Here is a 56,644-nt window from a genome sequence, read left to right as displayed (position 1 = left end):
CACGCCACCCACGTCAGTATCGACCGGCGCCGTGGCCGCGACCGCGGCCCGCGCGCGCGCAAGCCGCTTCGCGTCGCTGTCGCGCTTCCTGCCATCCGGCCGCAGCGTCGCGATCGGCGTGCCGTTCATGTGGCTGACGGTCTTCTTCGCGCTGCCGTTCGTGCTGGTGCTGAAGATCAGCTTCGCCGACCAGATGCTTGGCATTCCTCCGTATACGCCGCTGGCGAGGGTGGAGGCCGGCATGGTGCAGGTCGTGCTGTCGCTGAAGCACTACGCGCTGCTGCTGAGCGACGACCTCTACCTGAACACCTATGTCAGCTCGCTGAAGATGGCGTCGCGCTCGACGCTGCTGTGCCTGCTGTTCGGCTATCCGATCGCGTACTTCATCGCGCGCTCGGCGCCGGCGCGCCGCAACCTGCTGATGATGGGCGTGATGCTGCCGTTCTGGACGTCGTTCCTGATCCGCGTGTACGCGTGGGTCGGCATCATGAAGGACGACGGCCTGCTGAACCACGCGTTGTCGGCGCTCGGCCTGATCGCGGCGCCGCTGCGGCTCTACCACACCGACACGGGCGTCTACATCGGGATGGTCTATTCGTACCTGCCGTTCATGGTGATGCCGCTCTACGCGCATCTCGTGAAGATGGACCTGACGCTGCTCGAAGCCGCGTACGACCTCGGCGCGACGCCGTGGTCCGCGTTCTGGCGCATCACGCTGCCGCTGTCGAAGAACGGGATCATCGCGGGCAGCCTGCTGGTGTTCATCCCGGCGGTTGGCGAATACGTGATCCCTGAGCTGCTAGGCGGCGCGAACACACTGATGCTCGGCCGCGTGATGTGGGACGAGTTCTTCAACAACATGGACTGGCCGATGGCGTCCGCGGTGACGGTGACGATGGTGTTGCTGCTGCTTGTGCCGATGGCGGCGCTCCATCACTACCAGACCGACGCGGAGGGCCGCAAATGACCCGGGCGAATCGCATCCTGTCCGCATCCGTGCTGACCGCGGGTTTCCTGTTCCTGTACATCCCGATCATCAGCCTCGTCGTGTACTCGTTCAACGCATCGAAACTCGTGACGGTGTGGTCGGGCTTCTCGCTGCGCTGGTACGGCGCGCTGCTGCACGACGACGAGCTGCTGACGGCCGCATGGCTGTCGCTGAAGATCGCGCTGCTGACCGCGACCGCGTCGGTCGCGATCGGCACCTGGGCCGGCTTCGTGCTCGCCCGCATGGGGCGCTTTCGCGGCCTCACGTTCTATGCGGCGATGATCAACGCGCCGCTCGTGATTCCCGAAGTGATCCAGGGGATCTCGCTGCTGCTCCTGTTCGTCGCGATGCAGCAGCTGTTCGGCTGGCCCGCGGGGCGTGGCTTGCCGACGATCTGGATCGGCCACGTGATGCTGTGCCTGTCGTTCGTCGCGGTGATCGTGCAGTCGCGCGTGAAGGAGCTCGACCGCTCGATCGAGGAAGCGGCGCTCGATCTCGGCGCAAAGCCGTGGAAGGTGTTCTTCGTGATCACGCTGCCGCTGATCGCGCAGGCACTCGTATCGGGCTGGCTGCTCGCGTTCACAGTGTCGATCGACGACGTGATCCTGTCCGCGTTTCTGTCCGGCCCCGGCTCGACCACGCTGCCGCTCGTCGTGTTCTCGCGCGTGCGTCTCGGCCTCAATCCTGAAATGAATGCACTCGCAACGATGTTCATCACCGTCGTGACGATCGGCGTCGTCGTGGTGAACCGCGTGATGCTGGCCCGCGAGCGCCGGCAGGCGCGCGACGTGCGCGCGTGGCTCGCATCGTCCGATTCGGTCGATGAATTGGCCGCTGAATCGGCCGCCGCCACCACCGTGCCTGCGCATGCGCACCGTGCGAACCCGGCCGTTCGGCCCGACCCCGCACCGCAACCCTCGAAGTGACAAAACGACAAGACGTGACGAACGACCAGGAGACTTTCCATGAAGAAGAGGTTCCTCTGCGCGCTGGTGGCCGGAACGCTGCCCGCTTTGGCCGCGGCGAGCCCGACCGGCGAGCAGATCAACGCGCTGCAGGCGCAGGTCGCCGCGCTGCAGAAGCAGATGAAGGCGCTGCAGGCGCAGCTGGCCGCGAAGCCGGGCGCGACCGTCACCGCGCAGGCGAGCGTGGTCACGGGCGGCGTGCCGGCCGCCGCCGCTGCCGATCCGTCTGCGCCGGGCTACGGCCAGGCGCAGGCGGTGCTGACCAACGACGATCTCACCGAGATGAAGCAGCAGGTCGCGAACCAGCAGCTGAAGGTCGATGCGCTGACCGACGCGGCCCGCACGGGCCCGATCGCAGGGCTGTCGATTACGGGCTATCTCGATCCGACCTACCTGTATAACCGCGGCGCCGGCACGTCGTCGTTCCAGTTCGTGAACCACGAGAACGCATACACGTACTACAACAGCACGTTCGGCGACGTGTTCCTCGACATCAGGAAGACCTTCGGCGTCGGCCCGACCGCGCCGTCCGCGGAAATCACGCTGATGCCGAATCGCGGCGCGGGCCTGTCGATGATGACGGGGAGCGGCGCGAGTGGCCTCGACATCGTGAACACGGCGGTCGTCACGGTGCCGCTGTCGGGCACGACCTCGTTCGTCGGCGGGCTCGTGACGGGCTTCGGCGGCTTCGAGTACCAGCAGTCGAGCCAGATGCTCACGCTGACGCACAACCTGCTGTACGACTTCTCCGATCCGGGCTCGTCGATCGGCGCGGGCATCAACTACCAGAGCGCGGACGGCCACTGGGCGTGGAAGTTCTTCGTCGGCAACGAGCAGTTCCGCTCCGCGGGCGCGGTCACGCAGACCGGCGTGAATGCGTTCGGCGATCCGATCTCGACGAGCAACAAGGTGCCGACCTTCACCGCGCGCGTCGACTATCTGCACGGCAGCGCGCTCGATATCGGCGGATCGGTGAGCATCGGCCGCCAGACGCTGCCGAGCGCGATCGATCCGGCGACCGGCAGCGTCCGGTACGGCGTCGGCGGCAATGCGCCGAGCGCGTACGGCGCATTCTTCTTCGGCGAAGCGGACGCGACCTATACGCTCGCCGACACGCAGTACAACGCGGAATTCGACTACGGCCAGCAGCAGCATGGCGCGTTCAACGGCGGGCTCGCGCAGTGGTTCGGGCTGTCGCTGCTCGCACATCGCAAGTTCAACCTGCCGGTGGTCGGGCGCATGGGCGCGACGCTGCGCTACGACCTGCTCGTCAACCGCAAGAACGGCGGCGGCGGTTCGTCGATCGGCCTGAACGGCAACGGGATGGATCCGTTCAACGGCTTCGGCATCGACGCCGACTGCCTCGCGATGTCGAAAGCGAATGGCGGCGTCGGCTTCGAATGCAAGGGGGCGACCCGGCAGGCCGCTGCGTTCGATCTGCTGTTCTATCCGACGCAGCAAGTCACGGTGAAGGTCGAGTATCGCCACGACTGGGCGAACAACAAGGTCTTCCTGCGTCACGACGGGTCGTATGCGAAGTCGAACGACCTGCTTGCGACACAACTCATCTACTCGTTCTGATGCGATGTGGGTGTCAGGCCGTGAAAACCGGACCGGCGCCGCTCGCGAGTCCTAACCATGCTCAAGTTCGAAAACCAGCCACATGTTCCGTCGTACTACGCGTCGACCGCGAACGACCACACGTATCACCCGCCGCTCGACGCGGCGGTTTCCGCCGACGTCTGCGTGATCGGCGGCGGGCTCACGGGCCTGTCCGCCGCGCTCGAGCTCGCGCAACGCGGCCAGTCGGTCGTGCTCGTCGAGGCATCGAAGATCGGCTGGGGCGCGAGCGGCCGCAACGGCGGCCAGCTGATCGCCGGCTATGCATGCGACATCGATACGTTCTCGGCGTACATGCCCGAGGAGGACGTGCGGCGCGTGTGGGCGATGGGGCTCGAGTCGGTCGACATCGTCCGGGAGCGGGTGGCCACGCACGGGATCGACTGCGACCTGACGTTCGGCTACCTGACCGCCGCGAACAAGCCGCGCCACGTCGACGCGCTGCGCGCGTGGCGCGATACGGCCGCGTCGCGCTTCGGCTATCGCGGGTACGAGTACGTCGAGCATCAGGACATGCACCGCTTCGTCGCGTCGGACCGCTACCTTGGCGGTCTCTACCACGCGGGCAGCGGCCATCTGCATCCGCTCAACTACACGCTCGGCGTCGCGCGCGCGGCGCGCGAAGCGGGCGTGAAGATCCACGAGGACACGCGTGCGCACGCGATCCGCAAGACCGCACTCGGTCATCAGGTGGCGTGTGCGCGCGGGCATGTCGATGCGCGCTATGTCGTGCTCGCCGGCAACGCGTATCTCGGCCGGCTCGCGCCATCGCTCGCACGCAAGATCATGCCGGTGACGACGTTCCTGATCGCGACCGAGCCGCTCGGCGACGCGCGCGCGGCCGGCACGATGCCGGCCGGCGCGGCGATCTGCGACAGCAACGCGGCGCTCGACTACTTCCGGCTGTCGAAGGACGGCCGGATGCTGTGGGGCGGCAAGGCGGGCAGCTCGACGCGCACGCCGCGCGATCTCGCCGCCGCGATGCGGCGCGACATGCTGAAGACGTTTCCGCAACTCGCGGACGCGCGGATCGACCATGCATGGGGCGGCGTCATCGATTCGACGATGAACCGCGCGCCGCATTTCGGCCGGCTCGAGCCGACCGTGTACTTCGCGCAAGGGTTCTCCGGCCACGGCGTGAACGTGACCGGGCTCGCGGGCCGGCTGATCGCGGAAGCGATCGATGCGCAGGCCGGCCGCTTCGACCTGTTCGGCAGGATCCGCCATCGCGATTTCCCGGGCGGGCCGCTGCTGCGCACGCCGATGCTGACGCTCGCGATGGCGTGGTACCGGCTGATGGATGCGCGTTGAACCCGTGCGGGCCGGGTGCCCGGGCCGCGCGATACCCGAATCACATTGAACCTTGCATACGCTGGAGGCGTACATGACGGACATCACGAATCTCGTCGACCTGATGGAGGACCCGGCGGAGCTGACCCAGAGCCGCGTGCCGCGCGGGCTGCTGCTGGCCGGCAATCCGCTGCAGACGCTCACGCGTCACTACATCAGCCCGTGCGGACAGTTCAACTGCGGCATCTGGGAATGCACGCCCGGCCGCTGGACCATCGAATACGACGAATCGGAATACTGCGAAATGCTGAGCGGCGTCGCGATCGTGCGCGACAGCGACGGCAACGAGCGCGTGCTGCGCGCCGGCGATCGCTTCGTGATTCCGCCGGGCTTTCGCGGCACGTGGGAAGTCGTCGAAGCGTGCCGCAAGATCTACGCGTCGCATGCGCCGCAGGCCGCGCCATCGCACGCGTAGCACGTCGGTTCGGCCCGGCAAGTCAATCATCGAGATCAATGAGAAGCAACCCATGAGGAACAACCCATGACCCAGGAATTGTGGCGGCTGAGCGCGGTAGAAATGGTCGAGCGCGTCGTGCGGCGCGACGTGTCGTCGACGGAACTCACACGGAGCTGCCTGCAGCGGCTCGAGCAGGTGAACCCTGCGATCAACGCGATCGTCGACGTGCTCGCCGACAGCGCATTGCGGGAAGCCGAAGAAGCCGACGCGGCGCTCGCGCGTGGCGAGCCGGCCGGCCCGCTGCACGGCGTGCCGGTGACGGTGAAGATCAACGTCGACACGGCTGGGTGCGCGACGACGAACGGCGTGACCGCGTTCAGAGGTCTGCTCGCGCACGACGACAGCCCCGTCGTCGCGAACCTGCGCAAGGCCGGCGCGGTCGTGATCGGGCGCAGCAATGCGCCGGCGTTTTCGTATCGCTGGTTCACCGACAACGACCTGCATGGCCGCACCGCGAATCCGTGGAATCCGCTGCTGACGCCGGGCGGTTCGAGCGGCGGCGCGGCGGCGGCGGTCGCCGCCGGGATCGGCGCGATCGCGCACGGCAACGATCTCGGCGGCTCGATCCGCTATCCGGCCTATGCGTGCGGCGTCGCGGGGCTGCGGCCGAGCAGCGGGCGCGTGCCCGCGTACAACCCGACGCAGGCGAAGGACCGGACGCTCGCGGTACAGCTCGCGTCGGTGCAGGGGCCGCTCGCGCGTACGGTCGGCGACCTGCGGATCGCGCTGGGCGCGATGGCGGGCGGCGACGCGCGCGACGCATGGTGGATGCCGGTCGCGCCGGTAGGCCATGCCGCGCCGTTCCCCACGCGCGTCGCGGTGTGCACGGAACTGCCGGGCGTCCGTGCCAACGCGGTCGTCGTCGACGCGATCCGGCAGGCCGCGCGCTGGCTCGAAGACGCGGGCTGCATCGTCGAGGAAGCGGTGCCGCCGCGGTTCGACGAGGCTTGCGCGCTGTGGCTGGACCTCGTGACCAATGAAGCGTGCAGCGGGCTCGGCGACGTGATCATGCAGCACGGCGACGCCACGATCCAGACTGCGTTCGCGAGCCAGCGCCGCCTGGCCGCGCCGCTCGACATGGCCGGCTACATTGACGGTCTCGCGCGGCGGACCGGATTGCTGCGGGACTGGCAGCAGTTCTTCGAGCGCTATCCGCTGCTGCTGATGCCCGTGTCGGGCGCGCAGCCGTTCGCGATCGACGCGGACCAGCACGGCGACGCTGCGGTGCGTCACATCCTCGACATGCAGGGGCCGCTGCTCGCGACCGCGCTGCTCGGGTTGCCGGGGCTGTCGGTGCCGACCGGCGTGTGCGACGGCGTGCCGACGGGCGTGCAGCTCGTTGCCGGACGCTTCCAGGAGGCGCTGTGCCTCGCCGCGGGCGAGGCGATCGAGGCGCGCGCAGGCACGCTGACGCCGATGGATCCGGTCACCGCAGCGTCGTGATACGACACGTCTTGAAGGAATCCTGATGAACGACAGAACGTTTGCAGATTGGCAGGCCGGCGCCGCGTCGCTCGAAATCGACGGGCGCGCCTTTATCGACGGTGCGCCGTGCGGCGCGCGAAACGAGCGGACCTTCGCGTGCGTGAGCCCGATCGACGGCCGCGTGCTCGCACCGGTCGCCGATTGCGACGAGGCCGATGTGGACGCGGCGGTGGCAGCCGCCCGTCGCGCGTTCGATGCCGGCGTGTGGGCCGGCATGAACCCGCGCGCTCGCAAGGCCGTGCTGCAGCGCTGGGCCGCGCTGATGCGCGAGCACCGCGACGAGCTGGCGCTGCTCGAGACGCTCGATGCGGGCAAGCCGATCGCTGACACGACGGCGATCGACATTCCGGCCGCCGCGCACTGCGTCGAATGGTATGCGGAGGCGATCGACAAGACCGGCGGCGAAGTCGCGCCGGCCGATCGGCATCTGGTCGGGCTCGTGACGCGCGAGCCGGTCGGCGTCGTCGTCGCGGTGGTGCCGTGGAATTTCCCGCTGCTGATGGCCGCGTGGAAATTCGCGCCGGCGCTTGCCGCCGGCAACAGCGTGATCCTCAAGCCGTCGGAAAAATCGCCGCTGACCGCGCTGCGGGTCGCGCGGCTCGCGCACGACGCGGGCGTGCCGCCCGGCGTGTTCAACGTCGTGCCGGGCGGTGCCGAGCCGGGCAGGCTGCTCGCGCTGCATCGCGATGTCGACTGCATCGCGTTCACGGGCTCGACGCGCACCGGGCAGCAGATCATGGCGTGCGCCGCGCAATCGAACCTGAAGCGCGTATGGCTCGAGCTGGGCGGCAAGTCGCCGAACATCGTGCTGCCCGATTGCGCCGATCTCGATCGCGCGGCGAAGGCGGCCGCCGACGCGATTTTCTTCAACATGGGCGAGGTGTGTACGGCGGGCTCGCGGCTGCTCGTGCATCGCGGCATCAAGGACGCGTTCATCGAGAAGCTGGTTGCGGCCGCGCGTACGTATGCGCCCGGGCATCCGCTCGATCCGTCGGTGACGATGGGGGCGATCGTCGATCGCATCCAGCTCGACCGCGTGATGGGGTATATCGAAGCGGGACGTGAGGAGGGCAGGCTCGTGACGGGCGGCGCGCGGGTCCGGGAGGAAACCGGTGGCTTCTACGTCGAGCCGACTGTGTTCGAGGTCGCGCCGGACGCGAAGGTGGCCCGCGAGGAAATCTTCGGGCCCGTGCTGTCGGTGATCGCGTTCGACGACATCGACGAAGCGGTGCGGATCGCGAACGACACCGAATACGGGCTTGCGGCGGCGGTGTGGTCAGGCGATCTGACGACGGCGCACGAGGTCGCGCGGCGGCTGCGGGCCGGGACCGTGTGGGTGAATTGCTATGGCGACGGCGGCGACGACATGAGCTTCCCGTTCGGCGGCTACAAGCAGTCGGGCAACGGCCGTGACAAGTCGCTGCACGCGCTGGAGAAATATACGGAGCTGAAGTCGACGGTCATCCGGTTGCGCTAGGGGTGTGGGGCGGCCGGCCTCGTTGGAGGCCGGCCGCTCGGTCAGCACCGCGCGAGCGTCGCGCCGAGACGATGGATGGAGTCCTTGAGCTCGGGTAGATTGTCGCGGATTGTCAAAATCACGACATCGTAATCCGTGTCCCAAAAGCGGTGGATCATCATGTCGCGCATCCTCGCCGCCTGTGTCAGGTTGGCAAGCAGATCGTATTCTCCGGTCGACGACTGTTCGATGCCCTCGCGGTGACGCGCGATCAGGCTCTTGGCGGCTTCGCCGATGATCAAGATCCGGTAGCACGCAGCGTCCCGCTCTTTCTGCCTGAAGCAGGCAAACCCGCATATCACCAGCGTTCCAAGGTGCAGCGCGATGCATTCGATCGAGAACCGGATGTCATGGCAAAGGTCGACGCCAGCCCTCATTCGCTTTCCGGCAACGGACTTGTCGGCGGGCGGTAGTTGCGGCGCTTCACCGTGGCATCGAAGCAGGCGTCCGTCACGACGAACGCCTTCAGCGCGAGCTTCTCTTCGATGTCGGCCATCACGCCGCCCATGTCGAAGAGCGTCACGTCGCCGACCGGCTCGAGCAGGAGCGTCAGATCATAGTCGGGGTCGTCGTAGTCCACGACACGCGGATTCGTAAAGTGATGCGCCGACACGATCTCGCGAATCGCGGATGCGTGCTGGCGCAAAGATGCGGCTGGATCGGGCATCACGCCTCCCATCAGGGTTTTTCCGTCGAACATTTCAGGTGCCGTCAGGTTTGTTCGGATGATTCGATTCTGCCCGTCTGCGATGGCCGCGACCAGTCCGCCGAATGGCCAGAACCGGTCGCGAGCCGTCCCGTGCGTCACGGGTGCATCGGGGTTGCGTCGCGCTGCAGCATGCGTCGGATTTCGCTACGGATTGCTAATCTTACTGTGTCAATAAATCAGCATTGGATGCTGAACAAAACGGACATCGCTCGAGCCGGCGCGCGATGTATGCAGCGATACGCCAGCGCAGCGTGGTGATGGAATCAGCCACGTGGCGCTGTGCGCGCTGGGGACCCGCGTGGCACGTAATCCGAGGGTAAGGCAAATGGGTCGCGGATCGCGGAGTTTTTTTTACTGTCGCCTTGAATGAGGCGTTGAGCAACAAGAAATCCATAGGCAGCAATACACAACGATGCATGGTGATGGAATCCACGCCAGCCACGTCCTTCGAAGTGTCCCAGGCCGAACTCCTGCTTGAGATCCTGATAGTCCCGCTCGATACGCCAGCGCATCTTGGCGACATGAACCAGTCGTTCGAGCGTCGTGTCTGGGGGTAAAGTCGAAAGCCAGTATTTGAGGGGCTCCGCATCACCTTCGGGCCATTCGATCAGCAGCCATTCCTCATCTCGCAGGGTGGAGCGCCAGTAATCTCGGTGTGAAGCACGCACGCGCACGGCAGCAAAGCGCGAACTGAGCGCGGCGCACGTACCTTCGCGCCATATCACGTTGCGATAGCGCGAGGCATCGAGCGTCGAGGCCAGATCCTTGACTCCGATCGGCTCATGTCCCGGTGCGCGCCGTAACAAGCTGCGTGGCCGGCCCGATTTCCCCGCGGCGGGCTCGGGCGGTAGAGGAGCCGTGCCCGGCGCCCATACGCGCGTGTTCGAGCGAATGCCCACCGCATACTGCAGCCCGAGCTCGCTGACGGTCTCCCGAAACGAGGTGTCGTCTCCATAGCCCGCATCGGCCAACACGATACCGTCGGGCGCGCCGCTTTGCCGTGCTTCGCGCAACTGCCCGGTCGCAATCTCTGGTTTGGTTGCAAACTCGATTTCCTCGGGCACGCCGGCTTTCTGTCGTCGCACGGGATCGTCGCTCCATTCACGCGGCAGATACAGTCGATACGACACCGGTAGGCTCGCGTCTTCCGTCGCCACCGACAGGCTCACCGCAACCTGGCAGTTGTCCTGCTTGCCCAGTTGACCGCAGTATTGCCGTGCCACGCCAACCGAATGCTTACCCTTCTTGGGAAATCCCGTGTCGTCAATGATCCAGTACAACCCGCCAGCCGGGTCCATGTGCGGCAGCACCCAGCGCCGCACCTGCTCGAGCAGCGCCGTATCGGACCATTCCGACTTCGCCACGAAATGATGCAGTGACTGGTGCCGCGCGCTCACGTGCTCCGGTTCCAGATGTGCCGCCAGCGGCTCGACGCTCTTGCGCCGAATTGGCAGCATCAGCCCTTGGCAATAGCCTCTCAATCCTGACTCGCGGTCGCTATGCCCAAGCGCTTCACACAAATGTTCCAGATACGCCTCGAATGACGTCTCCCAGTCCATCATTCCTCACGTCATGGATGAAGAAGTTCCTATAATGGCATGAATTTATTGACACAGTAAGACTAAGCCCCGACGCATCTCCGCAGTGTTCGGGGAACACATTTTTCGCCGCGGCAAGCTGTTCTGTCCCCCAACTTCCGCACCGGTCGGCCGCCACAGGGCAAAATACGGGTTTTGCGCTCCCGCGAGGGGGCCGGAATGGCAGGCGAGGCCGGCGCTGCGCGTGGTCCGCGCGCCCGGAGCCTGCCGCCCAAACAAGCTTGCTCGCCGCGTTGCGAGCCCACAGGAGTCCAAGCCACATGCCCGAATCCAACCTGTCCTTCTTCGGCCGGCTGTCGCTTGCCGTCGGCACGTTCTTCTCCGTGCTCGGCAATCGCGAGTTCGCCGCCGGCGTGCTGCGCGTACGCGATGGCGCGCCCGTTCCCGTGCAGCCGGCGCCTGCCGCCGCGCCCGCACCGGCGCCTGCCCCGGCCCCGGCCGCAGCGCCCGTGAAGGCCGCCGCGCCCGAGCTGCGCGAAGCGAGCCCGCAGGCCGCGCTGCAGCTGCTCGGCCTGCTGCAGCGCGATGCGCGCTTCATCGACTTCGTCGAGGAAGACATCGCCGGCTACGGTGACGCCGACATCGGCGCGGCCGCGCGCCTCGTGCACGACGGCTGCCGCGCGGCGCTGCGCGAGCACTTCACGATCGTCCCGGTGCGCGACGAGGCCGAAGGCAGCCGCGTGACGCTGCCGGCCGGCTTCGACGCGACGGCCGTGCGCGTGACCGGCAACGTGGTCGGCGCGGCGCCGTTCACCGGCACCGTCAGCCATCGCGGCTGGCGGGTCGCCGACGTACGCCTGCCGAAGCTGACCGGCAGCCACGATGCATCCGTAGTCGCGCCGGCGGAGGTGGAACTGTGAGCGATTCCCGTTATTCGATCGGTATCGACCTTGGCACGACCCACTGCGCGCTGTCGTATGTCGACACGGCAGCCAGCGACGGCGAGACGATCGCGCAGCAGGTGCTGCCGATCGCGCAGCTGACCGCGCCCGGCGCGCTCGAGTCGCGCGACCTGCTGCCGTCGTTTCTTTACCTGCCGCATGAAAGCGAGCTGACGCAGGGCGACCTGACGCTGCCGTGGACCGCGTCGCGCAATTTCGCGGTCGGCGAGATGGCGCGCAGCCGCGGCGCCGGCACGCCGATCCGCCTCGTGTCGAGCGCGAAGAGCTGGCTGTGCCATCCGGGCGTCGACCGCCGCGCGGCGATCCTGCCGGGCGACGCTCCGCCCGAGGTGTCGCGCGTGTCGCCGCTCGAAAGCTCGATCCGCTACCTGACGCACCTGCGCGAAGCGTGGGATCACGCGCACCCGGACGCGCCGTTCGCCGACCAGGACGTGACGGTCACGATCCCCGCGTCGTTCGACCCGGCCGCGCGCGAGCTGACGGCCGAGGCCGCACGCGCCGCCGGCTATTCGCGGATGACGCTGCTCGAAGAGCCGCAGGCCGCGCTCTACAGCTGGATCCAGAAGAGCGAGGGCGGCTGGCGCAAGCAGGTGCAGGTTGGCGATCTGATCCTGTGCGTCGACGTCGGCGGCGGCACGACCGACCTGTCGCTGATCGCGGTGGTCGAGCGCGACGGCAATCTCGAACTGCATCGCGTCGCGGTCGGCGAGCACATCCTGCTCGGCGGCGACAACATGGACCTCGCGCTCGCGCACGTCGTCGCGCGCAAGCTCGCGCAGCAGGGCACGCAGGCCGATCCGTGGCAGCTGCGCGCGCTGACTTACGCATGCCGCGCAGCGAAGGAAACGCTGCTGTCCGACCCGTCCGTCGACGCGGTGCCGCTCGTCGTGCCGAGCCGCGGCTCGAAGCTGATCGGCGGTTCGATCCGCACCGAGCTGACCCGTGCGGAACTCACGCAGACGATCCTCGAAGGCTTCTTCCCGCAGACCGACGCGGCTGCGCGCCCGATCAGCCGCGCGCGCGTCGGCCTCACGCAGCTCGGCCTGCCGTATGCGCAGGATGCGGGCATCACGCGCCACCTCGCGGCGTTCCTCGGCCGCCAGGTCGCGGCGCTCGACTCGCTGGAAGGCGTGCAGCGCACGCTGCCGGCAGGCGCGACGTTCCTGCACCCGACCGCGGTGCTGTTCAATGGCGGCGTGTTCAAGTCGTCGCTGCTGACGCAGCGCATGCTCGACACGCTGAATGGCTGGCTCGCGGCCGAGGGCGCGGCGCCGGCGCGCCTGCTCGACGGCGCGGATCTCGACCTCGCGGTCGCGCGCGGCGCCGCGTACTACGGCTACGTAAAGCGCGGTCGTGGCGTGCGGATCCGCGGCGGCACGGCGCGCGCGTACTACGTCGCGGTCGAATCGGCGATGCCCGCGGTGCCGGGGCTCGAACCGCCGGTGCAGGCGCTGTGCGTCGCGCCGTTCGGGATGGAGGAAGGCACGAGCGCGGCGCTGCCGCCGCAGGAGTTCGGCCTCGTCGTCGGCGAGCCCGTGCACTTCCGGTTCTTCGGTTCGTCGGTGCGCCGCCAGGACCAGGTCGGCACGCTGCTCGACTACTGGTCGCCGGAGGAGCTTCAGGAACTCGAGGAGATCCAGGCGACGTTGCCGGCAGACGGCCGCACGGTCGGCGAGATCGTGCCCGTGAAGCTGCATGCGCGCGTGACCGAGGCCGGCACGCTCGAACTCGAGGCGATCCCGAGCGGCACCGACGAGCGCTGGAAGGTCGAGTTCGACGTGCGCGGCGCCGCCTGAGCGCGATGAAGCGCTATACGGTCGGCATCGACCTCGGCACGAGCAACACGGTCGTCGCGTACGTCGAAGCGGGCTCCGACGCGATTCGCGTGTTCGATGTCGAGCAGCTCGTCGGGCCCGGCGCGATCGGCGCGCAGCCGCTGCTGCCGTCGGTGCGCTATCACCCGGCGGCGGGCGAGCTGCCGCCGGACGCGCTGCGGCTGCCGTGGCAACCGGCTGCCGCAGCCAGCGCGGCTGGCGTGGCCGCCGCGGCCAATGCGGCCAACTCGGCCAACGCGCCGCCAGCCGTGATCGGCCGGTTCGCGCGCACGCTCGGCGCGCAGGTGCCGGGCCGGCTCGTCACGAGCGCGAAAAGCTGGCTGTCGCACGCGTCGGTCGACCGGCTCGCGCCGATCCTGCCATGGGGCGCGGCCGACGGCGTCGCGAAGGTGTCGCCGGTCGACGCGAGCGCGAGCTATCTCGCGCACGTGCGCGATGCATGGGACGCGCATTTCCCGGATGCGCCGCTTGCCGAGCAGGACGTGATCCTCACCGTGCCCGCATCGTTCGACGACGGTGCGCGCGCGTTGACCGTCGAGGCCGCGCGTCTCGCGCGCCTGCCCGCGCTGCGCCTGCTCGAAGAGCCGCAGGCCGCGTTCTACGACTGGCTGTACCGCCACCGCGCGTCGCTGCGCGACACGCTCGCCGGCGCGCGGCGCGTGCTGATCTGCGACGTCGGCGGCGGCACGACCGACCTCACGCTCGTCGACGTCGCGCTCGGCGACGGCGGCGAGCCCGCGCTGACGCGGATCGGCGTTGGCAATCACCTGATGCTCGGCGGCGACAACATGGACCTCGCGCTCGCGCGGCTCGTCGAGCCGCGCCTGACCGAGCTCGGCGCGCGGCTGTCGGCCGCGAGCCTGTCGCAGCTCGTCGAGCGTTGCCGCGCGGCGAAGGAGCGCCTGCTCGGCGACGACGCACCCGACGCGGTCACGGTCACGCTGCTCGGCGCGGGCAGCCGGCTCGTCGGCGGCGCGCGCTCGGCGGAGCTGACGCGGCAGGAAGTCGAGCAGATCGTCGTCGACGGTTTCTTCCCGCAGGTCGCGGCCGACGACCTGCCGCGCCGCGCGCGCAGCGCGATCGTCGAATTCGGGCTGCCGTACGCGAGCGACGCGGCCGTGACGCGGCACGTCGCGGCGTTTCTCGCGCGGCACGCGGAAGGCCCGCTGCCCGACACGCTGCTGCTCAACGGCGGCGTGTTCCGTGCGGGCGTGCTCGCCGGCCGTCTCGCGCAGACGCTCGGCGCGTGGCGCGGCCAGCCGCTCAACGTGCTGCACAACGACCAGCCAGACATCGCAGTTGCGCGCGGCGCGGTCGCGTACGGTCTCGCGCGCGCGGGCCATGCGCCGCGCATCGGCGGCGGCTCGGCGCGCAGCTATTTCCTCGTGCTCGACGACGGCGGTTCCGAGGAGCGTGGCGTATGCCTGCTGCCGCGCGGCACCGAAGAGGGGCACGAGATCCGGCTCGACGAGCGCACGTTCGCGCTGCAGCTTGGGTCACCGGTGCGCTTCCACCTCGTATCGACAGTGGCCGACACCGCCTACCGGCCCGGCGACCTCGTCACGCTCGGCGACGGCGATTTCGTCCGCCTGCCGCCGATCGCGACGGTCGTCGAACGCCAGGATGCGCGCGGCGCGCGCGAGACGCCCGTGAAGCTGACGGCGTCGCTGACCGAAGTCGGCACGCTCGAGATGCACTGCATCGCGACCGGCGATGCGGCGCAGCGCTGGCGGCTCGAATTCCAGCTGCGCGGCGACGCGGCCACCGAGGGTGACTCTGACGCGCCGGTGCGCCATCCGCGGCTCGATCAGGCGATCGAGCTGATCGACCGCTCGTTCGGCAGCCGCGCATCGGACGTCACGCCGAAGGACACGCGCCGGCTGCGCGCGCAGCTCGAGCAGTTGCTCGGCCCGCGTGACGAGTGGGATGTCGCGCTCGCGCGCGAGCTGTTCGACGCGCTGCTCGCGCGCGCACGGCGGCGCCGGCGCTCGGCCGATCACGAACGCGCGTGGCTGAATCTCGCCGGCTATTGCGTGCGGCCGGGGTTCGGGCATCCGCTCGACGGGTGGCGCATCGAGCAGCTGTGGCCGCTGTTCGACGACGGGATCCAGTACGTGAACGACGCGCAGGTGTGGTCCGAGTGGTGGACGCTGTGGCGGCGCGCGGCGGGCGGGCTCGACGACGATGCGCAAGGGCAGGTGCGCGACGCGATCGCATTTCTCGAACCCGCCGACGGCAAGCGGCGCAAGCTGCCGTTCGATCCCGACAAGGTCGGCCCGGCGGACATGACGCGGCTGTCCGCATCGCTCGAGCGGCTGCCGGTCGAGCGCAAGATCGAACTCGCCGGGCGGCTGATTGCGCTGCTGCAGAAGCCGGCGGAACGCGCGCTCGGCGCATGGGCGCTCGGGCGCATCGGCGCGCGCCGGCCGTTCTACGGCAGCGCGCACGGCGTCGTGCCGGCTGAGGTTGCCGGCGGCTGGCTCGATGCGCTGTTTGCGCTCGACTGGAAGCAGGTTGAGCCGGCTGCGTTCGCGGTCGCGCAGATCGCGCGAATGACGGGCGACCGCTCGCGCGACCTGCCGCCCGACACGCGCGACGCGGTAATCCGGCGGCTCGTGGCGGCCAATGCGCCGGCGACGTGGATCGGCATGGTGCGCGAGGTCATCGAGCTCGATGCGGCCGATACGGTGCGCGTGTTCGGTGAGTCGCTGCCGGCGGGGTTGAAGCTGCTGGCGGAGTGAGCGGGCGGGGATTCGTCGGGCGGGGATCCGTCAATCGGCGGCTGCCATCGCGCGACGCGATGCCCGCTTTCGGCGGAACACCCCGGCCGCGTTGTGAAGCGGACGCGCGCCGGCCACGACAGGCACCGGCGCAACCAGGGGGAAAGTGTCAGCCGTGCCGGCGCGCGAGATGGATGCCGGCCAGCATGCAGCGCATCGAGCCGCCGGCCAGTTCGATCGTCGGCACGTCGAGCGGCAGCAGTTGCGCCGAACGCTCGATCAGGTTGCGCTGGCGCGGCGTCAGGCAGTCGAATGCGCGCCGCGACAGCGCGAGCACGCGCGAGTCGCGCCCCGACAGTTCGAGCGCATTGCCCGCGAAGTTCGCGATCTGAGACGGCTCGAGCGCGACCACCGTGCGGCCCGTTTCGGTCAGGCGACGCTCGACCTCGCCACGGCGGCCCTGATCGCGGATCAGGTCGAGGCCGATCAGCGCGAACTCGGTCGCGACGCTCATCATCACGTTCGTGTGATAGATCGGCTGGCCGTCGCCGTCGGCCGTGTCGAAGCACATCGGCTCGAAATTGAAGTGCGTGCAGAAGCGTTCGAGCGCGACCGGGTCGGCACGGCGCGAGCGCGCGGTGTACGCGATGCGCGCGACATGGTCGAGCACCATCGCGCCGGTTCCTTCGAGGAACACGTCGTCGTATTCGAGACCCGAATAGTCGATCACGTCCTGCACCCGGTATTCGGCCTTCAGCATCTCGATCACGTCCGCGCGCCGTTCGCGGCGGCGGTTCGGGCTGTACATCGGATACAGCGCGACGTGTCCGCCCGGATGCGTCGAAAACCAGTTGTTCGGAAACACCGAGTCGGGCGTGTCGCGTTCGCCGTGATCGTCGAACACGTGCACGCGCACGCCGGCGTCGGCGAGCGTCTGCGCGGCGGCGCTGACTTCGTCGCGCGCGGCAGCGGACACCGCGTGCATGTCGCATTCGCCGCGCTCGCCGCGCGCGCCGGCGGTGCGCTGGAACGCGTTGTCGGCGGCGGTTTCGGGGTTCGGCAGGAAGTGGTGCGGCCGGATCATCACGACGGCGGCCGGCGCCTGAATCGATACGAGGTTCATCGCAAGCAGGGGCAAAGTGCAAAGGGCGGTGCGGCGCGCACGCCGCACCGGCTCGGGTCAGCGTGCGAACGCGGCGACGGCGTCGGTGACGAAGGCCGTCTGGCCCTGCGCGATCGCGGCGGGATCGTCGATCAGCGCGAACAGGTTCTTCGGATCGACGGCCGGCGGGATCAGCGCGATCTCGACGCCCGCGTTGTGATGCTGCGCGAGCGTGAACAGATAGCGCAGCGCAGAGTAGTCCTCGAGCGCGAAGCCGACCGAATCGAACACGGTGATCTGCTGCGCGCTGTCGCGGCCCGTCGTCTCGCCCTGCAGCACGCGCCACAGTTCGGTCACCGGGAAGTCGGCCGGCAATTGCTGGATGTCGCCCTCGATGCGCGACTGCGGCTCGAACTCGACGAACACGCGGCCCGCGCGCAGCACGTCCGCATGCAGCTCGGTCTTTCCCGGGCAATCGCCGCCCACCGCGTTCAGGTGCATGCCGGGCTCGATCATGTCGGGCGTGATGATCGTCGCGTACGCCTTGTCGGCGGTCACGGTCGTCACGATGTCCGCGCCGCGCACGGCGTCGGCGGTCGATGCGGCGCGCACGACGCGCAGCGCCGGATACGCGGCGAGGTTCCGCACGAGCTTGTCGGTCGCGTGCGGATCGACGTCGAACACGCGGATTTCGTCGATGCCGAGCAGCGTATGGAATGCGATCGCCTGGAATTCGCTCTGTGCGCCGTTGCCGATCAGCGCCATCTTGCGCGCGTCCGGACGTGCGAGCGCACGTGCGGCGAGCACCGACGTCGCGGCGGTGCGCAGCGCGGTGGTCAGCGTGAGCTCGGCGAGCAGCAGCGGATAGCCGGTGTCGACTTCGGCGAGCGCGCCGAATGCCATCACCGTGTGCATCCCGCGCGCGGCGTTGACGGGGTGGCCGTTCACGTACTTGAACGCGAACAGCGACGCATTCGCGACCGGCATCAGCTCGATTACGCCGTCGCGCGAATGGCAGGCGACGCGCGGCGACTTGTCGAACTCGGCCCAGCGCAGATAGTCGGCGTGCAGCGTGTCGACGAGTTCGCCGAGGAAACGCGCGACGCCGGTTTGCGCGACCAGGCGGGCGGTGGCGGGAACATCGAGGAAGCGGGTCATGAAGCTGTCTCCTGTATCGAATATCGACCGGCGCTGGCGCTTCGGCGCCGGCACTGGTCCTGTGCAAAGTGGTGGGTGCGGCACGGCGGGCCGCACGATAGAGACATTATTTCCGCGACGCCGGCCAACAAATAGCCAGCAGAAGTGGCAAATTTATCGATAAACTGCACAAAATGACAGCCACATAAAGCAATGTGTCCGGTTTCCGCTGGTCAAGCGGGGCGGCACGCGGCACGCTTGCGGCTCGCTCGCCACTTACGGGAAAGGCAGGTCTGATGATTACCCTCGACGACGTCGACCGTCAGCTCATTGCACTGCTGCGCGACAACGCGCGGCTGTCGGTCGTCGCGCTCGCGAAGCAGCTGCGCGTCGCGCGCGCGACCGTGCAGAACCGGCTGACGCGGCTCGAAAAGCACGGCGTGATCGTCGGCTACACGGTGCGGCTGAAGCCGGCCGCCGAACGGCACCGGATTCGCGCGCTGATGTCGATCGCGGTGCAGGGCAACCGCGGGGCTGAAGTGGTCAAGGTGCTGCGCGGGCATCCGAACGTCGCGACGATTCACAGCACCAACGGGCGCTGGGATCTGATCGCGGAGCTGCACGCGGATTCGCTCGAGCATTTCGACCGCGTGCTGGGCGCGATCCGGCTGATCGACGGGATCGCGAATACGGAGACGAGTATTTTGTTGTCGACGCACAAGGCGTGACGCGCGGGCGTGCGCCGGGGCGACAGGCGGTGCACGTCGCACACGTGGCGGCCGCGCGCGTGACGGGCCGGCGCCGGTCGATTCGCGTCAACCTCAACCGAACGTATCGACGCGCGCCCGCCATGCACTTTGTGCAAACGACTCCGTCAGGAACTCGACGAACGCGCGGACCTTCGGCGGAGTCAGGCGTGCGTGCGCGTAGTACACGTGGATCGTGCCGACCGTCGCCGGATATTGGGTGAGCACGCACACGAGCCGGCCGGCGTCGAGATGCGGCAGCACGTGATGCACGCCGAGCCGCGCGAGCCCCATGCCGGCCACGGCCGCGTCGCAGATCGCGTCCAGATCGGTCAGCACGACCCGGCCGTCGACCGGCACCGTCACCGTTTCGTCGTTCGACGCGCCATTCACCGAGCCGGTCACTGCGCCGTTCACCGTGAACGCCCAATCGCGCACGCGGCCCGTGGTCGCGGAGCGCAGCCGGATGCAATCGTGGCGCGACAGGTCGGCGAGCGTCGCCGGCGTGCCGTGCTTTGCCAGATACGCGGGCGATGCGACGGTCAGCAGCCTGATCGGCACCAGTTCGCGCGCGACGACGTTCGCGTCGTCCTCGACGCCGGAGCCGATTGCCGCGTCGAAACCTTCCTTCACCAGATCCACATGGCGGTTCTCGAAGCTCCAGTCGAGCCGCAGGTCCGGATAGCGCTCGAGAAACGCCGGCATCAGCGGCAGCACGTACTGGCGCCCGAACCCGGGCGCGACGCTCAAGCGCAGCGTGCCGGCGGGACGCGTGTCACGCTCGGTCAGCGTCGCCATCGCCTGGCTCAGCGCACGGGCGGCCGTCGACGTTTCCGCGTACAGGCGCTCGCCGGCTTCCGTCAGCGTCAGGCTGCGCGTCGTGCGGCGGAACAGCCGCGTGCCGAGGCTGCGCTCCAGCTTCGCGACATGCTTGCTGACGGCGGCCGGCGTCACGCCCAGCCGGCCGGCCGCCGCGGAGAAACTGCCGGTTTCGACGGTTCTCAGGAAGCTTTCCAATACACGCAGATCGTCCATCGCGATTCGATCCGGAACGTTGAAATTGATTCGACAGATTATGGACTACCCGGCATGAATCGGGGTGGCTAGGATGAGGTTCGTCGTGTCGTGTTCGGCGTCGCGGCGCTCATTCCTTTTGAATTCAGGAGACACATCATGTCCGACACCATTCTCGTGACCGGCGCGACCGGGACGATCGGCCGCGAACTGGTCGCGCAACTGAAGGCGGCCGGCGCGCACGCGATCGCCAGTTCGGCGAGCGGCAAGGCGATCGACGGTATCGAAACGCGCCGTGCGGATTTTGCCGACCCCGGCAGCCTCGCGAGCGCGTTCGACGGCGTCGACACGCTGTTCCTGCTGCTGCCGCTGCAGGCCGACATGGTGACGCTTGCCGGTCATGCGGTCGCGGTGGCCAAGGCGGCCGGGGTCACGCACATCGTCCGTTCGTCGGGCGCGGGCGCCGATCCGGCGTCGCCGGCCGCGATCGCGCGCGTGCAGGGCGAGATCGACCGGCTCGTGACGGAATCGGGGCTCGCGTACACGATTGCCCGGCCGAACTGCTTCATGCAGAATTTCGTGACGTTCTATGCGGACATGATCCGTGCGGGCGCGCTGTATTTGCCGCAGGGCGACGGCAAGGTGTCGTTCGTCGACGTGCGCGACATCGCGGCGGTCAACGCGCGGGTGCTGCAACACCCGGCCGATCATGCAGGCCGGACCTACGACCTGACCGGCGGCGAAGCGCTGTCGAACGCCGACGTGGCGGCGCGCATCGGCGCGGCGCTCGGACGCGACGTCGGGTACGTGCCGGTGACGGACGACGCGGCGATCGCGTCGATGCGCGACGCGGGCGTCGACGCTTGGTCGATCGATGCGCTGATGAGCCTGAGCCGGATGATCGCGGCCGGCCAGACGGCGGCGGTCAGTGCCGATGTGCGGACGCTGCTCGGGCGCGCGCCGATTTCGTTCGAGCAGTTCGTTGCGGATTATGTGGGGAGTTGGCGCTGAGGGAGGGCGACGCCGCGCGAGCGCGGCGGGACCGGCGGCGCCACGTGCCCGTCGACTGTCGAATTCGGCGTCGCAGATGCGTGGCGCGGGCTTCGGAGCCGGGGCCCGCACGAAGCGCGGACAGGACTCGCCTCGTGACCTGCGTCGCGCATGATCCCTTGTCCGTCATCGCGCAACACGACGCAGCGCGGCCGAAAGGCGGTCAGGCCGTCGGGGGCTCGCGCGGCACGCCGGTTCCGGAGCCGCCCGCACGACCCCGCGCGCGCGGAAACGTCAGCACGACCGCGAATCCGCCCGCGTCCGGAAACGCGAACCCGACCCGCCCGCCGTGCGCCTTCATCACTTCCTGCACGATCGCGAGCCCGAGCCCCGAGCCCGTGCGCCGTTCGCTGCCGTCCGACGCGATGCGCACGAACGGTTGCAGTGCCGCGTCCCAGTGCTCGCGCGGAATGCCGCAGCCGTTGTCGGCAACGCGCAGTGTCACCGCGTCGCCGGATGTCGCGACCGACACAACGATGTCGTCCGCGTTCCCGTGCAGCAGCGCGTTGTGCAGCACGTTTGACAGCGCTTCCTGCAGGCTGATCGCGTCACCGTCGATCCACGCGTTCGGCGCATCGCTGTCGAACGCAACGGCGACGTCGCGCTCGTCGGCGAGCGGGATCGTGCGGCCGAGCACCTCCTTCGCGAGCGCGACCAGCTCGACCGGCTGCAGCGGCACGACCTCGGTGCGGTGGATCACCATCGCGTGATTCAGCAGTTGGCCGGTGAGGCGCCCGACATCCGCGCAGGTCGCGCGTAGCGCATCGAGCTGCGCGGCCTGGCGCGCCGTGTCGGTTTCGCTGCCGAGCAGCTCGATCTGTGCGTCGAGCCGCGCGAGCGGCGTGCGCATCTGATGCGCGGCGTCGGCGATGAAGCGCTGCATCGCAACGATCCGCTCCGCGAGGCGGCGCATCAGCCCGTTGATCGCGCCGATGATCGCGTCGATCTCGTTCGGCGTATCGACGGCCACGGGCCGCAGGTCGGCCGGATCGCGCGCGGCGATGATCGTCCCGATCTGTGCGAGCGGGCGCAGCCCGCGCCGGATCGCGAGGCCGCTCGCGCCGATCGCGAGCACGCTCATCAACAGGATCAGCGTCCACACCTTGAAGCTCATGTCGTTCGTCAGCTGCTGCCGCGCGTTCGTCGTCTGCGCGACGGTGACGAGCGCCCAGCCGGGCGTGCGTTCCTCGGGCATGTAGCGCGCGATGGTCGCCATCCGGATGCGTTCATGCTGGTAGATGCCGTTCGCGAACGCGGGGCCCTGTTTCGCGGCGGCGAGCGTAGTCCGGCTTGCGAGATCGTTGTAGCCGGCGACGACGACGCCGCGCGAATCGACGACTTTGTAGTAGACGAGGTCGTAGCGTGACAGCGTCGACAGCGCGGCGACCGGAGGATTCAGCGCGAGCACGCCGCCCTGTACGTAGAGGTTTTCCGCGACCTGGATCGCGGCGCCGGCGAGCAGCTGGTCGTACGCGCGTTCTGCCGCGACGCCCGCGTAGTAGCGCGCGATCGCCGCGAGCGCGAGCGCGCCCGTCGCGACGACGAGCGCGACGAACAGCAGCGTGCGTCCAAACAGCGTCTTCGGAAACCAGTCAATGCGTGGCAATCTGGTACCCCATCCCGCGCGCGGTGCGGATCTCGACCGAGCTGCCCGCGAGCTTCCTGCGCACGCGCGTCACGTACTGTTCGACCGCATTCGCGGTCGGCTCGTTGCCGAAGCTGAACAGCTGGTTCAGCAGCTCTTCCTTCGAGAAGATTCGCTGCGCCCGGCTCGCGAGAATCTCTAGCAGTGCGAATTCCTGGCGCGACAGCGACAGCGGCTTGCCGTCGAGTTCCGCGAGGCGGCTGCTGCGATCGATCACGAGGCCGCCGAGCGTCAGCACGTCGTTCGCGTGGCCGCTATTGCGGCGCAGGAGCGCCTGCACGCGGGCGTCGAGCTCGCGATAGTCGAACGGCTTTACGAGGTAGTCGTCCGCGCCGAGCCCGAGGCCGCTCACGCGATCGTCGATCGCGGAGCGCGCGGTGACGAGCAGCACCGGCGTCGTGCTGCCGGCTGAGCGCAGGTTGCGCAGGATCGCGAAACCGTCCATCGCGGGCAGCATCACGTCGAGCACGACGAGATCGAAACGCTCGACGCCGAGCAGGCTGTTCGCGGTCGCGCCGTCCGTCTCGAGGTCCACCGCGTGGCCGAGCCGGGTCAGGCGGCTGCGAATTGCCGCGCCGATTTCCGCGTCGTCCTCTACGACGAGAATGCGCATGGTGCCGTCCTGTCGATCCAATCGGTTAGGGGTTTTCCCGGGGAGGGGATGTCAGCATTTTCTCAGACTCGCTCGATAACCTGTGCATAGCCCGGGAATGCAAAGACGGGATTAATACCAGAGGAGACGGCGACATGCAGCAGGCAACGAGCGAAGCGGGCGCACGGCGCGTCGCGGGAGCACGCGCGTGACGCCGTCGTTGCGCCGCCGCGCGATCGTCGCCGTCGGGCTCGGCGCGGCGCTCGCGCCGTCGCTCGTGCTTTCGAAGCCGCGCACGGTGAGGATCTCGAAGGGCTATGGCGTGCTGTACCTGCCGCTGCTCGTGATGGAGAAGCAGCGCCTGTTCGAGCAGCATGCGGCGCGCCACGGCGTGCGCGACGTTAGCGTCGACTGGGTGCTGCTCGACGGCGGCAACTCGGTCAACGACGCGATGATGGCCGGCACGCTCGACTTCGCGGGCGCCGGTGCGCCGGGCTTCATCGAGCTGTGGGCGCGGGCTCGCGGGATTCCGAACGTCGAGGTGATCGGCATCAGCGGGCTGTCGACGACGTCGCTGTCGCTGAACGCGAACCGGGCCGGGCTGCGGACGCTCGCCGACTTCACGCAAACCGACCGGATCGCGGTGCCCGGCATCCGCACGTCGCTGTCGGCGGTCGTGCTGCAGATGGTCGCGGGCAGGCTGCTCGGCCAGCAGCAGTTCGCGCACCTCGATTCGATCACTGTGAACCTGCCGCATCCGCAGGCGATGGAGGCGCTGATCCGGCACGAGAACGGCGTCACCGCGCACTTCACGTCGCCGCCATTCTCGACGCTCGAGCTCAGGCAGCCGGGCATCCATCGCGTCGTCAATTCGATCGACGTGCTGGGCCCGTTGACGCTCGACGTCGTGTTCGCGCCGAAGCGGCTCGTCGACACCGAGCCGGCGCTCGCCGCTGCGTTTCTCGGCGCGCTCGACGACGCGAACCGGCTGATCGCGCAGGATCCGCGCGCGGCCGCGGCGATCTACGTCGCGGCGTCGGGCGTCGGCGTGTCGCGCGAAGACGTGATGCAGATGCTCGCCGCCCCCGACACACGTTTCTCGGTGAAGCCGAACCAGCTGATGGACTACGTCGATTTTCTCTACATGGCCGGCACGATCGAATCGAAGCCGCACACATGGACCGACATGTTCGTGCCGATGCTCGACGGCTTCCGGCCGTCGTGAGCGCAGGCGCCGGCAGACCGGACAAACGACCCGCGCCGTGCGCCCGAATGCGCGGCGCCCCACCCGACACAACCGATACCACGGAAGGAGCATGCAGTGAATCACACCGAAACCCTGGGCCCCGCGCCCGCCGAAGAGCAGCAGATCATGTCGAAGATCGCGCGGCGCCTGCTACCGATCCTCGTCGTGATGTTCCTGATCGCGTTCATCGACCGGCAGAATGTCGGCTTCGCGAAACTGCAGATGGTGCACAGCCTCGGCATGACGGAGGCGGCGTTCGGCCTCGCGTCGTCGCTGTTCTTCATCGGCTACCTGCTGTTCGAGGTGCCGAGCACGCTCGCGCTGCATCGCTATGGCGCACGCGTGTGGCTCGCGCGCATCATGCTGACATGGGGCGCGATCACCGTGGCGATGGGCTTCACGACGTCGATGCCGGTGTTCTGCGGGCTGCGCTTCGCACTCGGCATCGCCGAGGCCGGGTTCTATCCGGGCGTGATCTACTACCTGACGCTGTGGTTCCCGCAGAGCTATCGCGCGAAGGTGCTCGGCATCTTCACGCTCGGCAGTGCGCTTGCGAACATGCTCGGTTCGCTCGTCGGAGGCTGGCTGCTGAGCCTGAACGGCGTCTGGGGCCTCGCGGGCTGGCAGTGGGTGTTCATCGCGACGGGCATTCCGGCGGTGGCGGTCGCGATCGTCGTGTTCCGTGTGCTGCCTGCGTCGTATCGCGATGCACGGTTCCTGAATGAGCGCGAGAAGCAGATTGTCGCCGCCGCGCTCGAACGCGAGCAGCCCGCGCAGGCCGAGCACGCGCAGCCGTGGAAGGCGCTGCTCGATCCGCGTGTGATGCTGTTCGCGGCGACCTACATGCTGATGTCGACGTCGCTGTACGGCGTCACCTATTGGCTGCCGACGCTCGTGAAGTCGTTTGGCGTGTCGAGCGGCACGAACGGTTTCCTCAGCATGCTGCCGTGGGCGCTCGCGGTGCTGCTGCTGCTTTGGCTGCCGGCGAAACTGCGCCGCGCGAAGAGCATCCTGCGCACGATCGCGATCGTCGCGGCGCTCGGCGCGCTCGGTTTCCTGCTGAGCCTCATGCTGCCGTCGACGCCGCTGCGCTTCGTCGCGCTCGTGCTCGGCGGCGCGTGCATCCCGCTGCTGTATCCGTGCTTCTGGTCGATGCCGCCACGGTATTTCACCGGCGCGCGCGCGGCTGCAAGCGTCGCGGCGATCAATTCGATCGGCAACCTCGGCGGCTTCTTCAGCCAGAACCTGATGCCGTTCGCGGGGAAAGTGACCGGCACCGCGTTCGGGCCGATGATCGTGCCGATCGTGTGCCTCGCGCTGCTCGGCGTCGGCGCGCTGGTCGCGTGGACGCGCTCGGAGCGGGGGATGATGGAGGTGCAGGCTTGAGGGTGGGGTGGCCGGGGAGAACTACGGCGAACGGACGGCTGACCGCCGATCCCGCATCGCGCGTCGCACGACCACCCACCAGCCACCGCACCTCTCGCTAACCCACCTGTCCCGCCGGATGCCCGCTCGCCGCGTACGCCACGTGTGCGGCCTGTAGCGGAATCCGGACCTCGACGGTCGTGCCCTTGCCGGGCGCGGTGTCGATCGTCAGCGCGCCACCCACCAGATACGCCCGCTCGCGCAGCCCGACGAGCCCGAACGAGCCGGGCTTGCGCGGATCGCCGGGATCGAAGCCCGCACCGTCGTCGCGGATCGCGAGCGCGATGGCGTCGTCGGTACACACCAGATCGACCACCGCCTGCGACGCGGCCGCATGCCGCGCGACGTTCGCGAGCGCTTCCTGCGCGATCCTGAACACGGCCGTCGCATACGGCTCGTCGAGACGATGCTCGGGCGGATCGACGCGCAGCGTGCACGCGACCCCGTGCCGCTGCCGGAAGTCCTGAACGAGCCACTGCATCGCCGCGGCAAAGCCGAGATCGTCGAGCATCAGCGGTCGCAGGTCCGACGCGATGCGTCGCGTCGCGGCCACCGCGCCGCGCGCGAGCCCGTGCATCGCGGCGATCTTGCGCGCGAGCAGCGCGTCGTCCTGAGGAACGTGATCGAGCAGCCATTCGAGGTCGTTCTTCAGCGTCGCAAGCGTCTGCGCGAGTTCGTCGTGCAGTTCGCGCGCGATGCGGCGCTGTTCCGCCTCGCGCGCGGTCGCGCTGATCGCCGAGATCTCGCGCAGCTCCTCGCGCGACGCCTTCAGCGCCCGCTCGGCCCGCACGCGCTCCTCGACCTCGCGACGCAGGTCGCGGTTCGACGCGCTCAGCTGCGCGGTGCGCGCGGCGACGCGCTGCTCGAGGCGTTCGTTCGCGTCGTTCAGCTCGGCAGTCTTTTGCAGCACGAGCTGATGTTCGCGCCGCTCGCCTTCGAGCGCGTGCACCGTTCGCGCATGGAGCCGGCCGTTCTCGAACAGCATCGCGAACAGCACGACGCTCGACGCGGCGAGCCCATACGCGCGCCCCGCGTAGAAGCCGAGATCGAAACGTCCGTGGTTCAGCATCGCGGACAGCGCAATGTCGAACAGCCACGCGACCATCACGATCATCACCCACAGGTCGAGCACCGAATGGCGCCGCCGCCGCCGCCACATCAGCACGAGCCCGATCAGGTTCAATACCCAGACGGTCACGATCGTGGTCGAGATCGGCGCGATCGTCCGGTTGCCGTGCATGATGCGCGGCAGCAGGTGGCTGCCGGCGGTTGCGACGAGCGTCAGCGCGACCGTCGCGGCGCAGGCGGCTGCGATGCACGCGATGATCGGGATCACCGCAGGAAGGGCCGCCTTCGGCCGCGCGTGCGTGTCGTCGCGCAGCAGCGCGTAACCCGCGACGGCGAGCGGAAAGCCGCTATGCCAGAACATGTACAGCCACGCGGTCGTCTGCTCGCCCGCGCCCAGCAGGCCAGTGGGCGCGAACAGGCCGGGGAAGCTCAGCATGTGCGCGCCGGCCATCAGGCTCGTGAACAGGTAGCCTCCCGCAAGCACCAGCAGCGCGCGCTCGCGCAGGATCGCGAACTGGCCGAGCAGGAGGCCGGCGGTCACCATGTCGTTGACCATGATCGCCGCTTCGTAGACGGGGATGAACGCCCACATCTGCGCAAGCTGCACGGTCGCGAACGGCGCGAGCGCGGCGAAGATCACGGCCGACACGATCACGGTGGCCAGCGCCAGCCGGCGCTCCGGCCGCTCGGGCGGCAGCGACGACATGAACATCCGCGAGGGTTCGGCCGGCTCGCTCATGGGCTTCTCCGTCGATGGGCGCGGCTCGCGCGGCGGCGTGCCGAGCGGCGGGAGGCGGTGCCGGAACGGTGCATCGTTGCGGGCATCATTCATGTCACGCTCATTCGCTGTCCAGGCCGATGCCGAGATCGTGGCGCACCGCGTAGCGGATCAGCGCGGCTTCGTGCGGCAGGTCCATCTTCTCGAGAATGCGCGTCTTGTAGGTGCTGACCGTCTTTCCGCTGAGGCCGAGCGCGCCGGCGATCTGCGTGATGGTCTCGCCCGCGACGATGCGGCGCATCACGTCGAATTCGCGCGCGGACAGCCGATCGTGCGGCAGCGTCTCGGCGGGTGCGTGCAGGGTTTTTGCAAGGCTTTCCGCGGCCGACGGGCTGACGTAGATGCCGCCCGCCGCCACCTTGCCGACCGCCGCGACCAGCTCGGCGGTCGCGCTGTCCTTCGTCAGGTAGCCGGTCGCGCCGGCCTTGAACGCGCGCGCCGCGTACTGTTCTTCCGCATGCATCGTCAGCACGAGCGTGCGCAACGCCGGTGCGTGCGTCTTGATCAGCTTGATGAGTTCGATGCCGGTCGGCGCCGGCATCGACAGGTCGAGCAGCAGTACGTCGGCCGCGCGGCGCTCGGCCAGCGCGAGCGTGGCCGAGCCGTCGCTCGCTTCGCCGACGATTTCAAAGCCGCCGGCCGTCTCGAGAATGTGACGCAGTCCGTCGCGCATGACTGCGTGGTCGTCAGCCAGTATCACCTTGATCATGGAGCGTTCCTCTTCCGGGATGGCGCTTCGGCGCGTAACGCGCGGGTGTCGTGTCAGACGGCAATGCCGGACCGCCGGTCGGCGCGATGTCGCCGGAGCGGTTCAACATCTGAACAATATATTCCGCCGAGGCCCAAAACGGTACACGCGCGGGAAATTTTATGCGGCGCAACACGGGGAATCTGTCACGCGGCGAAACAATCGGGGCGAGATGCTGGCACGGCATGCGCGTGCGTTTGCTCGTGCTGCAACGGCTTGCGATCTGCTTTCGGTTTCGCCAGGGCGGCTTGCATATCGCCTCGCCGGCCACGTCGGCCTCGTCGGCCGCGCCGACCCCGCCGACCCCGCCGACCCCGCCGGGCGGCGATCCTCACGAGACGGCCCGATTCGGGGATAAACTGGTCCCACATCGAACCCGCGATCCAAGGAGACCCCGCGATGATCGATCTCGCCGAAATCCTGCCGGCCGCGTTGCCTGCCGCAGTCGCGTGGGCCGAAGCGCAAGCGGCGCGCGGGCAAGCGCTGGGCGCGCCGCTGACGCCCGGCCAGGCCGACGATGCGCGGGCGGTCGGCGTCGCACAGCCGGAGCGGATCCGGATCGTGACCACCGCGGTGCTGCCGTTTCCCGATACGCCGTCGCTGGCCGCGATCGCGCGCGACACGGGGCTGCTGTCGCCCGGCACGATCGGCCTCACGCTCGGCCACGCGGTATTCGTCGTCGAAGAACATGTCACCCGCCGGTTGCTGACCCATGAGTTCCGCCACGTGCATCAGTACGAGGCTGCCGGCTCGATCGGCGCGTTTCTCGCGCGCTACTTGCACGAGATCGCGACGTTTGGCTACGTCGACGCGCCGCTCGAAGCTGACGCGCGGCAGCACGAGCGCGGCTGACGGCCGCGCTGCGCACGACGGCATGCGAACGCCGCCCAGCCAGGCCGCCGCCCCGGCGCCGGAGGTCCGGCTGCGTCGGCCCGCGCGCCGGACGCCGTATCCGGCACGCCGCGAGCCTGCCAATCGAAGAGACTCGCGCCGGACGCCGCATCCGGCACGCCGCGAGCGCGCCAATCGACGAGACCCGCGATGAGCGAAACGATCCATGCGTGGCTCGGCGTCATCGGCACCCATCCGGCGCTCGCGCTCGCCATCGTGTTCGCGACGGCCTGCGCGGAATCGCTCGCGCTGATCGGCACGCTCGTGCCGGCCGGCGCCGTGATGTTCGCGGCCGGCGCGTTGATCGGCGCGGGCGCGCTCGACGGCTGGGCGACGCTCGGCATCGCGGCGGCCGGCGCGATCGTCGGCGACGGGATCAGCTTCGAACTCGGCCGGCACTATCGCAGCGACGTGCGGACCTGGTGGATCCGCGCCGGGTACGCGCAGTCGTACGAGCGCGGCGAGCAGTTCGTGCTGCGCCACGGCATGAAGAGCATCGCGTTCGCGCGCTTCCTCGCGCCGGTGCGCGCGGTCGTGCCGGTGATCGTCGGCTGCGCCTTCCTGCCGCGGCGGTCGTTCTATCCGGTCAATATCGCATCGGCGCTCGTCTGGGCGCCGGTTCACATCGCGCCGGGCATCGTGTTCGGCGCGTCGGCGGCGCTCGCCGCGGCGGTCAGCGCGCGGGTCGCCGCGATCCTGCTGGTCGTCGCGGCGCTGGTCGCGGCCGTGTGGTTCGGCGTGCGCGTCGCGCTGACGCGCGGCGTGCCGCTGCTGCGCCGCGCATGGTCGGCCGCAGCGCGTGCGTGCGCGCGGCGCTGGCCGTGGCTCGGCGCGACGCTGCGCCGGCTCGCCGCGCGCGGTCGACGCGTGCCAGGTGCGGTGCCCGCGCTCGCGCTGCTGTTCGTCGGCAGCGTGTGGCTGTTCGCCGGCATCGTGCAGGACGTCGTGGCGAACGATCCGCTGATGCAGGCCGACACCGCGCTGTACACGTTCCTGCAGAACCTGCGCACGCCGCCCGTCGATGCGGCGATGAGCGCGGTCACCGTGCTGAGCGGCCGCGACGTCGGGCTGATCGTCGCGGCCGCGTTCCTCGTCTGGCTGCTGATCCATCGCTGCTGGCTGACGGCCGCGTGGTGGCTCGCGGCGGTCGGTGTCTCGGTCGTGCTCGTGCCGGCGTTCGCCCCGGGAGAGAACGGCGCGGCGACCGTGACCTTGCTGCCCGGCGGCGCACACGTGTCGCTGCCGAGCGGCGATGCCGCGTTCGAGATGCTCGCGAGCAGTTTCATGGGCTGGGTGCTGACGCGCGGACGCGCCGCACTGTGGCGCAGCGGTGTCGCGACGGCGATCGTGATGTGGGTCGTGCTCGGCGGCTTCGCGCGGCTCTATCTCGGCGAGACCTGGCTGTCGGGGCTGCTCGGCGGCTGGAGCCTCGGGCTCGCGTGGTTCGCGGTGCTGGCCGGCACTTACGCGTATGCGCACGTGCGTGACGAGGTCCAGCCGAAGGGCGCGTTCGTCGCCGTCGTCGTGGTGCTCGCGACGGCGGGCGTCTGGACGGTTCCCGCGCAGTGGCAGGCCGAGCGCGACCAGCATGCGCATGCGGCGCGCGTGGTTGCGATGACCGTCGACCAGTGGATGCGTGGCGGCTGGCTGCGCGTGCCGATGCGGCGCACCGAGATCAGCGGCGATCGCGAGGAATACCTGCCGCTGCAGTGGAGCGTGACGTCCGACACGCTCGACCGGCATCTCGCGCAGGCCGGCTGGTTGCGCGCGACGCCGTGGTCGATGCAAACCGCGTTGCGCTGGCTGCTGCCGCAGACGCCGGCCGACAGCCTGCCGGTGCTGCCGCGCTATTCGCAAGGCGAGGGAACGCGGCGCGTGTTCGTGCGCGTCGATCCGCAGCAGCCGGACCGCCGGCTCGTGCTGCGGCTGTGGCGCTATCCGTACGTGCTGCAGGACGCGCGTGGCACGCGCGGGCTGTGGTATGGCGCGCTGTACCGGGAAACGCTGCACCATCCGGCGCGGCTGATGACCGTCGTGCGCACCCGGACGATCGACGGCCCGGCGGAGATCGCGCACGCGCTCGCGGTCGACGCGACGGTCGTGCAGCCGCCGCCCGGCACGCCGTCGGCGCCGGCCGACGTGCTGCTGGTGTGGACGGTGGCCGAGCCGTGAGCGGCGCCGCGCGTGCGCGGCTTATGCGTGCGCGGCTTCCGCGTGCGGCGCCGGCTCGACGGACAGCCGCAGGCCGACCGTCTTCAGCACGGCCAGCAGGGTTTTCAGTGTCGGGTTGCCGCTCGGCGAAAGCGCGCGAATTGGCCGAATGGCCAACGTGACCGACCGCGCGTCCGTCACGGCACCGCGACCACCTGTTCCCGCGCGAAGCCCGCGAGCGTGCGCAGCGCGTCGCGCGCCGAGCGCAGGTAGAACGACTGCAGATGGAACACGTGCCAGCGCGCCGCGTGCACTTCGAGGCGGCACGGCACGCCGCATGCGAGCGCGTGATCCGCGAGGCGTTGCGCGTCAGACAGCAGCACTTCCTGGTCGCCGGCCTGGATCAGCATCGGCGGCAGGCCGCGCAGATCGGTATCGAGCGGGCCGCGCATCGAGGCCGCAGCCGCGCCGTGATACCAGCGCAGCCCCTGTTCGAGCCAGCCGCGCCGGATCATCGGGTCGTCGCTGCTGCGCGAGCTCAGCGTGTCGCCGCGCAGCGCCGGATCGGTGACGGGCGAGATCAGCAGCAGTCCGGCCGGCGCGGGCTCGCCACGGTCGCGCAGCGCGATCGCGAGGGCCAGCGCGAGCGCGCCGCCCGCCGAATCGCCGGCGACGACGATGCGTGCCGGCGCATGACCCTGCGCGCGCAGCGCGGCGTACGCGGCCAGTGCATCGTCGAGCGCGGCAGGGTACGGGTGTTCGGGCGCGAGCCGGTAATCGGGCGTCCATACCGCCATCCCCGATTCGTCGGCGAGCCGCGTCGTCACGCTGCGGTGCGTGCCGGGCCCGCCGACGCAGAACGCGCCGCCGTGCAGGTACAGGATCGCGCCGCCCGCATCGCCGCGTTTCGGCGCGACGACTTCCGCAGGCACGCCGCCCGCCGACGTGCGATAGCGGATCATGCCGCCGATGCCGGGCATCAGTGGCGACAGTAGCCCGACCACGCGACGCTGGAGCCCGACGCCGAACGGCGGCCCGATCAGCGAGCGGAAGCCGATTCGCAGGAAGCCGCGCAGGAAGCCGGCGTTCAGCGCTTCCAGCGCGCCGCCCGGCGCGGCGACGGCAATCCCGCCCGCGTGCCCGGCCGCGCCCGGCAGCACGGTCGAGAAGCGGTACGCGGCGAGCCCCGAGAAGCGCGTGAGCCAGCGATACGACAGCGTGAAGCCCGGCCAGTTGGTGCTGTTGTGGCCGGACGCATCCACATACCAGCTCTTGCAGCCGCTCCACACCGAACCCGCGAGGCGCTGCTGCACATGCAGGTTGAAACGACCGTAGCGGCGTGCGTCGACGTCGATCGCGGTCGCGCCGGCGCGCCGCATCGCGCGCATGCAGCGCATCACGTGTGCGATCTGGCTCTCGAGCATGTAGACGATCGAGTTGTGGCCGAGGTTGGTGTTCGGGCCGTACAGCATGAAGAAATTCGGAAAGCCCGGCACCGTCATCCCGAAATACGCCTGCGCGCCGCGCCGCCACGCGTCGTTCAGGTCGAGCCCGCCGCGGCCCGTGATGCGCATCGGCGACAGGAATTCGGTTGCCGCGAAGCCGGTGCCATAGATGATCGCGTCGACCGGATGATGCGTGCCGTCGGCCGTCTCGATGCCGTTTTGGGTCACGCGGCGGATCCGTTGCGTGACGAGTTCGACGTTGCCCTTGCTCATCGCGGCCAGATAGTTGCTCGACAGCAGGATCCGCTTGCAGCCGATCGGGTAGTCGGGCGTGAGCTGCTCGCGCAGCGCCGCGTCGGGCACCTGCCGCGCGAGCAGCTGGCGGAACGGCCGGCCGACCGCGAATTTCATCAGCCCGTTGAAGCGCGTGAACGCGATCGCGCGCGATTCGTAGCGGACGTAGATCGCCGCGCGATGCAGCTTCATCGCCCACGGCAGCCGCCGGAACAGCGCCTGCTGCCACGGCCGGTACGTGCGGTCCAGGCGCGGCATCAGGTATGCGGGCGAGCGCTGGAACACCGTCAGCGTCTTCACGGTATCGGCGATCGCCGGCACGAACTGGATCGCGGACGCCCCCGTGCCGATCACCGCGACGCGCTTGCCGGCGAGCGGATACGCGTGGTCCCAGTGCGCGGAATGGAACGCATGGCCTCGGAAGGCGTCGATGCCGGGCAGGTTCGGCCGCGCGGGACGGCTCAGTTGCCCGGTGCCGCTGACGAGCAGCGCGGCGCTCAGCGTCGTGCCGTCCGCCAGCGTCACGCGCCACAGCGCGTGCGGCTCGTCGTAGCGCGCGTGCGCGACTTCCGCGCCGAAGCGCAGGTGCCGCGCGAGGCCGTACTTGCGCGCGCAGTGCTGCAGGTACGCATGGATTTCCGGCTGCGGCGCGAACGTGCGCGACCAGCGGGGGTTCGGCTCGAACGAGAACGAGTACAGATGCGACGGCACATCGCACGCGGCGCCCGGATAGCTGTTGTCGCGCCACACGCCGCCAACGTCGTGCGCGCGTTCGAGGATCACGAAGTCGTGCACGCCGGCGCGCTGCAGCGCGACCGCCATGCCGATGCCGGCGAAGCCCGCACCGATGACGATCGCCGAGAGCGGCGGGGTGGCGTCGTCGGGAACGGTGGAATCAGGCGAGCGCATGGTGGGTCTCCTTCGGTTGCGCGGGATGGGGGGCGCTTGCTTCGCGCTCCGTGTCGTCATGCGACGGCATCTGCACACGGCTGACGCCGCGCATCAGATCGACCGCCTTCTCGGCGATCATGATCGTTGGCGCATTGGTGTTGCCGCCGATCAGCGTCGGCATCACGGACGCGTCGACGATCCGCAGCCCCTGCAGCCCGCGCACGCGCAATTGCGGATCGACGACCGCGAGCGCGTCGTGGCCCATCCGGCACGTGCCGACGGGGTGATAGACGGTGTCGGTGCGCTGGCGCAGCGCGTCGCGGATCTCGTCGTCGGTCGTCACGTTCGCGGTGAACATGTCGCGCGTGATCCAGCTCGCGAGCGCGGGCGCCTGCATCAGCCGGCGCGTCAGCCTGAAGCCGGCGACCATGTCGTCGAGATCGCGCGGATCGTCGAAGAACGCCGGATCGATGCGCGGCGCTGCGAGCGGATCGGCGCTTTGCAGCGTGACCGCGCCGCGGCTGCGCGGCCTCAGCAGGCACACGTGGCACGACAGTCCGTGGCCGAGATGAAACCGGCGCGCGTGATCGTCGACGAGCGCGACGACGAAATGCAGCTGGACGTCCGGCGCGTCGAGCTCGGTGCGTGTCTTCAGGAAGCCGCCGCCTTCCGCGAAATTCGACGTCAGCATCCCGCGCCGCTCGCCGCGAAAGCGCAGCAGCTCGCGCAGCATCCGCAGGCCGCCGCGCGCCGACACGCCCATCGTGTCGACGCTGCGCGTCCGGTAGCCGAAGACGAAGTCCGGGTGATCCTGCAGGTTGCGGCCGACGCCGGGCAGGTCGACGAGCGTACGGATGCCGAAACGTCCGAGTTCGGCGGCCGGGCCGACGCCGGACAGCATCAGCAATTGCGGCGTCTGCAACGCGCCCGCGGCCAGCACGACCTCGCGACGCGCGCGCAGCGTGCGGACCTCGCCGTGCTGCCGCACCTCGACGCCGACCGCGTGCGTGCCGTCGAACAGGATGCGCAGCACCTGCGCGTGCGTCTCGACCGTCAGATTGTCGCGGCGCCCGATGTGCGGCAGCAGGTAAGCGCGCGCGGCGCTCCAGCGTTCGCCGTGCTTCTGCGTGACCTGGTAGATGCCGATGCCTTCCTGCTGCGCGCCGTTGAAATCGTCGGTCAGCGGCAGGCCGGCCTGGCGGGCCGCTTCGCGGTAGCGTGCGTGAAACGGGTTGCCGGTGCGCAGGTCGCTGACCCACAGCGGGCCGTCGCGGCCATGCCATGCATCGTCGAATCGTTCGTTGTGCTCGCTGAGCCGGAAGTACGGCAGCACGTCGTCGTAGGACCAGCCTTCGTTGCCGAGCGCGGCCCAGTGGTCGTAGTCGCTGCGGTGGCCGCGGATGTAGACCATCGCATTGATCGCGGACGAGCCGCCGAGCGCCTTGCCGCGCGGCTGGTAGCCGCGGCGTCCGGCGAGCCCCGCTTGCGGCTCGGTCTCGAACGCCCAGTTGTTCACGCGGGTCGGCAGCATCGCGACGGCGCCGGTCGGCACGTTGACGACCATGCCGTCGCCGCGGTTGCCGGCCTCGAGCACGCAAACGGTCGTGTGCGGATCCTCGGACAGGCGTCCCGCGACGACGCAGCCGCCCGAACCGCCGCCGACGACGATGTAGTCGAATACCTTGTTCATGAAGTCATTCCCGGAGAATCGGTGGATCACGCGATGCGCGACAGCACGCGCAGCAGCAGGTCGAAAGTCTTGCCGTACGGCGGATGGAACAGCGCGGTGCCGTTCCAGCGCGCCTGATGAAACACGGGCTTCAGGTGGCTGAACGTGTCGAAGCCCCATTTGCCGTGATAGGCGCCGATCCCGCTCGGGCCGACGCCGCCGAACGGCTGATGCTCCTGCGCGAGATGCCACAGGCAGTCGTTCACGGTGACGCCGCCGGACACCGTCTCGCGCAGCACGCGATCGCGGCGCGCGGCGTCGCGGCCGAACCAGTACAGCGCGAGCGGGCGCGGCTGGCGATTGACGGTTGCGATCGCATCGTCGACGTGCGCGTATTCGACGATCGGCAGCACGGGGCCGAAGATCTCCTCGCGCATCACCCGCATCGTGTCGGTTGCGCCGATCACGACGGTCGGCGGGAACTTGCGCGACGCCGCGTCGAAGCGTTCGCCGGCCGGGTTGATCTCGATCACGCGGGCGCCGCCGTCGCGCGCGCCGTCGACCAGCGCCGCGAGCCGCGCGCGATGCCGCGCACTGACGATCGCCGTGTAGTCGGGATTCGCGACGAGCGTCGGGTAGCGCCGCGCGACCGCCGCCGACAGTTGCGCGGCCACTGTCTCCGCACTGCCGGCCGGCACGAGCAGGTAGTCGGGCGCGATGCAGGTCTGGCCCGCGTTCAGCAGCTTGCCGAACGCGATACGCTGCACGGCTTGCGCGACGTCGCACGACGGATCGAGGATCGCGGGCGACTTGCCGCCGAGCTCGAGCGTGACGGGCGTCAGGTTCGCGGCCGCCGCCTGCGCGACATCGCGGCCGACCGCGGTCGAGCCCGTGAAGAACAGGTGATCGAACGGCAGGCGCGCGAACGCGCGGGCCGTATCGACGTCACCTGTGACGATCGCGAATTCGGCGGGATCGAACGCGTTGGCGACGAGCGTGTCGAGCAGCGCCGACAGCCGCGGCGTCAGCTCGGACGGCTTGACCAGCACGCGGTTGCCGGCCGCGAGTGCGGCGAGCGCGGGGCCGATCGCGAGCTGGAACGGGTAGTTCCACGGCGCCATCACGCCGACGACGCCAAGCGGCTGCGGCGCGAGCCGGTTGAAGCCGGGGCGGAAGTGCAGCGCGGTCGGCACGCGGCGCGCGCGCATCCATTGCTTCAGGTGCGCACGCGCATGGCGGATGCCGGTTCGGACGACGAAGAGTTCGGCGAGCCGCGTCTCGTACGCGGAACGGCCGCCAAAGTCGGCGTCGATCGCACGCACGATCGCGGCTTCGTGGGTGTCGAGCAGCGCGAGCAGGCGATCGAGCCGCGATACACGCACGGCGAGCGACGGGTCGGGTTCACGTGCGAACGCGGCGCGCTGGTGCTCGAAGTGCGCCGCGAGATCGGTCGGGGGGCTGAGCCGCATGGTGTCTCCTCCGGGCAGTCGATGAAGTCGTTCAGGCGACGACTGAATGACGCCGATGGTGCGTGCCGCGTGGGAAAACACCAATGCTGCGACGGGACAATTGTTTTAGTATTTGGGCCAATTCGGCGCTTCGAGGGTTTCTCCGCATGAGCTTTTGGGACTACACGCGAAGTCCGGCCGGCGCCCGGCTGCTGGTCGATTTCGGTGACGAACGCGGCGTGCCGCGCGCGCAGCTGCTCGCGGGCACGGGGCTGTCGGCCGCGCAGCTCGACGATCCGAACGCGGAGGTGACGGCGGCGCAGGAACTGCGGCTGACCGCCAACCTGCTGCGGCTGCTCGGGCATCCGCCCGGCCTCGGCTTCGAGGCCGGCCAGCGCTACGACTTCTCCGCGTATGGCGTGTGGGGCTACGGGCTGATCGCGAGCGCGACCGCGCGCGATGCGCTCGCACTGGCGATGCGGTTCCTGCCGCTCACTTACGCATACACGGTGATCACGTATCGCGAGGACGACGACAACTGCGTGCTGAGCTTCGGCGCGCCCGACCTGGCCGGCGAGCTGAGCCGGTTCGTCGTGGAGCGCGACATGACCGCCGCGACCGTGCTGCTGCAGGAAATGGGCGGCGCGGATTTCACGCTGTCGCGCTTCACGTTGCAGGCCGAGCGCCCGGCGGCGGCGCGCGGCCGCGCGGCGCCTGCGGCGTTGCCGCGGATCGCCGGCGTCGAGCCCGTGTTCGGCGCACGCTCGAATACGCTCGTGTTCGCGCGCGCGTTACTCGACCGGCCGCTGCCGCATGCGAACCCGATCACGGTGTCGATGTGCGAGCAGATGTGCAGCCGCCTGCTCGAAGCGCGGCGCGCGCACGTCGGCACCGCGGCGATGATTCGCGATTACCTGAGCGCGACGCCCGGCGCGACGCCGTTCTCGCTCGAGGACATCGCGCGGCTGATGAACACCAGCGCGCGCACGCTGAAGCGGCGGCTGCAGGAAGAGGGCACGACGTTCCGCGCGCTGCTCGCGGAATCGCGCGGCGCGATGGCCGAGGCGCTGCTCGGCGACGAACGGCTGACGCTGGCCGATGTCGCGGAGCGGCTCGGGTTCAGCGATCTGTCGAGTTTTTCGCAGGCGTTCAAGCGCTGGTACGGGGTCGCGCCGGGCGCGTATCGCAGCGGGTTGCTGCGGGAGCGCGATGACGGTTGAGCGCCGCGCGGCGGCGGGTGGACGGCCCTGCATCCGGGCGAACCGGATGCGGCGATTGCCGACACGCATCGGGGCCGGGCACGGTGCTCCCGTCACCTTCCGTCTGACGCCCCTTCGCTGCTGCCCGCCTCCCGATGAAACAACGCCAGAAACTGCTGCGCGGCCACCGACAGCGGCCTGTCGCGCCGTACGAGGCTCCCGTATGAAGGCAGCTTCTGCGCGAGCGTGTAGTCGACGATCGCAACCATCCCGTGCTCGGCATTCAGCTCGGCAACCGTCCGCGGAATCACGCCGAGCATCTGCGAGCGGTCGACGAGACTCATCGTCGTCAGGATCGAGCCGGTCTCGACCAGCCCGCGCGGCATCGGCTGGTGGTGCATCCGGAACTCGCGCTCGACCACTTCGCGCGCGGGGCTGCCGGCCGGCTGCATAATCCACGCATAGTCGAGCAGCGCCGCGAACCCGACCGGCCCGCCACTGACGAGCGGATGATCGCGGCCGGCGACGATCGCGAGCGCTTCGTCGTCGACCGCGCGGAATTCGCAGTCGGCGCCGACGTTGCGCCCGATCACCACTTCGAGCACGCCTTCCTGCAGTTGCGGCATCAGCTTGTCGCTGGTGTCGACTGCAATGTCGATCGCGAGCAGCGGGTAGCGCGACTTCAGCTGTACCAGCGCCTCGGTGAGCCGTCCGGGCGTCGCCGCCATGATGCTGCCGATCGCGAGCCGCCCGGCGCTGCCGAGCTGCAGTTCGGCCAGCTCGCGGTTCAGCGCCTCCATGCTGCCGCGGATCCCGCGGAAGTAGCCGAGCACCCGCTCGCCGGCCGGATTCAGCACGAGCCCGCGCCCGACGCGCTCGAACAGCGGCTGGCCGAGCGCGTGCTCGAGCTCGCGCAGCATCTTGGTCGCGGCCGGCTGCGTGAGGCCGAGCCGGTCGGCGGCCGCGCGCAGCGTCGAACACTCCTCGACCGCCAGCAGCAGCGCCACCTGGCGCATCCGCAGCCGGTTCAGCAGTTGCGGCGTCGAATCCTTCCTGTCGATCGAACCCAATCCGATTACCCCTGGTTATCAATTCATCAAGAGTTTTCAATTTACCGGGGTGTTCCGTCTACCTAGCATGAACCCCAGATGACGAACGGCCGCTTGCCGGCCAGACAGGAGACGAACATGCAGACGAATTCGGCTATGACGGTACGCGGCCCGGCCCGCGCGGGAGAGCGGGCATGACGGCCGCCGCGACCTTGCCCGTGGTCGCGCTGACGCTCGGCGACCCGGCCGGCATCGGCCCCGAGCTGATCGCGAAGCTGCTCGCGCGCCCCGAAGCGGTGTCGCGCGCGAATCTCGTGCTGATCGGCGACCGCTGGCTGTGGGAAGCCGGCCAGCGCACCGCGGGCGTGCAGGTCGACGTCGAGCCGGTCGCGTCGCTCGCCGACGTGCGCGAGCGGCCGTCCGTCGCGCGGCCCGCGTTCGTCGCGGTCGACACCGTCGATCCCGCGCAGGTCACGATGGGTATGGCCGGGCCCGCGGGCGGCCGCTCGGTGCTCGACGTGCTGAACCGCTGCATGGACGCCGCGCTCGCGGGCGACGTCGACGCGATCTGCTTCGCGCCGCTCAACAAGCACGCGATGAAGCTCGGCGGCCTCGCGCACGAGGACGAACTGCACCACTTCGCCGAATACCTCGGCGTGACCGGCTACTTCTGCGAATTCAACACGCTCGGCGAGCTGTGGACCGCGCGCATCTCGTCGCACATTCCGCTGAAGGATGCGGCGCGCTATCTGTCGATCGAGCGGATCGAGCAGGCATCCGAACTGATCTACCGGTCGCTGCTCGCGAACGGCGTCGCAGCGCCGAAGGTCGCGGTTGCCGCGTTCAACCCGCACGGCGGCGACGGCGGCATGTGCGGCCGCGAGGAGATCGACGTGATCGCACCGGCCGTGCGTGCGCTGCAGGCGCGCGACTGGCCGACCGACGCGCCGTTCCACGGCCCGTTCCCGGCCGACACGATCTTCCTGAAGGCGCAGGCCGGCGACTACCACGCGATCGTCACGATGTACCACGACCAGGGGCAGATCGCGATCAAGCTGCTCGGCTTCTCGCGCGGCGTGACCGTGCAGGGCGGCCTGCCGGTGCCGATCACGACGCCCGCGCACGGCACCGCGTACGACATCGCGGGGCGCGGCACGGCCGACGTCGGCGCGACCTGGCAGGCGCTGCAGATCGCGTGCCGGATGGGCGCCGCGCATCGCCGGCAGACCACGTCGGCGTGACGGCCGCGCCCGACTTTATCGACACCCGAAACGAAACCGACAATCAGGAGACAACGCCATGAAGATCAAGGCCGTACGCGCACGCGTGTACCAATGGAAAGGCAAGACCGTGCCGCCGCAGGGCAATTTCTGCTCGAACGCGATGGACATGCTGTACGCGCCGCAGGAAACGATGAGCACGTTCCGCTTCCACGCGTGGACGGTCGTCGAGGTCGAAACCGACGACGGCATCGTCGGGCTCGGCAACGTCGCGCTCGCACCGCACATTGCGAAGGCGATCATCGACCAGTACCTCGCACCGCTCGTGATCGGCCAGGATCCGTGGGACTACGAATATCTGAACCAGCGGATGTATCGCGCGACGCACGCATGGGGCCGCAAGGGTGTCGGGATGGCGGCGATCTCCGCGGTCGACATCGCGATCTGGGACGTGCTCGGCAAGAGCGTCGGCAAGCCCGTGTTCAAGCTGCTCGGCGGCCGCACGAAAGAGAAGATTCCCTGCTACTACTCGAAGCTGTACCGCACCGACCTGAGCGAGATGCAGGCGGAAGCGCAGCGCTATCTCGACGAAGGCTTCCGCGCGTTCAAGATGCGCTTCGGCTACGGGCCCTCGCACGGGCAGCAGGGCGTGGTCGAGAACCTGAAGTCGGTCGCGGCGATTCGCGAGGTGATCGGCTACGACAACGACCTGATGCTCGAGTGCTACATGGGCTGGAACCTCGAATATGCGAAGCGCATCCTGCCGAAGCTCGAGCAATACCAGCCGCGCTGGCTCGAAGAGCCGGTGATCGCCGACGACATCGACGGCTATGCGGAGCTGAACCGGCTGACGAGCATTCCGATCTCCGGCGGCGAGCACGAGTTCTCTCTGTACGGCTTCAAGCAGCTACTCGACCGCAAGGCCGTGTCGGTTGTCCAGTACGACACGAACCGCGTCGGCGGCATCACGATGGCGCACAAGATCAACGCGCTGTGCGAGGCGTACAGCGTGCCGGTGATCCCGCACGCGGGCCAGATGCACAACTACCACCTGACGATGAGCACGCTCGCGTCGCCGATGAGCGAGTACTTCCCGATGTTCGATGTCGAGGTCGGCAACGAGCTGTTCTATTACATCTTCGACGGTGAGCCGGTGGCCGAGAACGGTTTCCTGCAGTTGCGCGACGACGTGCCCGGCCTCGGCCTCACGCTGAAGACCGAGTTCCTCGACCAATTCGACATCGTGGAGTGATCATGTGCGCACGTTACCAGGGCGTCTTTCCGGTCGCGCCGACGATTTTCACCGAGGCGGGCGCGCTCGACCTCGACGGCCAGCGCCGCGCGATCGACTTCATGATCGACGCGGGCTCGCACGGCATCTGCATCCTCGCGAACTACTCGGAGCAGTTCGCGCTCGGCGACGACGAGCGCGACCTGTTGACCCGCACGGTGCTCGAGCACGTCGCCGGCCGCGTGCCGGTGATCGTCACGACGTCGCACTTCAGCGCGCGGATCTGCGCGGAACGCAACCGGCGCGCGCAGGAGATGGGCGCGTCGATGGTGATGGTGATGCCGCCGTATCACGGCGCGACGTTCCGCGTGCCGGAGCCGGCGATCCACGCGTTCTTCGCCGAGGTGAGCGACGGTCTCGACATTCCGCTGATGATCCAGGACGCGCCCGCGAGCGGCACGACGCTGTCGGTCGACTGTCTCGCGAGGCTCGCCCGCGAGATCGACGCGGTGTCGTACTTCAAGATCGAGACGCCGGGCGCGGCGGCGAAGCTGCGCGAGCTGATCCGCGTGGGCGGCGATGCGATCGAGGGGCCGTGGGACGGCGAGGAGGGCATCACGCTGCTCGCCGATCTCGACGCGGGCGCGACCGGCGCGATGACGGGCGGCGGTTATCCGGACGGGATCCGCCGGATCACCGATGCGTATTTCGCGGGCCGCCGCGACGAAGCGTGCGAGCAATATGCGCGCTGGCTGCCGCTGATCAACTACGAGAACCGGCAGGCGGGCTTTCTCGCGGCGAAGGCGCTGATGAAGGCCGGCGGCGTGATCGCGTGCGACAAGCCGCGCGCGCCGTGGCCCGACCTGCATCCGGACACGCGCGCGGGGCTGCTCGACGCGGCGCGGCGGCTCGATCCGCTGGTGCTGCGCTGGGGTCGTTGAAACGGCGTAACAGGCGGTTCGCGAGAAGACCGCCGTTGTCGACCACCTAAAAAACTGGAGACATCATGAACACGTTGAACCCGGCCAATCCGGCCAATCCGGCATACGAAGCCGGCGACGCCATTCCGCGCCGCCGCTGGTTGCGCGTGATTCCACCGCTGTTGCTCGCGTGCATCATCTCTTACATGGACCGCGTGAACATCGCGTTCGCGATGCCGGGCGGGATGAACGCCGATCTCGGGATGGACGCGACGATGGCCGGCCTGGCCGGCGGGATCTTCTTCTTCGGCTACCTGTTCCTGCAGATTCCCGGCGGCCGGCGCGCGGCGCTCGGCAGCGGCAAGACCTTCATCGCATGGTCGCTCGTGAGCTGGGCGGTGTTGTCTGCGCTGACGGGCCTCGTCACGCACACGTGGGAACTGCTGACGCTGCGCTTCCTGCTTGGCGTCGCCGAGGGCGGGATGCTGCCCGTCGTGTTGACGATGGTCAGCAACTGGTTCCCCGATCGCGAGCGTGGCCGCGCGAACGCGATGGTCATCATGTTCGTGCCGCTCGCCGGGATGATCACCGCGCCGCTGTCCGGCTTCATCCTCGCCGCATACGACTGGCGCCACCTGTTCTTCAGCACGGGCGCGCTGTCGCTGCTGTTCCTGATCGTCTGGTTGCGGTTCGCCGACGACAGTCCGGAGACCGCGCGCTGGGTGTCGCCGCGCGAGAAGGCGTACATCCTCGACGCGCTGCGCGACGAGCAGGAGCGCAAGCGCGCGGCGGGCACGCCGACCGCCGCGTCGTTCGGCGCGATGCTGCGCAACCCGACGATCTGGCTGCTGATCGCGATCAATTTCTGCTACCAGGTCGGTATCTACGGCTATACGATGTGGTTGCCGACGCTGCTGAAAAACCTTACGCACACGGGGATGGGGAAGATCGGCCTGCTCGCGATGCTGCCGTACGTCGCGATGATGATCGGCATGTTCGCGACGTCGTATTTGTCTGACCGAACCGGCAAGCGGCGCCTTTTCGTGCTGCTGCCGCTGGTCGGCTTCGCTGCGTGCCTCGCGCTGTCGGTGCTCACGAAATCGTCGATGCCTGTATCGTTCGCGTTCCTGATCGGTTGCGGGTTCTTCCTGCAGGCGGCGGCCGGCGTGTTCTGGGCGATTCCGCCGAAGCTCTGCAGCGTCGAAACCGCCGGCAGCGCGCGTGGCCTGATCAACGCGCTCGGCAACCTCGGCGGCTTCTGCGGCCCGTACGCGGTTGGCGTGCTGACCCAGCACGTGAGCTCGGCGGCCGGCGTGTACAGCCTCGCGGTCACGCTCGCGGTGGCCGGCCTGCTCGCGATGACGCTGCCGAAGCGCTGCGAGGATTGATGCCAGGACCTATACACGAACCGATACCAGGACCGATGCGCGGTCCAGCGAACGCAATGCGCCCACACTCGCCGCGACGCCCAGCGCGCGCCGCGGCGGCAAGAACGAAGTACGGAGACTCACGATGAACGACATCCTGTTGCTGGTGCAGAAGTGCGCCCATACCTTCAGCTTCTACGATCTCGACACGAAGACGGCGCTCAAGCACATCGTGCTGCCGAACTTCCCGCATGAATTCACCGTCGACGCGAACGACCGCTACGCGTACGTCGGCATCTTCGGCATCGAGACCGCGTGGTCGCGCGGCCACGAAGGCGATCACCGGATCGCCGAGATCGACCTCGTCGAACGCACGCATACGCGCATGCTCGACCTGTGGCCGTACTACCGGCCGCACGGGATGGCGAGCGACCGCGAAGGGCGCCTCTACGCGATGAGCGAGGCGCACGACATGCTGCTCGTGTTCGATCGCCCGACCGAGCAGCCGGTGCCGAACATGGCCGTGCCGTCCGGCGGCGTGAAGACCCACCTCGTCACGCTGACGCGCGACGCGAGCCGCGCATACGGCGTGCACCTGCTGTCGAACACGGTCACGCAGTTCCATCCGCGCGATGCGACGGTCGCGCCGCGCGCGGTGATGCCGGGGCCGCGCCCGGAAGGCAATGCGCTGTCGAGCGACGAGCGCACGCTGTTCGTCGCGAACCGCGGCGACGACACGCTGGTCGCGATCGACACCGACACGATGACCTGCGGCCGCCGCGTGAAGACGCGCAGCGATCCGAACCGCATTTACCGGACGAGCGCGCCGGACGGCCGCGACCTGCTGCTGCTGACCAACTCGGGCGAGCAGTCGATCTCGGTGTTCGACGCGCAGCAGCTCGAGGAAATCGAGCGCGTCGCGCTGCCCGCGAACCCGACCGCGCTGTCGTTCCACCCGTCACGGCGCGTGGCATACGTGTCGTTCCAGGACGACTACGTGCGCGAACTGGACCTCGATGCGTGGCGTTTCGTCAGCGCATTGCCGACGCTGCGCGAGCCGGACGCGTCGTATGTGCTTGCCGGAGCGCGCTGACATGCGCAACGGTTCGCCGCCGGACGGCATGCCGGACGCGCTCGTCGACGCGCATCACCACCTGTGGCGGCTCGATGCGTCCGCGCACTATCCGTGGCTGCAGGACGGGTACGATCCGGCGCGCTTCATGTTCGGCGATTACGCGGCGCTGTGTCGCGATTTCGGCGTGGACGACTACCGGCGCGTGGCGCAAGGCGCGCCGATCGTCGCGAGCGTGCACGTCGAGGCCGAGCGCGCGCGCGACGAGGCGCTCGCGGAGACACGCTGGCTGCACGACGTCGCGGCTGCGCACGGGCTGCCGTCGGCGATCGTCGCATGGGTCGACCTGCTGGCCGACGATGCCGCGGAACGGCTCGCCGAACAGGCTGCGTGGCCGCGGGTGCGCGGCGTGCGCTTCAAGCCGCGCACCGCGCCCGCGCCCGCGCCGGATGCGGCCGTCGACGGACCCGGCACGCTGCGCGATCCGCGCTGGCCGGCCGCGCTCGAACGCGTTGCCGCGCACGGCCTATGCTGGGATCTGCGGGTGCCGTTCTGGCATCTCGGCGACGCGGCCGCACTGCTCGCGGATGCGCCCGGTGTCGACGTGGTGCTCGAACACGCGGGGCTGCCGTGGGACCGCTCGGACGCGGGGCTCGCGCGCTGGCGGCGCGGGATGGAAGCGCTTGCCGCGCTGCCGCGCGTGTCGGTGAAGCTGTCCGAATTCGGCTTGCGCGACGCCGCGTGGAACGACGCGGAGAACCAGCGGCTGATCCGCGACGCGATCGCGATATTCGGGTGGGAGCGCTGCCTGTTCGCGAGCAATTTCCCCGTGGCGGGATTGCGGGTCACGTATGCGGCGCTGCTGCGGACCTTTGCCGCGGCGCTCGCGAATCTCGACGACGCGGCGCGCCGCGCGATCTGGCACGACAACGCGGTCCGGATCTACCGGATCGACCTCAACGAACCGCACAAGCAGGCAGGTGGATGATGCACATCACTGGAGAGATGTTGATCGGCGGCGCAGCGGTGCGCGGCGCCGCAGGGACGCTGCGCGCATTCGATCCCGCGCGCGGTGTCGAATTGGAGCCCGTGTACGGCGCGGGCGACGCAGCGGACGTGGATCGTGCGTGCACGCTGGCGGCGGCCGCGTTCGATCCGTTTCGCGCGATGCCGCTCGACGTGCGCGCGCGCTTTCTCGACACGATTGCCGACAACCTCGTCGCGCTCGGCGATGCGCTGATCACGCGCGCGCATCAGGAGTCGGCGCTGCCGGTCGCACGGCTCGAAGGCGAGCGCGCGCGCACGGTCGGCCAGCTGAAACTGTTCGCGGCACTCGTGCGCGACGGCCGCTGGCTCGGCGCGACGCTCGATTCCGCGCAGCCCGGCCGCCAGCCGTTGCCGCGGCCCGACCTGCGCCTGCGGAAGATTCCGGTTGGCCCGGTCGCCGTGTTCGGCGCGAGCAACTTCCCGCTCGCGTTCTCGGTCGCGGGTGGCGATACGGCGTCGGCGTTCGCGGCCGGCTGCCCGGTCGTCGTGAAGGCGCATCCCGCGCACCTCGGCACGTCGGAACTGGTGGGGCGCGCGATCCAGCAGGCGGTTGCCGCGTGCGGCCTGCCGGAAGGCGTGTTCTCGCTCGTGATCGGCGCGGGCAACGCGATCGGCGAGGCGCTCGTCGCGCATCCGGCGATCAAGGCGGTCGGCTTCACCGGCTCGCGCGGCGGCGGCCTCGCGCTGATGAACATCGCCGCGCAGCGCCGCGAGCCGATTCCGGTTTATGCGGAAATGAGCAGCATCAACCCGTTCTTCGTGCTGCCCGGCGCGCTCGCGGCGCGCGGCGGCGAGATCGCGCGTGGCTTCGTCGAATCGCTGACGCTCGGCGTCGGCCAGTTCTGCACGAACCCGGGGCTCGTGGTCGTGCTCGACGGGCCCGACACGCAGGCGTTCATCGATGCCGCTTCGCAGGCGCTCGGGCAGAAGGGCGCGCAGACGATGCTGACGGCGGGAATCGCGGCTGCGTATGAGCGCGGTGTCGCGCAGCGGGCGGCAGTGGACGGTGTGAGCGCGGTCGCGCACGGGGCGCAGGCGGAGGCACAGGCGGGCGCACGGGCGGGGACGCAGACGGACGCCCAGACGGACGCACAGGCGGCGGCGCTGCCCGCGCTGTTCGCGACGACGCAGTCTGCATTCGTCGCGAACGCCGCGCTCGAGGACGAGATCTTCGGGCCGACGTCGCTGATCGTCACGTGCCGCGATGTCGACGAGATGATCGATCTTGCCGAGCACGTCGAAGGCCAACTGACCGCGACGCTGCATCTCGAAGCCGGCGATTACGCGCTCGCGCAGCGGCTGCTGCCGACGCTCGAGCGCAAGGCCGGACGCATTCTCGCGAACGGCTATCCGACCGGCGTCGAGGTCGCGCACGCGATGGTGCATGGCGGGCCGTTTCCGGCGACGTCCGATTCGCGCACGACGTCGGTGGGCACGCTCGCGATCGAACGGTTCCTGCGGCCCGTGTGCTATCAGGCGCTCCCGCACGAACTGCTGCCGGACGCGTTGCAGGACGGCAATCCGCTCGGGGTGTGGCGGTTGAAAGATGGGCAGTTCGGCAAGGATTGAGCGGCGGCCATCGCTGACGGCGAACGCGAACCGGGTCTAGAATCGACAGCATTTCCGTGACCTTATCCTCACTTGCAAGGACCCGCATGCTCACGATTCGCCCGATGACCGAAGCCGATTTCGCGCACTTCTGGCCCATTTACCGCGCGGTGGTGGCCGCGCAGGAAACCTACGCGTTCGACCCCACGCCGACCGAGGAGGCTGCACGCAAGCTGTGGCTCGAAGCGCCGCTTTGCACGTGGGTCGCGGAAGAGGACGGCGAACTGCTCGGCTCGTACTACCTGAAGGCGAACGCGGCGGGGCCCGGCAGCCACGTGAGCAACTGCGGCTATATGGTTGGCGAGGCCGCGCGCGGCCGCGGCGTCGCGCGCCGGATGTGCGAACACTCGCAGCAGGTCGCGCGCGAGCGCGGCTTCCTCGCGATGCAGTTCAATTCGGTGGTCGCGACGAACGAAGCCGCGGTCGCGCTGTGGCAGAAGCTCGGGTTCGAGATCGTCGGGCGCCTGCCGCGCGCGTATCGGCACGCACGGCTCGGCTTCGTCGATTGTCTCGTGATGTACAAGTGGCTGGGGGAGGGCGCGTAACGCCGCGCCGGCCGACGATCAATCAATACGCCATGTGAATCAGCGGAAACGGCCGGCCGGCGGAATCCGTCGCCGAGCGGCCGACGTCCCGGAAACCATAGCCGCGATAGAACGCATGCGCGCCCGGGTTCTGCTCGTTGACGTCGACCGTCAGGTGCGCATGATTCGCGCGGACATGATCGAGCAGGCGCGTGCCGGTGCGCTGGCCGAACCGGTCGGGGTCGACGAACAGCATCTCGACCTGCGCGTCGTTCGTGCCGATGAAACCGGCGATGCGGCCGTCGCCGGCTTCGGCGACCCATACCGTGACGCTCGGCAGATAGAGATCGCGCACCTGCGGGTAGAGCTCGGCGATGTCCTGTTCGGTGAGGAAGGTGTGCGTGGCCTGCACGGCGCGGTGCCAGATGTCCAGTAGCGCGGGATTGTCTTCGGGAGTGCGGTCTCGGATCGTCATCGTTGTTTTAGTCGGGGTGAACCCCGCGCATTCTAACCGGACGCGGCAGCGGCCTCGGCTGCTGCCCCGGCATCACGTGGCATCACGCGGCATAACGCCGTGGCCGAAGTATCCCCCGAATGCGGGTGCCGCTACTTCACCCGCTCCTGCAGCAGCGCGATCATCCGCTGCGCGAGCGGCGACACATACGCATCCGCGCGGTGAATCGCACCGATGCGCCGGTCCAGCTCCAGCTCGCCAGGCCGGAGGTCCAGCGCGCGTACCCCCGTCAGCATGTCAAGCGCCTCGGTGCCGCCGACGCACAGCAATTGCGTGTCGAGCAATAGCTGGATCAGCGCGGTGCTGCCGAAATCCGTCTCGACGCGCAGACGCGGCGCGGCGAGCTTGCGTGCGCGGAATGCATCGTCGATCTGCCGGCGCACCGTGATCGTCGTTTCAGGCAGCAGCCACTCCTGTTCGGCAAGATCGGCGAGCGTGAGGCCGCGTCTGCGCTGCAGCGGATGCCGATCGTCCGCGAGCACCGAGAGCCGGTCGCGGAACAGCTCGACGACCGCGACGGCGTCGCGTGCATGCTGCGGTTCCGGTGCGACGACCAGATCGAGCTCGCCGGCAGCCAGCAGGTCGAACAGCTCGCGCGCAAGCCGCCGCCGCAGCCGCAGCCGCGCGGCCGGCCGCTCGCGGATCAGCTGCCGGCACGCGCCAAGCACGAGCGCATTCGGCACGGTCGGCGAATAGCCGATCCGCACGAGCCCCTGCTCGCCGCCGCTGATCGCTCGCATCTCCTTCATCGCATCGTCGAATTCCAGCGCAATGCGCCGCGCACGCGCGATGAACTGCGCGCCGGCCGGCGTTGGCGTCATGCCGTTCGCGGTCCGGTCGAACAGCGTCACGCCGACCTGCGCCTCGATCCGTTGCATCGCCTTCGTCAGCGCGGGCTGGCTCAGGCCCAGCGCGTCGGCCGCCTTGCCGATGCTGCCGTGGCGTTCCACCGCCAGCAGATAGTCGAGATCGCGCGTATCCATCCGGGGATTCCTCTTGGTTATGACTTTATAGCCACTGCTGCATTGTGGTGATGCCCCCCATCTTACAGACTGATGGCACTGCTGGACTACGGAGAACCCGATTGAGCTTTGCCTATTTCCTGCGGCGCGCGGCCCGCTACTGGGGCGATCAGCCCGCCGTGATTCACCGAGACCGCGTCATCACCTACCGTCAGCTCGACGAACGCTCGTCGCGGCTCGCGAATGCGCTGCGCGGCCTCGGCTTCGCGCCCGGCGCGCGAATCGCCGTGCAGGCGCGCAACTGCATCGAGCTGGTCGAGATCGAGTGCGCGCTGTACAAGGCGGGCCTCGTGAAGGCCGCGCTGAATCCGCGCTTCACGGCGGCCGAGGCGTCGGACGTCGTCGGCAACTGCACGCCGGTTGCGTTCATCGGCGGGCGTGGCTACACGCACTACACGCCCGATACGCCGGGTTTCGCGTCGGTCGAGCGGTTCATTGCGCTCGACGCCGAAGCGAACGGCTACCGCGACTATGAAACGCTGCTCGCGCAGGCGAGCGCCGCTGCGCCCGACTACACGCCCGCGCCCGACGATCTCGCGGTGCTGCATTTCTCGTCGGGCTCGACGGGCCGCATCAAGGCGGCGATGCAGAGCTACGGCAACCGGCTCGCGTCGCTGCGCAAGATCGTGCTCGGGATGGACCGCCCGGTGCGCCCGGGCGACCGGCTCGCGCTGATCGGGCCGATTACGCACGCGTCGGGGATGTTGATGCAGCCGTACCTGTTTTGCGGCGCGACGCTCGTGCTGTTCGACACGTTCGATCCCGCGCACTTTCTTGCCGAAGTCGCGCGCTTGCGCATCACGCACACGTTCATGGTGCCGGCGATGATCAACATGATGCTTAACGAGCCGGACCTCGCCTACGCCGACCTGCGCAGCCTGAAGGTGCTCGGCTACGGCGCGGCGCCGATGGCGCCGGCGCGCATCGAGGAAGCGTGGGTGCGCATCGGCCCCGTGCTGTCGCAGGGCTACGGCGCGAGCGAGTCGACGTCGGGCGTCACGCGTCTCGGCATCGCCGATCACGCGCATGCGCTGCTCCATTGTCATGAAAGGCTTGCATCGTGTGGCCGGCCGTTCGGCGAAACCGAGGTGCGTGTGGTCGATGCCGAAGGTCACGAAGTGGAATGCGACGAGATCGGCGAGATCGTGATCCGCGGCGCGGACGTGTTCCAGGGCTACTGGGGCGCGCCCGAGCTGACGCGCGAAGTACTGGTCGACGGCTGGCTGCATACGGGCGATCTCGCGCGCACTGACCGCGACGGCTTCATCTACCTCGTCGACCGCAAGAACGACATGATCATCTCGGGTGGCTTCAACGTCTATCCGACCGAAGTCGAGGCGACGCTGTACCGGCACGACGACGTGCTCGAAGCGTGCGTCGTCGGGGTGCCCGACGACAAATGGGGCGAAGCGGTCAAGGCGGTGATCGTGCTGAAGCCGGGTCGCAGCGCACAGACCGACACGCTCGTCGCGCACTGCCGCGCGCTGCTCGCCGACTACAAGCTGCCGCGCACCGTCGATTTCGTCGCGGACCTGCCGAAGAACGCGAGCGGCAAGATCGCCCGCAAGCTCGTGCGCGAACAATACTGGCATGGCGCCGCACGGCGCGTGAACTGAAGAGGCTACCCATGTTCGATCACCTGAACCGTCCGGATTTCGTCGAATTGCGCGCGGCCGTACGCCGCTTCGTCGACGATGAACTGCGGCCGATCGAGCGCGAGCTCGGTCTCGGCTCGGAAGATGTGTGGCCGCGCGACGTGCTGCGCCGCGTGTGGCGGCGCTCCGCCGAACTCGGCTTCTATACCGCGAGCCTGCCCGCCGCGATCGGCGGCAAGGGGCTGTCGATCGTCGAGCAATGCGCGCTGAAGGCGGACCTTGCCGCGTCGGGCGCGGCGCTCGCGCCGCACGTGCTCGGCGAGCTGGGCGGGCCGCCGCGCATCGGCAACATGCTCAAGCATGCGACGCCCGATCAGCTCGAGCGTTATTTCAAGCCGGTGATGCGCGGCGACAAATCGACCTGCTTCGCGCTGACCGAACCGCACTCGGGCTCGGATGCGATGAGCATCCGCACGACCGCGGTCGAGGACGGCGACATGCTCGTCGTGAACGGCACCAAGCACTACATCAGCGGCGCACCGTTCGCCGATTTCGCGATCGTGATGTGCGTGACCGATGCGTCCGCGACGCCGCCGCAGATCACGGCGGTGCTGGTCGATCTCGATCTGCCGGGCGTGACCGTCGAGCACGAGTACGTGCCGATGTCGGGCCAGCACATCGACGCGGACATCCGCTTCACCGACGTGCGCGTGCCGCGCGCGAACGTGTTCGGCGGCATCGGCAACGGCTTCCGGCTCGGCATGTCGCGGATCAACGTGAACCGGCTGCTGCATTGCCCGACGATGCTCGGCCTCGCGATGTCGGCATACGAAGCGTCACTCGACTATGCGCGCACGCGCCGGCAGTTCGGCGGGCCGATCGCGCGCTTCCAGGCGATCCAGCACATGCTCGCCGACATGGCTGCCGCGCTGTGGGCGTGCGAGAGCATGATCGCGCACACGGCCGCGCTGGCCGATGCAGGCGCGGACCTGCGGATGGCGGCCTCCGCATGCAAGCTGTTCGTGTCGGAGCGCTGCTTCGAGGTCGCGGACAAGGCCGTGCAGATTCACGGCAATGTCGGCGTGACGCGGCATCATCCGGTCGAACAGACGTTCCGCAAGCTGCGGATGTTCCGGATCCTGACCGGCACGAGCGAGATCCAGCGCAACACGATCGCGAAGGCGATCCTCGAGCCTTCGGGCGCGGGAGCGTAACCCATGACGACTCGTCCGGAGCATCAGGAAACGTTGGCGTCGGCGTCGGACGGCGGGAAGCCGTCGTGGTCGTGCCTGAACGGCGTGACGATCGTCGACGTCAGCCAGCTGCTGCCCGGGCCGCACGCGTGCGCGCTGCTGCGCCAGCTCGGCGCCGACGTCGTCAAGGTCGAGCCGCCGCGCACGGGCGATGCGTCGCGGCTGCTCGGCGACGCCGTGTTCGCGCAGTTCAATCGCGGCAAGCGTTCGGTCGCGCTGGACCTGAAGGCGGACGCGGATCGCGAGCGGTTTCTCGAACTCGTGCGTGACGCGGACGCGGTTGTCGAAGGCTTCCGGCCCGGCGTCATGACGCGGCTCGGGCTCGGCTACGACGTGCTCGCGCACGCCAATCCGCGCATCGTTCTGTGCTCGATCTCGGGCTACGGGCAGGATGGCCCGAACGCCGCGCGTGCCGGCCACGACCTGAACTTTCTCGCGGAGGCCGGCTACTGGGCGATTCCCGCGCAGCTCGACGATGCGGTCGCGCGCCCGCGCGTGCGCCTCGCCGATTACTCGGCCGCGATGCACGCGGCGCTCGCGCTGTCAGTCGCGGTGATGAGCGCGCGCGCGAGCGGGCGCGGCCAGCATCTGGACGTGTCGATCCACGATACGGCACTCGCGTGGACCGCGCCGGCGGCCTGGGCGTCGCGCGCGCATCGCGTGGCGCCCGGCGACGCACCGTGGGTGATGCCCGACAACGACCTGTTCGAGACCACGGACGGGCGGCACCTCGCGCTTGGCATTCTCGAAGACAAGTTCTGGGCGACGCTCGCCGATACGCTCGGCGACGCGTATCCCGAACTGCGCGATCCGCGCTTCGCGCAGCGCTCGGGGCGGCAGCGGCACAAGCACGAGGTCGGCGCGCTGCTGCGCTCGGTCTTCGCGAGTCGAACGCTGGCCGAATGGATGCGCATGCTGCGCGCGTGCGACCTGCCGGTATCGCCGTTGCCGGATGCCGACGAGCTGTTTGCCGATCCGCATGTGCACGCGCGCGGCGTCGTGCGCGTGGTGCCCGGCGGCGCGCTCGCGGTGCGCTTCCCGGTGAAGTTTTCGCTGGGGCTGCCCGACGGCGACGATCGCGTGCCCGCGCTCGGCGAGCATGGCGACTGACCGGCCGTAGCGGCGGCTGCCGCGACGGCCGGTGCGATGAAGCAACACAACGACACGCAACACAACAATACTGGAGACAGCGATGACGACAGACGGCGCGCAATACCGTCCGTGGCGGGCATGGTCGATCGCGATCATGCTCGCGCTGATGATGCTCGTGAATTTCCTCGACAAGGTCGTGCTCGGGCTCGTGTCGGTGCCGATGATGCGAGACCTGCATTTGAGCCCGACGCAGTTCGGCCTGATCGGCGGCAGCCTCAACTGGCTGTTCGCGATCGCGGCAGTCGCGGGTGGGCTCGCGGCGAACCGTTGGCCCGCGAAATGGCTGCTGTTCGGGATGGCTGCCGCATGGGCCGCGCTGCAGCTGCCGATGCTCGTCGCCGGTTCGATCTGGGTCGTGATCGCGTGCCGCGTGCTGCTCGGCATCGGCGAAGGACCGGCGTCGCCGGTTGCGACGCACGCGCTCTACAAGTGGTTTCCGGACGCGCACCGCAACCTGCCGGTCGCGCTGCTGCACCAGGGCAGCGCGCTTGGCTTGCTGCTCGCGGGGCTCGCGATGCCGGTCGTCACGACGCATTGGGGCTGGCGTGCCAATTTCGCGCTGCTTGCATTGCTCGGCGCGGCCTGGTGCATCGTGTGGGCACTGTGCGGCGCCGAGGGCACGCACGTGCGCGCGGCCGACGCAGGCGGTGGCGAGCGTGTGCCATACGGCCTGCTGTTGACCGACCGCACGGTGATCGGCAATTTCCTCGGGCACTTCGCGGCGAACTGGATTCTCGCGATGACGCTCACGTGGATGCCGACTTACCTGCAGCTTGGCCTCGGTTACGGACCGCATCAGGCAGGGCGGATGTTCGCGCTGTTCGTCGCGACGACGTCGCCGCTGAGCCTCGCGTTCGCATGGTTTTCTCAACGCCTGCTCGCGCGCGGCGTGCCGTCGCGGCACGGGCGCGGCACGTTCGTCGCGGCGACGCTTGCCGTTGCCGGCCTGATGCTTGCGACGATGGTGCTGCCGGGCTTGCCGGGCGCGGCGAAGCTCGCGTTGCTGACCGTCGGCAGCGGGATGACGCTGACGATGTATTCGATCGGCCCGGCGATGCTTGCCGAGGTGACGCCCGATTCGCAGCGCGGCGGCGTGCTCGCGCTCAGCAACGGTTTTGCGTCGCTCGCCGGTCTCGGTGCACCGGTCGTGACGGGAATGCTGATCGAAGCGACCGGCGCGTCGACCGCGCGCGGCTTCGAGCAGGCATGCGTCGTCTGCGGCATCGTGCTCGTCGCGTGCGGCATGCTCGGCGCGTGGTGCCTCGATCCGCAACGCTCGCGCGAGCGCATGGCGCGCGGGTTGCAACGCGCGACGGCCGCGATGCATGGCGCGCGCGGCTAGCGCGGATCGCACGTGCGGGTGCGGCGAGTCGGCCGGAATTAAAAAAACAGTCGTGCGAAGTAATGGATGGAGACAGGCAGTTAAACGAAACAGGAGGAGACGCATGAAGAAGGTGGTGGTGGCGGCCCTGATCGGCGCGCTGACGGGGGCGGCGCACGCGCAGTCGAGCGTGACGCTGTTCGGCCGGATCGGTGGTGGCGTGCGATGGGTGAACGGGATGGTGGGCGGCAGTCAGGTCGGTTTCAACAACAACATCATTTCCGGCAACGAGTTTGGCATTCAAGGTAACGAGGATCTCGGCGGCGGCACGAAGGCGCTGTTCGTGCTGGACGGCGCGTTCAACAGCGGCACGGGCGCGCTGAAAACGACCGGCACGCTGTTCTCGCAGGCCGCCTATGTCGGCGTGTCCGGCGCTTTCGGCCGGATCACGCTCGGGCGCCAGTTCAATGCGGCGGAAGACCTCGGCATCGCGCTCGATCCGCTGGGCGGGCGAGGGCAGTCGCTTGCAGTCGAACCCGGCGTGCTGTTCGACGGCAACTTCTTCACGCTCGATTCGCGCTTCAACAACACGATCAAGTATCTCGGGCAGGCGGGCGGCCTGCGTTACGGCGCCAGCTATTCGCCGGGCGGCGTCGCGGGCAACACGCGGGCGGGAACGAATTTCTCGGCGGATGTGATGTATGCATTCCTGAATGTGCTCGGCGGCGCATCGTATGCGAAGACGTACAGCGCCGACGGCACACAGTCCGCACAGACGATCCAGGCCGGCGGCACGCTGCAGCTCGGCCGCGCGCGCTTCTATCTGAGCTATGCGTCGCTTGCCGTTGATGCGCGCAAGGCCGGCGCGCCGACGCGCCGCGACGACATTCCGTCGTTCGGCGTGGTCGTGCAGGCAACGCCGTTCGTGCAGGTGACCGCCGCGGGCTTCTATGACAAGGCGCGCGATCTCGGCAACGTGACGGGTGCCGGCGGCCACAAGCTCACGACCTATGCAGCGGTTCAGTATTTCCTGTCGAAGCGCACCGAGCTGTACGTCGAAGTCGA

Annotated in this window: 48 protein-coding genes (1 of these 48 running past the window's edge); 31 read left to right on the top strand and 17 right to left on the bottom strand. The window is 69.0% G+C overall.

All coding sequences use genetic code 11. The features are described 5' to 3' along the window. The 7 genes from DID96_RS21955 to DID96_RS21925 form a co-directional block, all read left to right on the top strand. The coding region (locus DID96_RS21955) for an ABC transporter permease subunit (protein WP_409333800.1) at positions 1-967 on the top strand (967 nt) is incomplete at its 5' end. Further along, positions 964-1,914, top strand: coding sequence for an ABC transporter permease subunit (locus DID96_RS21950; RefSeq protein ID WP_260463972.1), 951 nt, complete (start codon positions 964-966; stop codon positions 1,912-1,914). The genes DID96_RS21955 and DID96_RS21950, both read left to right, overlap by 4 nt. Positions 1,915-1,953: 39 nt before the next feature. Beyond that, the gene (locus tag DID96_RS21945) at positions 1,954-3,534 is read left to right on the top strand and encodes a DUF3138 family protein (protein WP_124601363.1); all 1,581 of its coding nucleotides are present in this window, start codon (positions 1,954-1,956) and stop codon (positions 3,532-3,534) included. Between the two features lie 57 nt (positions 3,535-3,591). After that, positions 3,592-4,884 (top strand): FAD-binding oxidoreductase, encoded by a 1,293-nt coding sequence (locus tag DID96_RS21940; RefSeq protein ID WP_124601362.1) that lies wholly within the window; start codon positions 3,592-3,594, stop codon positions 4,882-4,884. 73 nt (positions 4,885-4,957) lie between these two features. Then, complete coding sequence (locus DID96_RS21935; protein WP_124601361.1) at positions 4,958-5,338, top strand: cupin domain-containing protein; 381 nt, start codon at positions 4,958-4,960, stop codon at positions 5,336-5,338. A 66-nt stretch (positions 5,339-5,404) separates the two neighbouring features. Further along, entirely contained in the window at positions 5,405-6,823 is a 1,419-nt protein-coding gene (locus DID96_RS21930) for an amidase family protein (RefSeq protein WP_124601360.1), read from the top strand. Positions 6,824-6,848: 25 nt separating this feature from the next. Next, positions 6,849-8,342, top strand: coding sequence for an aldehyde dehydrogenase (locus tag DID96_RS21925; protein WP_124601359.1), 1,494 nt, complete (start codon positions 6,849-6,851; stop codon positions 8,340-8,342). Between the two features lie 41 nt (positions 8,343-8,383). Here the strand turns inward: DID96_RS21925 and DID96_RS21920 are convergent, their stop codons facing one another. The 3 genes from DID96_RS21920 to DID96_RS21910 all read right to left on the bottom strand — a co-directional run bounded on the left by DID96_RS21920 (position 8,384) and on the right by DID96_RS21910 (position 10,649). Beyond that, positions 8,384-8,758 (bottom strand): DUF86 domain-containing protein, encoded by a 375-nt coding sequence (locus tag DID96_RS21920; protein WP_124601358.1) that lies wholly within the window; start codon positions 8,756-8,758, stop codon positions 8,384-8,386. Further along, complete coding sequence (locus DID96_RS39005; protein ID WP_260463971.1) at positions 8,755-9,189, bottom strand: hypothetical protein; 435 nt, start codon at positions 9,187-9,189, stop codon at positions 8,755-8,757. Before DID96_RS39005 ends, DID96_RS21920 begins: the two co-directional genes overlap by 4 nt. A 164-nt stretch (positions 9,190-9,353) precedes the next feature. Then, entirely contained in the window at positions 9,354-10,649 is a 1,296-nt protein-coding gene (locus tag DID96_RS21910) for an IS701 family transposase (protein ID WP_124601370.1), read from the bottom strand. 299 nt (positions 10,650-10,948) lie between these two features. Here DID96_RS21910 and DID96_RS21905 point away from each other — a divergent pair, with 299 nt between their 5' ends. From DID96_RS21905 to DID96_RS21895, 3 genes are read left to right on the top strand one after another with little or no spacing between them, the layout of a single operon-like run. Next, entirely contained in the window at positions 10,949-11,548 is a 600-nt protein-coding gene (locus DID96_RS21905; RefSeq protein ID WP_124601357.1) for a DUF2760 domain-containing protein, read from the top strand. Further along, positions 11,545-13,386, top strand: coding sequence for an Hsp70 family protein (locus DID96_RS21900; protein ID WP_124601356.1), 1,842 nt, complete (start codon positions 11,545-11,547; stop codon positions 13,384-13,386). The genes DID96_RS21905 and DID96_RS21900 overlap by 4 nt, the downstream gene beginning before the upstream one ends. 5 nt (positions 13,387-13,391) lie before the next feature. Continuing rightward, a complete protein-coding gene (locus tag DID96_RS21895; RefSeq protein ID WP_124601355.1) occupies positions 13,392-16,166 on the top strand; it encodes an Hsp70 family protein in 2,775 nt (924 codons plus the stop codon). A gap of 148 nt (positions 16,167-16,314) precedes the next feature. Here the strand turns inward: DID96_RS21895 and ctlX are convergent, their stop codons facing one another. After that, positions 16,315-17,268 (bottom strand): citrulline utilization hydrolase CtlX, encoded by a 954-nt coding sequence (ctlX, locus tag DID96_RS21890; protein WP_124601354.1) that lies wholly within the window; start codon positions 17,266-17,268, stop codon positions 16,315-16,317. Between the two features lie 57 nt (positions 17,269-17,325). Beyond that, positions 17,326-18,405, bottom strand: coding sequence for an ornithine cyclodeaminase (locus DID96_RS21885; protein WP_124601353.1), 1,080 nt, complete (start codon positions 18,403-18,405; stop codon positions 17,326-17,328). Here DID96_RS21885 and DID96_RS38385 point away from each other — a divergent pair. Together DID96_RS38385 and DID96_RS21880 are read left to right on the top strand one after the other, a co-directional pair. Continuing rightward, a complete protein-coding gene (locus DID96_RS38385; RefSeq protein WP_185732325.1) occupies positions 18,404-18,568 on the top strand; it encodes a hypothetical protein in 165 nt (54 codons plus the stop codon). The two genes, DID96_RS21885 and DID96_RS38385, sit on opposite strands and share 2 nt — an antisense overlap. A 112-nt stretch (positions 18,569-18,680) precedes the next feature. Then, entirely contained in the window at positions 18,681-19,112 is a 432-nt protein-coding gene (locus DID96_RS21880) for an Lrp/AsnC family transcriptional regulator (protein ID WP_124601352.1), read from the top strand. Between the two features lie 93 nt (positions 19,113-19,205). On the opposite strand, the gene DID96_RS21875 is transcribed toward DID96_RS21880, so the two are convergent. Continuing rightward, positions 19,206-20,165 (bottom strand): LysR family transcriptional regulator, encoded by a 960-nt coding sequence (locus DID96_RS21875; protein WP_124601351.1) that lies wholly within the window; start codon positions 20,163-20,165, stop codon positions 19,206-19,208. A 138-nt stretch (positions 20,166-20,303) separates the two neighbouring features. Between DID96_RS21875 and DID96_RS21870 the strand changes: the two genes are divergently transcribed. Beyond that, entirely contained in the window at positions 20,304-21,155 is an 852-nt protein-coding gene (locus DID96_RS21870) for an SDR family oxidoreductase (protein ID WP_124601350.1), read from the top strand. 202 nt (positions 21,156-21,357) lie between these two features. Here DID96_RS21870 and DID96_RS21865 read toward each other — a convergent pair whose 3' ends face one another. Beyond that, a complete protein-coding gene (locus DID96_RS21865; RefSeq protein WP_124601349.1) occupies positions 21,358-22,800 on the bottom strand; it encodes a sensor histidine kinase in 1,443 nt (480 codons plus the stop codon). Further along, positions 22,787-23,452 carry a response regulator transcription factor gene (locus DID96_RS21860; protein ID WP_124601348.1) on the bottom strand — a complete coding sequence of 222 codons (666 nt, stop codon included), beginning with the start codon at positions 23,450-23,452 and terminating at the stop codon, positions 22,787-22,789. Before DID96_RS21860 ends, DID96_RS21865 begins: the two co-directional genes overlap by 14 nt. A gap of 187 nt (positions 23,453-23,639) precedes the next feature. On the opposite strand from DID96_RS21860, the gene DID96_RS21855 reads away from it, so the two are divergent. Both DID96_RS21855 and DID96_RS21850 read left to right on the top strand, forming a co-directional pair. Then, complete coding sequence (locus tag DID96_RS21855) at positions 23,640-24,656, top strand: ABC transporter substrate-binding protein (RefSeq protein WP_124601347.1); 1,017 nt, start codon at positions 23,640-23,642, stop codon at positions 24,654-24,656. A 96-nt stretch (positions 24,657-24,752) separates the two neighbouring features. Further along, positions 24,753-26,063: an MFS transporter gene (locus DID96_RS21850; RefSeq protein WP_124601346.1), complete on the top strand. Its 1,311-nt coding sequence runs from the start codon at positions 24,753-24,755 to the stop codon at positions 26,061-26,063. Between the two features lie 97 nt (positions 26,064-26,160). Here DID96_RS21850 and DID96_RS21845 read toward each other — a convergent pair whose 3' ends face one another. After that, the gene (locus tag DID96_RS21845) at positions 26,161-27,909 is read right to left on the bottom strand and encodes a sensor histidine kinase (protein WP_124601369.1); all 1,749 of its coding nucleotides are present in this window, start codon (positions 27,907-27,909) and stop codon (positions 26,161-26,163) included. 100 nt (positions 27,910-28,009) lie between these two features. After that, positions 28,010-28,657, bottom strand: coding sequence for a response regulator transcription factor (locus DID96_RS21840; RefSeq protein ID WP_124601345.1), 648 nt, complete (start codon positions 28,655-28,657; stop codon positions 28,010-28,012). A 438-nt stretch (positions 28,658-29,095) separates the two neighbouring features. Here DID96_RS21840 and DID96_RS21835 point away from each other — a divergent pair, with 438 nt between their 5' ends. Next, on the top strand, positions 29,096-29,548 hold the full coding sequence (locus tag DID96_RS21835) for a hypothetical protein (RefSeq protein ID WP_124601344.1): 453 nt from the start codon (positions 29,096-29,098) through the stop codon (positions 29,546-29,548). A 189-nt stretch (positions 29,549-29,737) separates the two neighbouring features. Further along, on the top strand, positions 29,738-31,759 hold the full coding sequence (locus tag DID96_RS21830) for an LssY C-terminal domain-containing protein (protein WP_124601343.1): 2,022 nt from the start codon (positions 29,738-29,740) through the stop codon (positions 31,757-31,759). A gap of 21 nt (positions 31,760-31,780) precedes the next feature. On the opposite strand, the gene DID96_RS21825 is transcribed toward DID96_RS21830, so the two are convergent. The 4 genes from DID96_RS21825 to DID96_RS21810 are packed head-to-tail and all read right to left on the bottom strand — an operon-like array spanning position 31,781 to position 37,506. Continuing rightward, positions 31,781-31,915, bottom strand: a complete 135-nt coding sequence (locus DID96_RS21825; protein WP_409333799.1) for a DNA-binding protein — start codon at positions 31,913-31,915, stop codon at positions 31,781-31,783. A 20-nt stretch (positions 31,916-31,935) separates the two neighbouring features. Beyond that, a complete protein-coding gene (locus DID96_RS21820; protein WP_124601342.1) occupies positions 31,936-34,386 on the bottom strand; it encodes an alpha/beta hydrolase fold domain-containing protein in 2,451 nt (816 codons plus the stop codon). Then, positions 34,373-36,058 carry a GMC family oxidoreductase gene (locus DID96_RS21815; protein WP_124601341.1) on the bottom strand — a complete coding sequence of 562 codons (1,686 nt, stop codon included), beginning with the start codon at positions 36,056-36,058 and terminating at the stop codon, positions 34,373-34,375. The genes DID96_RS21820 and DID96_RS21815 overlap by 14 nt, the downstream gene beginning before the upstream one ends. Positions 36,059-36,084: 26 nt before the next feature. Then, entirely contained in the window at positions 36,085-37,506 is a 1,422-nt protein-coding gene (locus DID96_RS21810) for a coniferyl aldehyde dehydrogenase (RefSeq protein WP_124601340.1), read from the bottom strand. 146 nt (positions 37,507-37,652) lie between these two features. Between DID96_RS21810 and DID96_RS21805 the strand changes: the two genes are divergently transcribed. Beyond that, positions 37,653-38,705 carry an AraC family transcriptional regulator gene (locus DID96_RS21805; protein WP_221624596.1) on the top strand — a complete coding sequence of 351 codons (1,053 nt, stop codon included), beginning with the start codon at positions 37,653-37,655 and terminating at the stop codon, positions 38,703-38,705. A gap of 92 nt (positions 38,706-38,797) precedes the next feature. On the opposite strand, the gene DID96_RS21800 is transcribed toward DID96_RS21805, so the two are convergent. Then, positions 38,798-39,754 carry a LysR family transcriptional regulator gene (locus DID96_RS21800; RefSeq protein ID WP_124601338.1) on the bottom strand — a complete coding sequence of 319 codons (957 nt, stop codon included), beginning with the start codon at positions 39,752-39,754 and terminating at the stop codon, positions 38,798-38,800. A 173-nt stretch (positions 39,755-39,927) separates the two neighbouring features. Between DID96_RS21800 and DID96_RS21795 the strand changes: the two genes are divergently transcribed. The 8 genes from DID96_RS21795 (at position 39,928) to DID96_RS21760 (ending at position 48,743) form a co-directional block, all read left to right on the top strand. Then, positions 39,928-40,974, top strand: a complete 1,047-nt coding sequence (locus DID96_RS21795; protein ID WP_124601337.1) for a 4-hydroxythreonine-4-phosphate dehydrogenase PdxA — start codon at positions 39,928-39,930, stop codon at positions 40,972-40,974. Positions 40,975-41,032: 58 nt separating this feature from the next. Next, positions 41,033-42,205 carry an L-rhamnonate dehydratase gene (locus tag DID96_RS21790; protein ID WP_124601336.1) on the top strand — a complete coding sequence of 391 codons (1,173 nt, stop codon included), beginning with the start codon at positions 41,033-41,035 and terminating at the stop codon, positions 42,203-42,205. 2 nt (positions 42,206-42,207) lie between these two features. Continuing rightward, complete coding sequence (locus DID96_RS21785) at positions 42,208-43,125, top strand: dihydrodipicolinate synthase family protein (RefSeq protein WP_124601335.1); 918 nt, start codon at positions 42,208-42,210, stop codon at positions 43,123-43,125. Between the two features lie 74 nt (positions 43,126-43,199). Next, a complete protein-coding gene (locus DID96_RS21780) occupies positions 43,200-44,492 on the top strand; it encodes an MFS transporter (RefSeq protein ID WP_124601368.1) in 1,293 nt (430 codons plus the stop codon). 124 nt (positions 44,493-44,616) lie between these two features. Beyond that, complete coding sequence (locus DID96_RS21775) at positions 44,617-45,564, top strand: YncE family protein (protein ID WP_124601334.1); 948 nt, start codon at positions 44,617-44,619, stop codon at positions 45,562-45,564. Position 45,565: 1 nt separating this feature from the next. Continuing rightward, positions 45,566-46,531, top strand: a complete 966-nt coding sequence (locus tag DID96_RS21770) for an amidohydrolase (protein ID WP_124601333.1) — start codon at positions 45,566-45,568, stop codon at positions 46,529-46,531. Beyond that, on the top strand, positions 46,531-48,159 hold the full coding sequence (locus DID96_RS21765; RefSeq protein WP_124601367.1) for an aldehyde dehydrogenase (NADP(+)): 1,629 nt from the start codon (positions 46,531-46,533) through the stop codon (positions 48,157-48,159). Before DID96_RS21770 ends, DID96_RS21765 begins: the two co-directional genes overlap by 1 nt. Positions 48,160-48,245: 86 nt before the next feature. Then, positions 48,246-48,743, top strand: a complete 498-nt coding sequence (locus DID96_RS21760) for a GNAT family N-acetyltransferase (protein ID WP_124601332.1) — start codon at positions 48,246-48,248, stop codon at positions 48,741-48,743. Positions 48,744-48,765: 22 nt separating this feature from the next. On the opposite strand, the gene DID96_RS21755 is transcribed toward DID96_RS21760, so the two are convergent. Continuing rightward, positions 48,766-49,197, bottom strand: coding sequence for a GNAT family N-acetyltransferase (locus tag DID96_RS21755; RefSeq protein WP_124601331.1), 432 nt, complete (start codon positions 49,195-49,197; stop codon positions 48,766-48,768). Between the two features lie 131 nt (positions 49,198-49,328). Next, positions 49,329-50,219, bottom strand: a complete 891-nt coding sequence (locus DID96_RS21750; protein WP_124601330.1) for a LysR family transcriptional regulator — start codon at positions 50,217-50,219, stop codon at positions 49,329-49,331. A 101-nt stretch (positions 50,220-50,320) separates the two neighbouring features. Between DID96_RS21750 and DID96_RS21745 the strand changes: the two genes are divergently transcribed. The 5 genes from DID96_RS21745 to DID96_RS21725 all read left to right on the top strand — a co-directional run. Beyond that, positions 50,321-51,874 (top strand): AMP-binding protein, encoded by a 1,554-nt coding sequence (locus tag DID96_RS21745; protein ID WP_124601329.1) that lies wholly within the window; start codon positions 50,321-50,323, stop codon positions 51,872-51,874. Positions 51,875-51,885: 11 nt separating this feature from the next. Beyond that, positions 51,886-53,067, top strand: coding sequence for an acyl-CoA dehydrogenase family protein (locus DID96_RS21740; RefSeq protein ID WP_124601328.1), 1,182 nt, complete (start codon positions 51,886-51,888; stop codon positions 53,065-53,067). Between the two features lie 3 nt (positions 53,068-53,070). Continuing rightward, on the top strand, positions 53,071-54,216 hold the full coding sequence (locus DID96_RS21735; protein WP_124601327.1) for a CaiB/BaiF CoA-transferase family protein: 1,146 nt from the start codon (positions 53,071-53,073) through the stop codon (positions 54,214-54,216). Between the two features lie 82 nt (positions 54,217-54,298). Next, positions 54,299-55,600, top strand: coding sequence for an MFS transporter (locus DID96_RS21730; RefSeq protein WP_124601326.1), 1,302 nt, complete (start codon positions 54,299-54,301; stop codon positions 55,598-55,600). A gap of 103 nt (positions 55,601-55,703) precedes the next feature. Next, a protein-coding gene (locus tag DID96_RS21725; protein ID WP_124601325.1) for a porin crosses the window boundary here: on the top strand, positions 55,704-56,644 show its 5' portion. Its footprint extends 118 nt past the window's final position; the window shows 941 of its 1,059 coding nt (coding positions 1-941); the start codon lies at positions 55,704-55,706; its stop codon lies beyond the right edge, outside the window.

Origin of the sequence: Burkholderia sp. Bp8963, from assembly GCF_003854275.1 — a bacterium.
Lineage (GTDB): Bacteria > Pseudomonadota > Gammaproteobacteria > Burkholderiales > Burkholderiaceae > Burkholderia.
The sequence above is the reverse complement of the archived record's forward strand: the minus strand, read 5'-3'. Positions and strand labels throughout refer to the sequence as shown.

Excerpts from the sequence above, each read along its gene's own strand:
- DID96_RS21845 (WP_124601369.1), bottom strand. The coding sequence starts at position 27,909 with ATGAGCGAGCCGGCCGAACCCTCGCGGATGTTCATGTCGTCGCTGCCG.
- DID96_RS21840 (WP_124601345.1), bottom strand. The coding sequence starts at position 28,657 with ATGATCAAGGTGATACTGGCTGACGACCACGCAGTCATGCGCGACGGA.
- DID96_RS21765 (WP_124601367.1), top strand. The coding sequence starts at position 46,531 with ATGCACATCACTGGAGAGATGTTGATCGGCGGCGCAGCGGTGCGCGGC.
- DID96_RS21950 (WP_260463972.1), top strand. The coding sequence starts at position 964 with ATGACCCGGGCGAATCGCATCCTGTCCGCATCCGTGCTGACCGCGGGT.
- DID96_RS21755 (WP_124601331.1), bottom strand. The coding sequence starts at position 49,197 with ATGACGATCCGAGACCGCACTCCCGAAGACAATCCCGCGCTACTGGAC.
- DID96_RS21805 (WP_221624596.1), top strand. The coding sequence starts at position 37,653 with ATGAGCTTTTGGGACTACACGCGAAGTCCGGCCGGCGCCCGGCTGCTG.
- DID96_RS21740 (WP_124601328.1), top strand. The coding sequence starts at position 51,886 with ATGTTCGATCACCTGAACCGTCCGGATTTCGTCGAATTGCGCGCGGCC.
- DID96_RS21730 (WP_124601326.1), top strand. The coding sequence starts at position 54,299 with ATGACGACAGACGGCGCGCAATACCGTCCGTGGCGGGCATGGTCGATC.
- DID96_RS21870 (WP_124601350.1), top strand. The coding sequence starts at position 20,304 with ATGTCCGACACCATTCTCGTGACCGGCGCGACCGGGACGATCGGCCGC.
- DID96_RS21770 (WP_124601333.1), top strand. The coding sequence starts at position 45,566 with ATGCGCAACGGTTCGCCGCCGGACGGCATGCCGGACGCGCTCGTCGAC.
- DID96_RS21795 (WP_124601337.1), top strand. The coding sequence starts at position 39,928 with ATGACGGCCGCCGCGACCTTGCCCGTGGTCGCGCTGACGCTCGGCGAC.
- DID96_RS21875 (WP_124601351.1), bottom strand. The coding sequence starts at position 20,165 with ATGGACGATCTGCGTGTATTGGAAAGCTTCCTGAGAACCGTCGAAACC.
- DID96_RS21790 (WP_124601336.1), top strand. The coding sequence starts at position 41,033 with ATGAAGATCAAGGCCGTACGCGCACGCGTGTACCAATGGAAAGGCAAG.
- DID96_RS21815 (WP_124601341.1), bottom strand. The coding sequence starts at position 36,058 with ATGAACAAGGTATTCGACTACATCGTCGTCGGCGGCGGTTCGGGCGGC.
- DID96_RS21860 (WP_124601348.1), bottom strand. The coding sequence starts at position 23,452 with ATGCGCATTCTCGTCGTAGAGGACGACGCGGAAATCGGCGCGGCAATT.
- DID96_RS21810 (WP_124601340.1), bottom strand. The coding sequence starts at position 37,506 with ATGCGGCTCAGCCCCCCGACCGATCTCGCGGCGCACTTCGAGCACCAG.
- DID96_RS21785 (WP_124601335.1), top strand. The coding sequence starts at position 42,208 with ATGTGCGCACGTTACCAGGGCGTCTTTCCGGTCGCGCCGACGATTTTC.
- DID96_RS38385 (WP_185732325.1), top strand. The coding sequence starts at position 18,404 with ATGAAGCTGTCTCCTGTATCGAATATCGACCGGCGCTGGCGCTTCGGC.
- ctlX (WP_124601354.1), bottom strand. The coding sequence starts at position 17,268 with ATGAACCTCGTATCGATTCAGGCGCCGGCCGCCGTCGTGATGATCCGG.
- DID96_RS21820 (WP_124601342.1), bottom strand. The coding sequence starts at position 34,386 with ATGCGCTCGCCTGATTCCACCGTTCCCGACGACGCCACCCCGCCGCTC.
- DID96_RS21760 (WP_124601332.1), top strand. The coding sequence starts at position 48,246 with ATGCTCACGATTCGCCCGATGACCGAAGCCGATTTCGCGCACTTCTGG.
- DID96_RS21880 (WP_124601352.1), top strand. The coding sequence starts at position 18,681 with ATGATTACCCTCGACGACGTCGACCGTCAGCTCATTGCACTGCTGCGC.
- DID96_RS21945 (WP_124601363.1), top strand. The coding sequence starts at position 1,954 with ATGAAGAAGAGGTTCCTCTGCGCGCTGGTGGCCGGAACGCTGCCCGCT.
- DID96_RS21735 (WP_124601327.1), top strand. The coding sequence starts at position 53,071 with ATGACGACTCGTCCGGAGCATCAGGAAACGTTGGCGTCGGCGTCGGAC.
- DID96_RS21935 (WP_124601361.1), top strand. The coding sequence starts at position 4,958 with ATGACGGACATCACGAATCTCGTCGACCTGATGGAGGACCCGGCGGAG.
- DID96_RS21940 (WP_124601362.1), top strand. The coding sequence starts at position 3,592 with ATGCTCAAGTTCGAAAACCAGCCACATGTTCCGTCGTACTACGCGTCG.
- DID96_RS21910 (WP_124601370.1), bottom strand. The coding sequence starts at position 10,649 with ATGGACTGGGAGACGTCATTCGAGGCGTATCTGGAACATTTGTGTGAA.
- DID96_RS21830 (WP_124601343.1), top strand. The coding sequence starts at position 29,738 with ATGAGCGAAACGATCCATGCGTGGCTCGGCGTCATCGGCACCCATCCG.
- DID96_RS21930 (WP_124601360.1), top strand. The coding sequence starts at position 5,405 with ATGACCCAGGAATTGTGGCGGCTGAGCGCGGTAGAAATGGTCGAGCGC.
- DID96_RS21775 (WP_124601334.1), top strand. The coding sequence starts at position 44,617 with ATGAACGACATCCTGTTGCTGGTGCAGAAGTGCGCCCATACCTTCAGC.
- DID96_RS21905 (WP_124601357.1), top strand. The coding sequence starts at position 10,949 with ATGCCCGAATCCAACCTGTCCTTCTTCGGCCGGCTGTCGCTTGCCGTC.
- DID96_RS21920 (WP_124601358.1), bottom strand. The coding sequence starts at position 8,758 with ATGAGGGCTGGCGTCGACCTTTGCCATGACATCCGGTTCTCGATCGAA.
- DID96_RS21925 (WP_124601359.1), top strand. The coding sequence starts at position 6,849 with ATGAACGACAGAACGTTTGCAGATTGGCAGGCCGGCGCCGCGTCGCTC.
- DID96_RS21895 (WP_124601355.1), top strand. The coding sequence starts at position 13,392 with ATGAAGCGCTATACGGTCGGCATCGACCTCGGCACGAGCAACACGGTC.
- DID96_RS21835 (WP_124601344.1), top strand. The coding sequence starts at position 29,096 with ATGATCGATCTCGCCGAAATCCTGCCGGCCGCGTTGCCTGCCGCAGTC.
- DID96_RS21885 (WP_124601353.1), bottom strand. The coding sequence starts at position 18,405 with ATGACCCGCTTCCTCGATGTTCCCGCCACCGCCCGCCTGGTCGCGCAA.
- DID96_RS21750 (WP_124601330.1), bottom strand. The coding sequence starts at position 50,219 with ATGGATACGCGCGATCTCGACTATCTGCTGGCGGTGGAACGCCACGGC.